General features: G+C 73.0%; 45 protein-coding genes. 23 read left to right on the top strand and 22 right to left on the bottom strand.

Going from position 1 to position 47989, the window contains the following annotated elements; all coding sequences use genetic code 11:
* Positions 1 to 1040 (bottom strand): hypothetical protein (locus DY240_RS31635; protein ID WP_158602725.1); only part of this gene is annotated, 1040 nt, incomplete at its 3' end.
* Between the two features lie 260 nt (positions 1041 to 1300).
* Here DY240_RS31635 and DY240_RS03955 point away from each other — a divergent pair.
* The 3 genes from DY240_RS03955 to disA all read left to right on the top strand — a co-directional run bounded on the left by DY240_RS03955 (position 1301) and on the right by disA (position 4638).
* Positions 1301 to 1948, top strand: a complete 648-nt coding sequence (locus DY240_RS03955; RefSeq protein WP_119658700.1) for a class I SAM-dependent methyltransferase — start codon at positions 1301 to 1303, stop codon at positions 1946 to 1948.
* 47 nt (positions 1949 to 1995) lie between these two features.
* Positions 1996 to 3387, top strand: a complete 1392-nt coding sequence (gene radA / locus DY240_RS03960) for a DNA repair protein RadA (protein ID WP_119658664.1) — start codon at positions 1996 to 1998, stop codon at positions 3385 to 3387.
* A 120-nt stretch (positions 3388 to 3507) separates the two neighbouring features.
* Entirely contained in the window at positions 3508 to 4638 is a 1131-nt protein-coding gene (gene disA / locus DY240_RS03965; RefSeq protein ID WP_407659277.1) for a DNA integrity scanning diadenylate cyclase DisA, read from the top strand.
* Positions 4639 to 5363: 725 nt separating this feature from the next.
* Here the strand turns inward: disA and DY240_RS03970 are convergent.
* A complete protein-coding gene (locus tag DY240_RS03970) occupies positions 5364 to 6542 on the bottom strand; it encodes a hypothetical protein (RefSeq protein ID WP_147375187.1) in 1179 nt (392 codons plus the stop codon).
* Between the two features lie 173 nt (positions 6543 to 6715).
* Here DY240_RS03970 and DY240_RS03975 point away from each other — a divergent pair, with 173 nt between their 5' ends.
* From DY240_RS03975 to DY240_RS03990, 4 genes are all read left to right on the top strand, one after another.
* Positions 6716 to 7675 (top strand): HhH-GPD family protein, encoded by a 960-nt coding sequence (locus DY240_RS03975; protein ID WP_407659275.1) that lies wholly within the window; start codon positions 6716 to 6718, stop codon positions 7673 to 7675.
* Between the two features lie 154 nt (positions 7676 to 7829).
* Positions 7830 to 9656 (top strand): glycoside hydrolase family 3 protein, encoded by a 1827-nt coding sequence (locus DY240_RS03980; protein WP_119658667.1) that lies wholly within the window; start codon positions 7830 to 7832, stop codon positions 9654 to 9656.
* Between the two features lie 29 nt (positions 9657 to 9685).
* The gene (locus DY240_RS03985) at positions 9686 to 10981 is read left to right on the top strand and encodes an exo-beta-N-acetylmuramidase NamZ family protein (RefSeq protein WP_119658668.1); all 1296 of its coding nucleotides are present in this window, start codon (positions 9686 to 9688) and stop codon (positions 10979 to 10981) included.
* A complete protein-coding gene (locus DY240_RS03990; RefSeq protein WP_119658669.1) occupies positions 10978 to 12714 on the top strand; it encodes a serine hydrolase domain-containing protein in 1737 nt (578 codons plus the stop codon). The genes DY240_RS03985 and DY240_RS03990 overlap by 4 nt, the downstream gene beginning before the upstream one ends.
* On the opposite strand, the gene DY240_RS03995 is transcribed toward DY240_RS03990, so the two are convergent.
* Entirely contained in the window at positions 12698 to 13438 is a 741-nt protein-coding gene (locus tag DY240_RS03995; RefSeq protein WP_119658701.1) for an HAD-IIA family hydrolase, read from the bottom strand. The two genes, DY240_RS03990 and DY240_RS03995, sit on opposite strands and share 17 nt — an antisense overlap.
* A 144-nt stretch (positions 13439 to 13582) precedes the next feature.
* On the opposite strand from DY240_RS03995, the gene DY240_RS04000 reads away from it, so the two are divergent.
* A complete protein-coding gene (locus DY240_RS04000) occupies positions 13583 to 13951 on the top strand; it encodes a hypothetical protein (protein ID WP_147375188.1) in 369 nt (122 codons plus the stop codon).
* 67 nt (positions 13952 to 14018) lie between these two features.
* Here DY240_RS04000 and DY240_RS04005 read toward each other — a convergent pair whose 3' ends face one another.
* Positions 14019 to 16562 carry an ATP-dependent Clp protease ATP-binding subunit gene (locus DY240_RS04005; protein WP_119658671.1) on the bottom strand — a complete coding sequence of 848 codons (2544 nt, stop codon included), beginning with the start codon at positions 16560 to 16562 and terminating at the stop codon, positions 14019 to 14021.
* Between the two features lie 236 nt (positions 16563 to 16798).
* Between DY240_RS04005 and DY240_RS04010 the strand changes: the two genes are divergently transcribed.
* Entirely contained in the window at positions 16799 to 17869 is a 1071-nt protein-coding gene (locus tag DY240_RS04010; protein ID WP_119658672.1) for a serine hydrolase, read from the top strand.
* Here the strand turns inward: DY240_RS04010 and DY240_RS04015 are convergent.
* From DY240_RS04015 to DY240_RS31640, 4 genes are all read right to left on the bottom strand, one after another.
* A complete protein-coding gene (locus DY240_RS04015) occupies positions 17854 to 18180 on the bottom strand; it encodes a DUF2516 family protein (protein ID WP_233552603.1) in 327 nt (108 codons plus the stop codon). The genes DY240_RS04010 and DY240_RS04015 overlap by 16 nt on opposite strands.
* A gap of 79 nt (positions 18181 to 18259) precedes the next feature.
* Positions 18260 to 18730 carry a hypothetical protein gene (locus DY240_RS04020; protein WP_147375189.1) on the bottom strand — a complete coding sequence of 157 codons (471 nt, stop codon included), beginning with the start codon at positions 18728 to 18730 and terminating at the stop codon, positions 18260 to 18262.
* Positions 18731 to 18735: 5 nt separating this feature from the next.
* The gene (locus DY240_RS04025; RefSeq protein WP_119658675.1) at positions 18736 to 19095 is read right to left on the bottom strand and encodes a helix-turn-helix domain-containing protein; all 360 of its coding nucleotides are present in this window, start codon (positions 19093 to 19095) and stop codon (positions 18736 to 18738) included.
* A 534-nt stretch (positions 19096 to 19629) separates the two neighbouring features.
* Positions 19630 to 20949 (bottom strand): glycoside hydrolase family 15 protein, encoded by a 1320-nt coding sequence (locus tag DY240_RS31640; RefSeq protein WP_158602726.1) that lies wholly within the window; start codon positions 20947 to 20949, stop codon positions 19630 to 19632.
* Between the two features lie 118 nt (positions 20950 to 21067).
* Between DY240_RS31640 and DY240_RS04035 the strand changes: the two genes are divergently transcribed.
* Entirely contained in the window at positions 21068 to 22327 is a 1260-nt protein-coding gene (locus DY240_RS04035; protein ID WP_119658676.1) for an APC family permease, read from the top strand.
* On the opposite strand, the gene DY240_RS04040 is transcribed toward DY240_RS04035, so the two are convergent.
* Together DY240_RS04040 and DY240_RS33655 are read right to left on the bottom strand one after the other, a co-directional pair.
* Entirely contained in the window at positions 22313 to 23266 is a 954-nt protein-coding gene (locus tag DY240_RS04040; protein ID WP_119658677.1) for an asparaginase, read from the bottom strand. The genes DY240_RS04035 and DY240_RS04040 overlap by 15 nt on opposite strands.
* A 159-nt stretch (positions 23267 to 23425) precedes the next feature.
* Positions 23426 to 23548 carry a hypothetical protein gene (locus tag DY240_RS33655; RefSeq protein WP_267901639.1) on the bottom strand — a complete coding sequence of 41 codons (123 nt, stop codon included), beginning with the start codon at positions 23546 to 23548 and terminating at the stop codon, positions 23426 to 23428.
* A gap of 75 nt (positions 23549 to 23623) precedes the next feature.
* Between DY240_RS33655 and dtd the strand changes: the two genes are divergently transcribed.
* Together dtd and DY240_RS04055 are read left to right on the top strand one after the other, a co-directional pair.
* Positions 23624 to 24055 carry a D-aminoacyl-tRNA deacylase gene (gene dtd, locus DY240_RS04050; protein ID WP_119658678.1) on the top strand — a complete coding sequence of 144 codons (432 nt, stop codon included), beginning with the start codon at positions 23624 to 23626 and terminating at the stop codon, positions 24053 to 24055.
* Between the two features lie 25 nt (positions 24056 to 24080).
* Positions 24081 to 24926 carry an NAD-dependent epimerase/dehydratase family protein gene (locus DY240_RS04055; RefSeq protein ID WP_119658679.1) on the top strand — a complete coding sequence of 282 codons (846 nt, stop codon included), beginning with the start codon at positions 24081 to 24083 and terminating at the stop codon, positions 24924 to 24926.
* 4 nt (positions 24927 to 24930) lie between these two features.
* Here the strand turns inward: DY240_RS04055 and ygfZ are convergent, their stop codons facing one another.
* Both ygfZ and DY240_RS04065 read right to left on the bottom strand, forming a co-directional pair.
* The gene (ygfZ, locus tag DY240_RS04060; RefSeq protein ID WP_119658680.1) at positions 24931 to 25902 is read right to left on the bottom strand and encodes a CAF17-like 4Fe-4S cluster assembly/insertion protein YgfZ; all 972 of its coding nucleotides are present in this window, start codon (positions 25900 to 25902) and stop codon (positions 24931 to 24933) included.
* 29 nt (positions 25903 to 25931) lie between these two features.
* Positions 25932 to 26450, bottom strand: coding sequence for an FABP family protein (locus DY240_RS04065; protein ID WP_119658681.1), 519 nt, complete (start codon positions 26448 to 26450; stop codon positions 25932 to 25934).
* Between the two features lie 154 nt (positions 26451 to 26604).
* Here DY240_RS04065 and DY240_RS04070 point away from each other — a divergent pair, with 154 nt between their 5' ends.
* Positions 26605 to 27783 (top strand): hypothetical protein, encoded by a 1179-nt coding sequence (locus tag DY240_RS04070; RefSeq protein ID WP_147375190.1) that lies wholly within the window; start codon positions 26605 to 26607, stop codon positions 27781 to 27783.
* Here the strand turns inward: DY240_RS04070 and DY240_RS04075 are convergent.
* Complete coding sequence (locus tag DY240_RS04075) at positions 27777 to 28199, bottom strand: YybH family protein (protein ID WP_199700796.1); 423 nt, start codon at positions 28197 to 28199, stop codon at positions 27777 to 27779. The two genes, DY240_RS04070 and DY240_RS04075, sit on opposite strands and share 7 nt — an antisense overlap.
* A gap of 64 nt (positions 28200 to 28263) precedes the next feature.
* On the opposite strand from DY240_RS04075, the gene DY240_RS04080 reads away from it, so the two are divergent.
* A complete protein-coding gene (locus tag DY240_RS04080) occupies positions 28264 to 28626 on the top strand; it encodes a DsrE family protein (protein ID WP_119658684.1) in 363 nt (120 codons plus the stop codon).
* A gap of 568 nt (positions 28627 to 29194) precedes the next feature.
* Here the strand turns inward: DY240_RS04080 and DY240_RS04085 are convergent.
* From DY240_RS04085 to DY240_RS04105, 5 genes are all read right to left on the bottom strand, one after another.
* Positions 29195 to 29491: a DUF1416 domain-containing protein gene (locus tag DY240_RS04085; protein WP_119658685.1), complete on the bottom strand. Its 297-nt coding sequence runs from the start codon at positions 29489 to 29491 to the stop codon at positions 29195 to 29197.
* Positions 29492 to 29495: 4 nt separating this feature from the next.
* On the bottom strand, positions 29496 to 30344 hold the full coding sequence (locus tag DY240_RS04090) for a sulfurtransferase (RefSeq protein WP_119658686.1): 849 nt from the start codon (positions 30342 to 30344) through the stop codon (positions 29496 to 29498).
* Complete coding sequence (locus DY240_RS04095) at positions 30341 to 30784, bottom strand: DUF4395 domain-containing protein (RefSeq protein ID WP_119658687.1); 444 nt, start codon at positions 30782 to 30784, stop codon at positions 30341 to 30343. Before DY240_RS04095 ends, DY240_RS04090 begins: the two co-directional genes overlap by 4 nt.
* A 314-nt stretch (positions 30785 to 31098) precedes the next feature.
* Positions 31099 to 31512, bottom strand: coding sequence for a thioredoxin family protein (locus DY240_RS04100; protein ID WP_119658688.1), 414 nt, complete (start codon positions 31510 to 31512; stop codon positions 31099 to 31101).
* A gap of 44 nt (positions 31513 to 31556) precedes the next feature.
* Entirely contained in the window at positions 31557 to 32399 is an 843-nt protein-coding gene (locus tag DY240_RS04105; protein WP_147375191.1) for a hypothetical protein, read from the bottom strand.
* 194 nt (positions 32400 to 32593) lie between these two features.
* Here DY240_RS04105 and DY240_RS04110 point away from each other — a divergent pair, with 194 nt between their 5' ends.
* Positions 32594 to 34009, top strand: a complete 1416-nt coding sequence (locus DY240_RS04110; RefSeq protein WP_119658690.1) for a PQQ-binding-like beta-propeller repeat protein — start codon at positions 32594 to 32596, stop codon at positions 34007 to 34009.
* A 149-nt stretch (positions 34010 to 34158) separates the two neighbouring features.
* Here DY240_RS04110 and DY240_RS04115 read toward each other — a convergent pair whose 3' ends face one another.
* Together DY240_RS04115 and DY240_RS04120 are read right to left on the bottom strand one after the other, a co-directional pair.
* The gene (locus DY240_RS04115) at positions 34159 to 34419 is read right to left on the bottom strand and encodes a MoaD/ThiS family protein (RefSeq protein WP_199700798.1); all 261 of its coding nucleotides are present in this window, start codon (positions 34417 to 34419) and stop codon (positions 34159 to 34161) included.
* Positions 34419 to 35258, bottom strand: coding sequence for an alpha/beta hydrolase (locus DY240_RS04120; protein WP_199700801.1), 840 nt, complete (start codon positions 35256 to 35258; stop codon positions 34419 to 34421). Before DY240_RS04120 ends, DY240_RS04115 begins: the two co-directional genes overlap by 1 nt.
* A 92-nt stretch (positions 35259 to 35350) precedes the next feature.
* Between DY240_RS04120 and DY240_RS04125 the strand changes: the two genes are divergently transcribed.
* The 3 genes from DY240_RS04125 to mshD are packed head-to-tail and all read left to right on the top strand — an operon-like array spanning position 35351 to position 37808.
* Positions 35351 to 36115 (top strand): response regulator transcription factor, encoded by a 765-nt coding sequence (locus tag DY240_RS04125; RefSeq protein WP_119658691.1) that lies wholly within the window; start codon positions 35351 to 35353, stop codon positions 36113 to 36115.
* A 16-nt stretch (positions 36116 to 36131) separates the two neighbouring features.
* Positions 36132 to 36902, top strand: coding sequence for an alpha/beta fold hydrolase (locus tag DY240_RS04130; RefSeq protein WP_119658692.1), 771 nt, complete (start codon positions 36132 to 36134; stop codon positions 36900 to 36902).
* A 3-nt stretch (positions 36903 to 36905) separates the two neighbouring features.
* Positions 36906 to 37808, top strand: a complete 903-nt coding sequence (gene mshD / locus DY240_RS04135) for a mycothiol synthase (protein WP_119658693.1) — start codon at positions 36906 to 36908, stop codon at positions 37806 to 37808.
* A gap of 5 nt (positions 37809 to 37813) precedes the next feature.
* On the opposite strand, the gene DY240_RS04140 is transcribed toward mshD, so the two are convergent.
* Together DY240_RS04140 and DY240_RS04145 are read right to left on the bottom strand one after the other, a co-directional pair.
* The gene (locus DY240_RS04140; protein ID WP_233552604.1) at positions 37814 to 40357 is read right to left on the bottom strand and encodes an ABC transporter permease; all 2544 of its coding nucleotides are present in this window, start codon (positions 40355 to 40357) and stop codon (positions 37814 to 37816) included.
* Positions 40358 to 40359: 2 nt separating this feature from the next.
* Positions 40360 to 41100 (bottom strand): ABC transporter ATP-binding protein, encoded by a 741-nt coding sequence (locus DY240_RS04145; RefSeq protein ID WP_119658695.1) that lies wholly within the window; start codon positions 41098 to 41100, stop codon positions 40360 to 40362.
* Between the two features lie 132 nt (positions 41101 to 41232).
* On the opposite strand from DY240_RS04145, the gene DY240_RS04150 reads away from it, so the two are divergent.
* From DY240_RS04150 to DY240_RS04175, 5 genes are all read left to right on the top strand, one after another.
* Positions 41233 to 42495, top strand: coding sequence for a sensor histidine kinase (locus tag DY240_RS04150; RefSeq protein WP_119658696.1), 1263 nt, complete (start codon positions 41233 to 41235; stop codon positions 42493 to 42495).
* Entirely contained in the window at positions 42483 to 43127 is a 645-nt protein-coding gene (locus DY240_RS04155) for a response regulator (protein WP_119658697.1), read from the top strand. The genes DY240_RS04150 and DY240_RS04155 overlap by 13 nt, the downstream gene beginning before the upstream one ends.
* 248 nt (positions 43128 to 43375) lie before the next feature.
* Complete coding sequence (locus tag DY240_RS04160; protein WP_199700803.1) at positions 43376 to 45451, top strand: RNA degradosome polyphosphate kinase; 2076 nt, start codon at positions 43376 to 43378, stop codon at positions 45449 to 45451.
* Positions 45448 to 46986 carry a CYTH and CHAD domain-containing protein gene (locus tag DY240_RS31645; protein WP_158602727.1) on the top strand — a complete coding sequence of 513 codons (1539 nt, stop codon included), beginning with the start codon at positions 45448 to 45450 and terminating at the stop codon, positions 46984 to 46986. The genes DY240_RS04160 and DY240_RS31645 overlap by 4 nt, the downstream gene beginning before the upstream one ends.
* The gene (locus DY240_RS04175; protein WP_158602728.1) at positions 46983 to 47894 is read left to right on the top strand and encodes an NUDIX hydrolase; all 912 of its coding nucleotides are present in this window, start codon (positions 46983 to 46985) and stop codon (positions 47892 to 47894) included. The genes DY240_RS31645 and DY240_RS04175 overlap by 4 nt, the downstream gene beginning before the upstream one ends.
* Positions 47895 to 47989 lie beyond the last annotated feature (95 nt).

The raw sequence follows: 47989 nt of genomic DNA on the forward strand, positions 1-47989 counted from the left end.
CCGTCGACCTCCGTGCCGTCGACCTCCGTGCCGTCGACCTCGGTCTCAGCCTCGGCGCGCTGGTCGCACGCCTGGTAGTAGGCCTCCTGGCTGTCGATGACCGCGTTGAGCGGGCCCTGCCACAGCCACGGCGCGCCGCACGCGTCGTTGAGGATGTCGATGCTGCCACCCTCGAGCGAGACGAGGCTGCTGAGCAGGTCCGTCGACGGCGCGTCCGCACCGCTGCAGGCGGTGTAGTGGGCCGACTGCTCGCCCAGCACCGTGTTGATCGGGCCCTGCCACAGCCACGGCGCGGCGCAGGCGTTGTTCAGCAGGTTGGCGCCGTCGCCGGTCAGCGTGCCGTCGTTGTTGCAGGCGGCGTAGTGAGCGGCCTGGCCGTCGTTGAACCCGTTGACCGGGCCCTGCCACAGCCAGGGCAGCGCGCACACGTTGTTGCCGACGTTGATGCCGTCGCCATAGGTCGTGCCGTCGCTGTTGCAGGCGACGTACGTGGCCTCCTGGCCCTCGTTGAACACGTTGGCCGGGCCCTGCCAGAGCCACGGGAGGGCGCAGGCACCGTTGAGCACGTTGATGCCGTCGCCGTAGGTGGTCTCTTCGGTGTTGCAGACCACGTAGTAGGCGGACTGGTCCTCGACGGCGCCGTTGGCCGGGCCCTGCCAGAGCCACGGAGCGGCGCAGGTGTTGTTGAGGACGTTGATCCCGTCGCCGTACGAGTCGGCGCCGTTGTTCAGGACGTTGATGCCGTCACCGATCGCGATGCCGGTGTTGCCGTTGCAGGCCTCGTAGTAGGCTTCCTGGCCGCCGACGAAGATGTTGAACGGGCCCTGCCACAGCCAGGGCAGTGCGCACAGGCTGTTGCCGACCTCGATGTCACCGAGACCGAGGGTGTCCAGCAGGCCGTCGGCCTCCTCGACGCTGGTGATCTCGTTGGGGAGCTCAACCCCCTTCCCCTCCTCGGCCGTGGCCGCCGGCACGCTCAGGGCGAAACAGGCGGCGAGCGCAGCGCCGGCCACAACGGCGCCACGCAGCACTGTCTTCAACACAATTCTCCTCAAATCATTCGAAAGGTGTTTCCCCAGGCAACCTGTTTTCTGGGTGCCCGCCAGGGAGTACATTCAACCCCCTGACCAGAGGTGTCAAGGTACTCTACAAAAGGTCATTCTTCTAGGTGACATACCGGTGACACCACTTCCGAAGGCCCTTTCTGTCCGAATTAGGGGAGAGGGTCTGCAATGATTGGTCTGTGCGCCGCGACGTGATCCCGAGCCCGAACATCTGGCACTATCCGGACGTCTACGAAATGGAGAACCGGGGCGTCGACCCCGACGGCGTCATCGAGGCGGCCATGCTGGGCATCCACGACTGGGCCGGCCTCGACGTGCTCGACGTCGGCTGCGGCGCCGGGTTCCATCTGCCCCGGTTCGCCGCGTCGGCCCGCCGCGTCGTCGGCGTCGAGCCGCACCCGCCGCTGGTCCGCCGGGCACAGCAGCGGGTCGCCGCGCTGCCGGCCGCGGTGCGTTCGCGCATCACCGTCCAGCGCGGCAGGGCGCAGCAGCTGCCGCTCCCGCCGGCGTCCGTCGACGTCGTGCACGCCCGCTGGGCCTACTTTTTCGGTCCCGGCTGCGAACCGGGGCTGGCCGAGGTCGCCCGGGTGCTGCGCCACGGCGGCACCGCGTTCGTCATCGACAACGACGCCACGCGGTCGACCTTCGGTCGCTGGTTCCGCACCGGCCTGCCGTCGTACGACGCCGAGGCGGTGGAACGGTTCTGGGCCCGGCAGGGCTGGCACCGCGAGCCGCTGACGATGCGCTGGGAGCAGCCCGACCGCGCGTCGTTCGAGGCCGTCGTGCGCATCGAGTTCGACCCGAAGACCGCCGACGCGATCCTGGCCGAGCACACCGTCAGTTCCGTCGACTACGCCGTCAACCTGTTCTGGCGCCGCTTCTGACCGTGAACTCGCCGGCGTTGTCGGTCCGGCCGTCTACGGTTCTGGGCATGGCGAAGGCGAAGACGACGGCCCCGGTGTTCCGGTGCTCCGAATGCGGCTGGTCCACGGCCAAGTGGGTCGGCCGGTGCGGCGAGTGCCAGGCGTGGGGCACGGTCGAACAGGCCGGCGCGGCGAAGGCCGGCGTCACGGTCGCCGGCCCGGTCACCGAGGCGGCCCGGCCCATCGGCTCCGTCGCCATCGAGGCGGCGCGCTCGCGACCCACCGGCGTCGGCGAGTTCGACCGCGCGCTGGGCGGCGGGCTGGTGCAGGGCGCCGTCATCCTGCTGGCCGGCGAGCCCGGCGTCGGCAAGTCGACCCTCCTGCTCGACGTCACCGCGCGGTGGGCGCACGAGGCCGGCCGGGCGCTCTACGTCACCGGCGAGGAGTCCGCCGCCCAGGTGCGGCTGCGGGCCGAGCGCACCGGCGCCGTCGCCGACCACCTCTACCTCGCCGCCGAGACCGACCTGTCCGCCGTCCTCGGGCACATCGACGAGGTGCGGCCGTCGCTGCTGGTGCTCGACTCCGTCCAGACGGTGTCCAGCCCGGCCGTCGACGGCGCGGCCGGCGGCGTCACGCAGGTCCGCGAGGTGGCCGCGTCGCTCATCCGGGTGGCCAAGGACCGCGGCATCGCCACCATCCTCGTCGGCCACGTCACGAAGGACGGCAGCATCGCCGGGCCGCGGGTCCTCGAGCACCTGGTCGACGTCGTGCTGCACTTCGAGGGCGACCGCCACTCGCGGCTGCGGCTGGTGCGCACGGTCAAGAACCGGTTCGGCCCGGCCGACGAGGTCGGCTGCTTCGACCTCACCGACACCGGCATCAGCTCGCTCGCAGACCCCACCGGGCTGTTCCTGTCCCGGCACGCCACGCCGGTGCCGGGCACCTGCATCACGGTGACGCTCGAGGGCCGGCGCCCGCTGCTCGGCGAGGTGCAGGCGCTGGTCGCGACGTCGGCGCTGGCCACGCCGCGGCGGGCGAACAGCGGGCTCGACTCCTCCCGGGTGGCCATGGTGCTGGCCGTGCTGGAACGCCGCGGCCAGGTCCGGCTCAGCAACAGCGACGTCTACACCTCCACCGTCGGCGGCGCGAAGCTGTCCGAGCCGTCCACCGACCTCGCGCTGCTCCTGGCCGTGGCCAGCGCGGCGTCCGGCTCGCCGCTGCCGGCCGGGCTCACCGCGCTCGGCGAGGTCGGGCTGGCCGGCGAGATCCGCCGGGTGTCCGGCCTGAGCCGGCGGCTGGCCGAGGCCGAGCGCATGGGGTTCACGACGGCGCTGGTACCGGCCGACCCCGGCCCGGTGCCCGGCGGCATCCGCGTCATCGAAGTGGCCGATGTCGGACAGGCGCTGGCCGCCGCGCGACGCGATGCCGGGTTGGCCACGGATTCGCCGCAGCACAGCTGAATCGTTGCGTGGTATTGACGCGAACGTCGCCGCACACCGGCACATCACGCCCTAGACTGTTCTATCCAGCGTCGTCTGCCGTCCCTCGCCGGGGCGGTGCCGTGCGACCGTACACTGTTCATCACGAGAAGCCGTCCGGGTCACGACAGGGGTCACGTGCAAGGCATCGATCGAGCCGGCGCCGACGCGAAGCTGCGCCTGGCTCTGGCAGCTGTGGCGCCCGGCACAGCGCTGCGCGAGGGCCTCGAGCGCATCCTGCGCGGCCGCACCGGCGCCCTGGTCGTGCTCGGCTACGACAAGACCATCGAGGCCATGTCCACCGGCGGCTTCAGCCTCGACGTCGAGTTCAGCGCCACCCGGCTGCGCGAGCTGGCGAAGATGGACGGCGCCATCGTCGTCGACCGCGACTGCACCAAGATCCTCAAGGCGGCCACCCAGCTGGTGCCCGACCCGTCCATCCCGACGACGGAGTCCGGCACCCGGCACCGCACCGCCGAGCGGGTGGCCAAGCAGACCGGTTTCCCGGTCATCTCGGTGAGCCAGTCCATGCGCATCGTCGCCATCTACGTCGACGACATCCGCTACGTGCTCGAGGACGCCGGGCAGATCCTGTCGCGGGCCAACCAGGCGCTGGCCACGCTCGAGCGCTACAAGCTGCGCCTCGACGAGGTGTCCGGCACGCTGTCGGCGCTGGAGATCGAGGACCTCGTCACCGTCCGCGACGTCGTCTCGGTGGCGCAGCGGCTGGAGATGGTGCGGCGCATCTCGGTCGAGATCGACGGCTACGTCGTCGAGCTCGGCACCGACGGCCGGCTGCTGAGCCTGCAGCTCGACGAGCTCGTCGCCGGCGTCGACTCCGACCGCGAGCTGGTGATACGCGACTACCTGCCGGCACCGTCCGGCCGCCGCAAGCGCAGCCTCGGCGAGGCCATCAGCGCGCTCGACACGCTGTCCGGCACCGACCTGCTCGACCTCGGCGCGGTGGCCCGGGCGCTGGGCTTCCCCGGCGGCGGCGAGCAGCTCGACGCCGCCGTGAGCCCGCGCGGGTTCCGGCTGCTGGCCCGGGTGCCGCGGCTGCCCGACAGCGTCATCGACCGCCTGGTCGAGCACTTCGGCGGCCTGCAGAAGCTGCTGGCCGCCAGCGTCGACGACCTCCAGGCCGTCGAGGGTGTCGGCGAGTCCCGCGCCCGCAGCGTCCGCGAGGGGCTCTCGCGGCTGGCCGAGTCCAGCATCCTCGAACGCTACGTCTGAACCGTCGGGCTTGGCCGTCGTTGGTGAGTTGGGCCGTCCCCCTGCTGCCCGATTGTCTTGGCCGCGTGTGCGCGCCTCAAGTCCGCGGCCTCTGACTGTGTACTGCTCGCTGTGGTTGGGGGCCTTGGACTTGGCCCGCGCGCCCGCGGCTAAGAACGGGCAGCTATCAGGGGGACGGGGGGAGTGTGGCGACGGCTGCCGGGGTCGTCGGCCCCGATACTGTGTGGCGTTGGTGTCGTTCGGCGTCCACTAGGCGAGATTTCACCGTGATTCGGGAGCCATCACGAGGATTGCCCCAGCGTCAACACCCCTACAGGCATGGTGATGCTCAGGTAATCCTCGTGATGTAGGCGATCGCCGATGATCATCGCGATCCACGACCGGACAAAACGGCGCGAAACGGGCACGCCAACGCCGAGGCGTGCCCACATCCTCCCCGTCCCCCTGATAGCTGCCCGTTCTTGGCCGCGAAGCCGCGGGTCAAGTCCGCCCCTCGTCGCGAAGCGACTCCATGGCGGACTTGAGGCGCGGGTTCGCGGCAAGAGAATGGGGCAGCAGGGGGACGGGGAGCCCACCCACGGATCCAGGGCAGAAGGCCCCGAACATGACTCGTGGGCCCGGCCGCCCTCTCGGGAGGGGGCCGGACCCACGAGCTCTCATTCACTTTTCACCACGGCGAGGGGTGGGCTCGCCGTGCTCGATCGCCGGGTCGGACCCGGCGGCTCTCAGAGCGAGCGCGCGGCGTCCGCCTCGGCGGAGTCGCCGGTGATGCCGCCCTGCGGAACCTCGACGCTCAGCTCGGGGAAGCTCAGCAGGCCGACCTCGGCGCTGGCCACCTCGACGTCGCCGACGACCGGGACGGGCACGCTCACCGTGACGCGCACCGACAGGCCGCCGCCCGAGGCGGACGCGACCGTGCCGTCCTCGGCGAGGACGGTGTCGGAGTCGCGGTAGTCGGCGAAGTTCAGGTTCACCGACAGGCCGTTCAGCTCGAAGGTCTGGTCGAAGCCCGGCTCGACGTCGATGACCTCGTCGTCACCGACGTGCAGCTCGAGGGCCGGCAGCTCGTAGTCGAACGTCGCGCCGCCCGGCTCGCCGGTCGCCTCGAGCCGGCCCCACGCGTTCGGGGTCTCGCCGTCGTCGGCCCCGGCGAAGCCGAGAGAGATGCCGCCGTTGGCCGCCCCGCCCAGGATGCTCAGGTCCGCGAACCGGCCGCTGACCTCAGCGTACGCACCCAGGGAACCGTCCTCCTTCGGGAAGGTGCCGGTCTCCTGCAGCAGCTGGCCGGCGCCGACGGTGACGACCGGGCTGCCGACCGGCAGCTCGATCGGCAGCAGCTCGGTGACCGCCCCGAGGTCCGCGACGTCGATCAGGTCGACCTCGCCGACACCGGAGTACAGCGACGTCAGCACGCCGCCCTCGCCGCCCTCGGTGACGAGGTCGTCGTTCCAGTTGGCCTTGGCCTCACCGGAGATCGCGTCGAGGTTGCCGAGGATCGGCACCTCGAGGCCGTGCAGGCCGTAGGTCGCCGCCTCCGGCTCCTCCGGCAGCGCGACCTGCTCGACCAGGTACGGGACGTCGAACTCGGCGCCCGCGCCGCCGATGCTGGCGATCGTGCCGAACGCGCGGGAGTGGACGCCCTCGTCCTCGCCCTCGATGCCGGCCGAGTTCGCCTCGGACTCGATCTGCCCGACGGTGACGTGCGCGTCGAGCTCGGGCACCTGCACCGGGATCGGCGCCTGGGCGCCGGTCCTCACCTGAGCAGTGGCGTAGTAGCCATCCGCTGCGATCCTGAACTCGCCGGAGCGCTGGTCCGGCCCGGCGGCCTGGCCGGACTCGGCGGCCTGTGCCTGCAGCCCGGCGGCCGAGCAGGCCAGCGCCGCGCCGGCCACACCCGCTGCCACCTTGACCGCACCACGACGCACACGCCGCCGGTCAGTCGCTTCCAGAGTCATACTTGCTCCTTCTCCACTACCTTTCCGGCCTTGATGACGTCAAAGTCCGGATTTTCCCTATGCGCAAGTATTGATCACGCGGCAAAGACGCTAACTACGCAACTGATCGCGAGTCAACGACCATGACGAAATGTCATCGGCGAATGTTTTCCATTGTCCTTTTCGACCCTTTGCGCCCGGCCGGCGGCGGCGCTTTAGACTCGGGTCCGATGCACGCCGCCGTCCTGTCCTGGTACTCCGCGCACGCGCGCGATCTGCCGTGGCGCGCGCCGGACCGCACCCCGTGGGGCGTTCTGGTGAGCGAGATCATGTTGCAGCAGACGCCGGTCGTCCGGGTCGAGCCCGTGTGGCACGAGTGGATGCGCCGGTGGCCGCGACCGGCCGACCTCGCCGCCGAGGAACCGGGCGAGGCGATCCGGGCCTGGGGCCGCCTGGGCTACCCGCGGCGGGCGCTGCGACTCCACGCGGCCGCCGCGGCGATCGTCGAGCGGCACGGCGGCATGGTGCCCGCCACGTACGACGAGCTGATCGCACTGCCCGGCATCGGCGACTACACGGCCGCCGCCGTCGCGTCGTTCGCGTTCGGTGCCCGGCACGCCGTCCTCGACACCAACGTCCGCCGGGTGCTCGCCCGCGCCGTCGCCGGGACCCAGTACCCACCCACGGCGCCGACGGCCGCGGAACGGCGGCTGGCGCAGGATCTGCTGCCCGACGCCGACACGGCGCCGCGCTGGGCGGTCGCCGTCATGGAGCTGGGCGCACTCATCTGCACCGCGCGGTCGCCGCGCTGTTCGTCCTGCCCCATCGCGAGCGAATGCGCCTGGCGGCTGGCCGGTTCCCCTCGCGACGACGGCCCGCCGCGGCGTGGCCAGGCGTGGCACGGCACCGACCGCCAGGTGCGCGGCCGCCTGATGGCGGTGCTGCGCGAGTCGGCCGGCCCGGTGCCGAAGCGGCTGCTGGACGCGACGTGGGCCGAGCCCGTGCAGCGCGAGCGAGCGCTGGACGCACTGGTCGCCGACGGCCTCGTCGAGCCCCTGGACGGCGACCTCTTCCGCCTGCCCACCTCCACCCCGCAAAGTTGATCTTCTGAGGGTGGGGGCGTTCGGCGAGGGCGGCGACCGCGGCTGGTCATCACCTCGGCGTGACCACTCTTGACCGTCGGTAATCATTTCGCTACGTTCCGCCACAAGCTGGCTCGCTGAAAACGGCAACCGCCCATCCTCTGGGGAGGCCCGCATGCCCCGGTTCCACCGTCGCAGCCTGTTCCGCGCCGCCGCCACGGCGGCCGCCCTGCTCATCGCCTCGCCCGCGCTGGCCGGCCCCGCGGCCGGCGGCACCACCGCCCTCACCGATGAGGGCACCGAATGGGTCGCCGCCCAGCTGGCCGGCATGACGCTGGAGGAGAAGGTCGGGCAGCTGTTCGTCGTCCAGGTGTACGGGGCCGACGCGCACACCGTCACCGCCGCGCAGCGGGCCAGCAACCAGGCCGCCTACGGCGTCGACACCCCGGCCCAGGTGGTCGAGAAGTACCACCTCGGCGGCGTGATCTACTTCGCGTGGGCCGGCAACGTCACCAACCCGGAGCAGATCGCCCGGCTCTCCAACGACCTCCAGCGGACGGCGACGGCGGACGGCGGGCCGCCGCTGATCGTCTCGACCGACCAGGAAACCGGCATCGTCGCCCGGATGCCGGCTCCCGCGACGCAGTTCCCCGGCGCCCAGGCGCTGGCGGCCGCCGGCAGCACCAACGCCGCCCGCGAGGCGGCCCGGATCACCGCCCGCGAGCTGCGCGCCGTCGGCATCAACCAGAACTTCGCCCCGGTGGCCGACGTCAACGTCAACGCCGAGAACCCGGTCATCGGCGTGCGCAGCTTCAGCTCCGACCCGGCCATGGCCGCCGAGTACGTCGCCGCCCAGGTGGCCGGCTACCAGCTCGGCGAGGGCGTCGCGGCCGCGGCGAAGCACTTCCCCGGCCACGGCGACACGACGACCGACAGCCACTACGGCGTGCCGGAGATCGACCACACCCGGCAGGAGTGGGAGACCATCGACGCGCCGCCGTTCCGGGCCGCCATCGACGCCGGCATCGACGTCATCATGACCGCGCACATCGTCGTCGACAGCCTCGACCCGACCGGGGTGCCGGCGACGCTGTCCGAGCCGATCATCACCGGGCTGCTCCGCGATGAGCTCGGCTACGACGGCGTCGTCATCACCGACGCGTTGAACATGGAGGGCGTCCGGCAGGGCTTCGGCCCGGCGCGGGTCCCGGTGCTCGCGCTGCGGGCCGGCGTCGACCAGCTGCTCGTGCCGAAGGACGGCGACATGGACGTCATGTACCAGGCGGTGCTGCAGGCCGTCCGCGACGGCGAGATCAGCGAGCAGCGGCTGGACGAGAGCGTCGAGCGGATCCTGCGGCTCAAGTGGGACCGCGGCATCACCGAGGACGAGCAGGTCGACGTCGAGCGCGTCGCCCGCACCGTCGGCAACCGCGCCCACCAGATCGCCGCCGAGCGCATCACCGACCCGACCGTCACGGCGCTGCGCAACACCGGCGCCGACGGCGCCGCCATCCTGCCGGTGGCACCCACCAGCAGCGTCAACGTCGTCACGACGAACACCGCCGCCGGCAACGACCTCGCCGCGGCCCTCCGCGAGCGCGGCGCGACGGCGGCCGTCCAGGCGGTCGGCACCCGGCCCAGCGACGCCGCCATCGCCGCCGCCGTCCAGGCCGCGCCGTCGCACGACCTCACCGTCGTCATCACGTCCAACGCCTGGGACATCGCGGCGACGGACCCGGAGGGCCGGCAGCGCCGGCTGGTCGCCGAGCTGGCGGCCACCGGGCACGCCGTCGTCGCGGTCGCCGCCCGCAACGCCTACGACGTCGCGTACCTGCCGGAGACCGCGGGCTTCCTGGCCGCCTACTCGTCGACGACGGTGTCGATGCGCAGCGTCGCGAAGGTGATCACCGGCGAGTTCTCCCCCGCCGGCCGGCTGCCGGTGGTCGTCCCGGCCGCCGACGGCAGCGTGCTCTACCCGATCGGCCACGGCCTCACCTGGTGACCCCCGCCCGACCACCCCGAGGAGCCCCCATGGATCGCCGTACGTTCATCGCTTCGGCCGGCGCCGCCGCTGCCGTCCCCGCCATCGGCTTGACCGGAGGCGGGGGTGACGACGGCGACGGCGACAAGGTCACGCCCGCGCGGGCGGTGCTCACGGGCGCGCAGCGGCTGGCCGACGACGGCTGGACGGCGCTGTCGGGTCACCGGGTCGGCGTGATCTCGAACCCGACCGGCATCCTGCCGGACGCGTCGCACATCGTCGACAGCATGGTCGCCTCCGGCAACGTGAACATCGCCGGCGTGTTCGGGCCGGAGCACGGGTTCCGCGGCTCCGCACAGGCCGGCGAGGCCGAGGAGACCACCATCGACCCCCGCGCCGGGGTCACGGTCTACGACGCGTACGGCGCGCAGGAGGCCGGCTTCATGCGGATGTTCGCCGAAGCCGGTGTCGAGGTCGTGGTCTTCGACATCCAGGACGTCGGCGCCCGCTTCTACACCTACATCTGGACCATGTGGTCGGCGATGCGCGCGGCCGCTCGCATGGGCCTGAAGTTCGTCGTGCTGGACCGGCCGAACCCGGTCGGCGGCACGGCGTACGGCCCCATGCTGTTCCCCGGGTTCGAGTCCGGCGTCGGCCAGCGCTACATCGTGCAGCAGCACGGCATGACCGTCGGCGAGCTGGCCCGTTTCTTCAACGCCGAGTTCCTGCCCGACGACGCGGGCGCGAGCGTCGAGGACCTCGAGGTCGTGACGATGCGGCGCTGGCGGCCGGAGATGCGCTACGCCGACACCGGGCTGCCGTGGGTGCTGCCCAGCCCGAACATGCCGACCCCCGACACCGCTCAGGTCTACGTCGGCACCTGCGTGTTCGAGGGGACGGCGGCGTCGGAGGGCCGCGGCACGACCCGGCCGTTCGAGCTGATCGGCGCGCCGTACGGCACCTACCACTGGGCCGACGACCTCAACGCCGCCGGGCTGCCGGGCGTCGACTTCCGCGAGGCGTACTTCGTGCCGACGTTCAGCAAGCACGTCGGCACGGTCTGCGGCGGCGTCCAGCTGCACGTCACCGACCCGGCCGCGTTCGACCCCGTCCGCACCGGCGTCGAGATGCTGGTCGCGGCGAAGCACCGGTACCCCGACGCGTTCTCGTGGCGGGGCGGCGGCACCAGCGACGGCTTCATCCACAAGCTGCACGGGTCGGAGCGGCTGCGGGTGATGGTCGACGCCGGAGCGTCGGCGGCGGAGATCGTGGCGTCGTGGCAGGACGAACTGGCCGAGTTCGACCAGCGCCGGCAGCCCTACCTTCTCTACCGGGGCCGGCGATGACGGCGCGCAGAATCGTCCTCGTGACCGCACTCACCGCCGCTCTGCTCGCCGGCGGCGCCCCGGCCGGCGCCCAGGGCGACGACGGCCGGTTCGACCGCCCGCACGACGGCTTCATGTCGCCGCGCACGACGTTGCACGAGGCCGACCCCGCCGACGTCGGCCTCGACCCCGACCGCATCGAGGCGCTGGTCGACCGCGCCGCGGCGTACACCGAGACGCCGCCCGGGGCGACGCACCCGCTCTACTCCGGGATGACGGTGCTGGCCGCCCACGGCGGCCGGGTCGTCGCCGAGGATGCCGCCGGCTGGGCGCTGCGGTTCGCCGACGGCACCGGCGCCGAGCTGCCGCGGGACGAGTGGATCGCGGCGGATACCGACACCATCTACGACCTCGCCTCGGTGTCGAAGCTGTTCACCACCATCGTCGTACTGCAGCAGGTCGAGGCCGGGCGGGTCGACCTGGACGCGCCGGTCGCCCAGTACCTGCCGGCGTTCGCCGCCAACGGCAAGGAGGCGATCACCGTCCGGCAGCTGCTGACGCACACCAGCGGGCTGGTCGCCTGGCTGCCGCTGTGGCGCGACTGGCCGACGCCGGAGGCGCGGATCGCCGCCGTCCTGAACACCACGCCGGCCAGCCCGCCCGGTACCACCTACGTCTACTCCGACCTCAACATGATCACCGCGGGGCTGATCGCCGAGGCCGTCACCGGTGAGCCGCTGGACGAGCTGGTGGCCGACGGCATCACCGGGCCGCTCGGCATGGCCGACACCGGCTACAACCCGCCGGCCTCGGAGCTGGAGCGCATCGCCGCGACGGAGTTCCAGGCGACGCCGCCGCGTGGCCTCGTCCGCGGCGAGGTGCACGACGAGAACGCCTGGTCGCTGAACGGCGTCGCGGGGCACGCCGGCGTGTTCGGCACGGCGCAGGACCTCGCCCGGCTGGCGCAGGCGATCCTCAACGGGGGCGCCTACGGCGGCGAGCGGATCCTGCGGCCGGACACCGTCGAGACCATGCTCACCGACGAGAACGCCGCCTTCCCCGGCAACGCGCACGGCCTCGGCTTCGAGCTGAACCAGCGCTGGTACATGGACGCGCTGTCGTCGCCGTCGACGGCCGGGCACACCGGCTTCACCGGAACGAGCATGGTCATCGATCCGCAGTCGCGCTCGTTCGTCATCCTGCTGACCAACCGGGTGCACCCGTCGCGCAACTGGGGCACCATCAACCCGGCCCGGCGTGCGGTCGCCCACGAGCTCGCCTACGCGCTCGCCGTCGACCCGCGCTCCGGCGACGACGCCTGGCGGGCGCACGAGGGCGACGCGACGACGTCGACGCTGAGCCTGCCGGTCGAGCTGTCCGGCAGCTCGACGCTGCTGTTCGACCTGTTCGTCGACACCGAGTCGACCGACCGGCTCATGCTGGAGCGGTCGGCCGACGGCGGCGCCACCTGGACGCCGGTGCCGTTCACGGCTCGCGCCGGCGCCGACCGGGTCGACGCCGCCGACGGCGTGATCAGCGGCTACCAGGGCCGGCAGTGGTGGACGGTGCGCGCCGGGCTGCCCGGCGACGGCGACACGATCCTGCGCTGGCGCTACGTCACCGACGCGCTCTACCAGGGCCGCGGCGTCTACGTCGACGGCGTCAAGGTGCGCACCCGCGGCAAGCCCGTGTTCGACGGCGAGCGGGAGCCCGAGCGGTTCGTCGCCGACGGCTGGGTCAGATCAGCTCGATGAGGTCGGCCACGGAGTTGACCACGTGGTTCGGCTGGAACGGGAACCGGCCGATGTCGGCGCGGGACGTGGAGCCGGTGAGCACGAGGTAGGTGCGAAGGCCCGCCTCCATGCCCGCGACGACGTCGGTGTCCATGCGGTCGCCGACCATGGCCGTCATCTCCGAGTGCGCCTCGATGGCGTTCATCGCGCTGCGGAACATCATCGGGTTCGGCTTGCCCACGTAGTAGGGCTCGCGGCCGGTGGCGCGGGTGATCATGGCGGCGACGGCGCCGGTGGCCGGCAGCGGCCCCTCCTGCGACGGTCCGGTGGCGTCGGGGTTGGTCGCGATGAACCGGGCGCCTTCGCCGATCAGCCGGATCGCCTTGGTGATCGCCTCGAACGAGTAGGTGCGGGTCTCGCCGAGCACCACGTAGTCGGGCTTGGTGTCGGTCAGCACGTAGCCGATCTCGTGCAGCGCCGTGGTCAGCCCGGCTTCGCCGATGACGTACGCCGTGCCGCCCGGGCGCTGGTCGTCGAGGAACTGCGCGGTCGCCAGCGCCGACGTCCAGATGGCCTCCTCGGGCAGCTCCAGCCCGGTGCGCGCCAGCCGGGCGGCGAGGTCGCGCCGGGTGTAGATGGAGTTGTTGGTGAGCACCAGGAAGCGGCGCTCACGGTCGACGAGGCGGCGTAGGAAATCCGCGGCTCCGGGAATGGCGCGGTCCTCGTGTACGAGGACGCCGTCCATGTCGGTCAGCCAGCACTCGATCTCACGGTCGCTCACGAGTCCACTCTAGGGTGTCGCCGGTTCGCGCCCGGACGGCCGGACAGATCGGGTAATGTCGCCGGGGTTTGACCGATCACGACACCCCCTTCATTGGAGTACCTGGAGATGACTCGTTCCACCCGGTCCGCCTCGCTGCTCGGCGCGGCGGCCGCCCTCGTCCTCGGCCTGACCGCCTGTAGCAGCGGCGGCGACTCGGAGTACTGCGACCTGCTCCGCAGCGCCGAGGAGGACACCTCGCTGGCCGATGCCGACCCCACCGACGCGGAGGCCATGGAGGAGTTCTCCAGCCGCATCCAGGAGATCGTCGACGCCGCCCCCGATGACGTCAAGGGCGACTGGGAGACCTTCCAGTCGGCCATGGACGCCGTGAGCGACCCCGAGGCGGCGGCCGAGCAGGACCCCGAGGCCGCACTGACCGCCACGGAGAACATCAGCCAGCACGCTCAGGACGAGTGCGACATCGAGATGGGCTGAGCACAGCCCAGCACGCGGAACGGCCCCGGAGCACGGATGCTCCGGGGCCGTTTCGTGTGGGACGTCGTTACGACGTCTTCTCGCGCTTGCTCGCCGCGGCCGTCCCGCTGGCGGCGCCCGCGCCGACCGGCGTGGCCACCTCGGCCAGCTCGGACTTCGGGCTGCCGGCGAACGTGAACGCCGCGTCGGCGCCCTCGCCCTCGACGTCGACCAGGACGAGCTCGCCCGCCTTCAGGTCGCCGAAGAGGATCTTCTCGGACAGGGTGTCCTCGATCTCGCGCTGGATGGTCCGGCGCAGCGGCCGGGCGCCCAGCACGGGATCGAAGCCCTTCTTCGACAGCAGTTCCTTCGCGGCCTGGGTGAGCTCCAGCCCCATGTCCTTGTCGCGCAGCCGCTCGTCCAGCTCGGCGATCCGCAGGTCGACGATGCGCAGCACCTCGTCCTGGGTCAGCTGGTGGAACACGACGATGTCGTCGACACGGTTGAGGAACTCGGGCCGGAAGTGCTGCTTGAGCTCCTCGGTGACCTTCGCCTTCATGCGGTCGTAGCTGCCGGTGGTGTCGTCGGCGGCGGAGAAGCCGAGGTTGACGCCCTTGGCGATGTCGCGGGTCCCCAGGTTCGTGGTCATGATGATCACGGTGTTCTTGAAGTCCACGACCCGGCCCTGTGCGTCGGTGAGCCGGCCGTCCTCGAGCACCTGCAACAGTGAGTTGAAGATGTCGGGGTGGGCCTTCTCGACCTCGTCGAAGAGCACGACGGAGAACGGACGCCGGCGCACCTTCTCAGTCAGCTGGCCGCCCTCTTCGTACCCGACGTAGCCGGGCGGGGAGCCGAACAGCCGCGAGACGGTGTGCTTCTCGGAGAACTCGCTCATGTCCAGCTGGATGAGCGCGGACTCGTCGCCGAAGAGGAACTCGGCCAGCGTCTTGGACAGCTCGGTCTTACCGACGCCGGACGGACCGGCGAAGATGAACGAGCCACCGGGACGCTTCGGGTCCTTCAGGCCGGCGCGAGTACGGCGGATCGACTTGGACAGCGCCGAGATGGCGTCCTCCTGGCCGATGATCCGCTTGTGCAGCTCTTCCTCCATGTGGAGCAGGCGCGAGGTCTCTTCCTCGGTGAGCTTGAACACCGGGATGCCGGTGGAGAACGCCAGCACCTCCGCGATCAGCTCGTCGTCGACCTCGGCGACGACGTCGAGGTCGCCGGCCTTCCACTGCTTCTCGCGCTCGATCTTCTGCGCGATGAGCTGCTTCTCCTTGTCGCGCAGCGACGCCGCCTTCTCGAAGTCCTGCGAGTCGATCGCGGACTCCTTCTCGCGGCGGACCTCGGCGATGCGCTCGTCGAACTCGCGCAGGTCCGGCGGCGCCGTCATGCGACGGATGCGCAGCCGGGCACCGGCCTCGTCGATGAGGTCGATCGCCTTGTCGGGCAGGTACCGGTCGGAGATGTAGCGGTCGGCCAGCTGTGCCGCCGCCACCAGCGCGCCGTCGGTGATGGACACCCGGTGGTGCGCCTCGTAGCGGTCGCGCAGACCCTTGAGGATCTCGATGGTGTGGGCCAGCGTGGGCTCCTGCACCTGGATGGGCTGGAACCGGCGCTCGAGAGCGGCGTCCTTCTCGACGTACTTGCGGTACTCGTCGAGCGTGGTGGCGCCGATGGTCTGCAGCTCACCCCGGGCCAGCATGGGCTTGAGGATGGACGCGGCGTCGATGGCCCCCTCGGCGGCACCCGCACCGACGAGCGTGTGGATCTCGTCGATGAACAGGATGATGTCGCCGCGGGTGCGGATCTCCTTCAGGACCTTCTTCAGCCGCTCCTCGAAGTCACCGCGGTAGCGGGAGCCCGCCACCAGGGCGCCGAGGTCGAGCGTGTAGACGTGCCGGTCCTTCAGCGTCTCGGGCACCTCGCCCTTGACGATGGCCTGCGACAGCCCCTCGACGACGGCGGTCTTGCCGACGCCGGGCTCGCCGATGAGCACGGGGTTGTTCTTGGTGCGGCGGGACAGCACCTGCATGACCCGCTCGATCTCCTTCTCGCGGCCGATGACCGGGTCGAGCTTGCCCTCGCGGGCGGCCTGGGTCAGGTTGCGGCCGAACTGGTCGAGAACGAGCGAGCTGGACGGCGCCTCGCCCTGCGGGCCGGCACCGGCGGTGGCCGCCTCCTTGCCGCCCTGGTAACCGGACAGCAGCTGGATGACCTGCTGGCGGACGCGGTTGAGGTCGGCGCCGAGCTTCACCAGCACCTGGGCGGCGACGCCCTCGCCCTCGCGGATGAGGCCGAGCAGGATGTGCTCGGTGCCGATGTAGTTGTGGCCGAGCTGCAGCGCCTCGCGCAGGCTCAGCTCCAGCACCTTCTTGGCCCGCGGCGTGAACGGGATGTGCCCGCTGGGCGCCTGCTGGCCCTGGCCGATGATCTCTTCGACCTGTTGACGCACGGCCTCGAGCGAGATGCCGAGACTCTCGAGCGCCTTCGCCGCCACACCCTCGCCCTCGTGGATGAGGCCCAGCAGGATGTGCTCGGTGCCGATGTAGTTGTGGTTGAGCATCCTGGCCTCTTCCTGGGCCAGGACGACAACGCGCCTCGCGCGGTCGGTGAACCTCTCGAACATCAGTGGCGCTCCTTGCCGAGCGGTCGGCTGTGGAGACGGGGACTCCACATCTGACCATTCGATGCTATATCCGCCGGCCGCCTCTCTCTCCGCGGTGCTCTTGGAACGAGACGATGGCGGCGGATCCTTCGTACTTACTGTGCCTGCAAGAACACCACGCCGGGTACCCGATGTTCCACTCGATGAGCCTGTTGGCCCCGGAGTTCGCTGCGGGCGAAGTTCCGTAGAGTGGCCGGATGCGCCGCGCGGTGGTCTCCCTCGCCGTGGTGGCGGCCTTGGCGGGCGGCTGCGGAGGCGCTCCCGCGCCGGGGGCGAGCCGGACCCCGTCGGCGCCGGAACCGTCCACCACCGTCGCCCAGGCGGGCCCGGCCGAGCCGGAACCGGCCGGGTCGTGGGACGAGCTGCGCGGCCGCCTGACGGCGCTGGACGCCGACGTCGGCATGGTGGCGGCACGGGTCACCGACGACGGCGGCTGCGAGCCGGTGGCGGAGCTCGACCCCGCCACTGCGCGGCCCATGGCGTCGATCTTCAAGCTGTACGTCCTCGGTGCCGTCGCTGCCGCCGTCGACGCCGGTGAGCTGGCCTGGACCGACCAGCTGACCGTCAGCGGCGCGGTGCGCAGCCTGCCCTCCGGCGAGCTGCAGGACGCACCCGACGGCACGCGGGTGACAGTGCGCGAGGCGGCCGCCGCGATGATCGCGATCAGTGACAACACCGCGGCGGAGCTGCTGATCGACCGCGTCGGGCGGAGCGCCGTCGAGGACGCGATGAGGACGCTGGGGCACACGCGGCCGGACCTCAACCGCCCGTTCCTCACCACGCGCGAGTTCTTCACCGTCGGCTGGGGCCGGCCGTCGCTGCGCGCCGACTGGGCGCGGGCGGGCGCGGCGGCGCGGGCCCGGATCCTGGCGGCGCTGCCGCCCGGTCCGCTGCGGGTGACCGGCCGCGACATCGTCGACCCCGCGTGGGACTCGGGGGTCGACTGGTTCGGTTCCGCCCTGGACGTGTGCGCGGCGCAGGCGGCGCTGCACGTAGGCCGGTCGGACCCCGCGCTGCGGTCGGTGCTCGGCCGGAACCGGGGCGTGACGATCGACGGCGACGAGTGGCCGTACGTCAGCTTCAAGGGCGGCAGCGCGCCCGGCGTGGTGACGGCGTCGTGGTACGGCGAGCGCGCCGACGGTGAGCGGTATGTCTTCGTCATGCAGGCCGCGGCGGCCGATGCCGCCGCGGTGGCCGATCACGACGCGTTCTTCGCGCTCGGCGCTGAGGCGTTCGAGCTGCTAGCGGCCGATCACCAGGGGCCGTAGGGCCCGTCGTGGGTGTTGCCGTTCCGGCGGCCGCCGCCGTACTGCCGCACCGCCGGCCGCACGTCGACGAGGTAGACCGCGGCGCCTACCACACCCAGCAGGTTCACGAAGAACAGCGGCGTGGGGAACAGCGCGATCTCGACCAGCAGCGCGACACCGAGGATCGCGAGCCAGATCGGCTTGGTCCACTTGCCCGCGGCCGGGAACGCCTGCGTGGGGACCCGGAGCGCGTCGAAGAAGGCGTACCCCTTCAGCCCCAGAGCGCCGATGCCCAGGAGGATCAGGATCCAGGACTGGAAATCCCCGAACATGTTCACCCGCCCCACTGTACGTGATCGGCAGCGGGCTCAGCACTGCCGAACCGCCGCCGATCACGGCCGGACTCCCAGGTCAGCGCTTGGTCTTCCGGTCGTCGGCGGCCTTGCCGGTGAGCTGGGCGACGTCGTCGGCGGCGTCGGCCACCCGGCCGCGCACGTTCGCGACGGCGTTCTCGACGACCGGGCCGTACTCCTCGCGGAGCTTGGTGACGACGCCCTCGCCGCGGGTGGCGAAGCTCTCGTACGCCTTGCCGGCCTCGCGACCGGCGTCGGCCAGCAGCTCGCGCACCTTCTGCGGCAGGTCGGCGGCCTTCGCCTGAGCCGACAGCAGCAGGTCCGGCAGGCCGGCACGGAACGCCCGGACGTCGGCGGGCAGCTCGGCGAAGCGGGTGCGGAACTCGGCGCGCAGCTTCTCGTCGTTGACGGCCTCGGTGACCTTGGCCGGCAGCTCGCGCAGCGCGGCCACGGCGGCGTCGGCCGCGCCGGCGGCGGCGTAGAGCGGCCTGCGGTCGTGAGTGGGGCTGGTGGTGGTCTCGGTGGTCATGGGGTTCACCCTTCTTTCTCGGTACCGCGCCGCGCGGCGTTGGCCGCCCGGAACGACGCGTACACGTCGAGCAGCGCGCGCTTCTGCTGCTCGTCGAGGCCCGGGTCGGCCAGGACGGCGTCCTCGACGCTGTGGTCGCCGCTGGGTTCGTCCAGCAGCCCGGCCCGGACGTAGAGCGCCTCGGAGGAGATCCGCAGCGCCTTCGCGATCTGCTGGAGCACCTCGGCCGACGGCTTGCGCAGGCCGCGCTCGATCTGGCTCAGGTAGGGGTTGCTGACGCCGGCGAGGTCGGCGAGCTGCCGCAGCGAGAGCTGCGCGGTGCGCCGCTGCTCGCGGAGGAACTCACCGATCCCGGCCTTCGTCATACCGACGACGATAGCTAACTATTGCAAGCATTTGCAAACGTCGGTTAGCGTCACCGGCACTTCGCGTCGCCGAGGACCGCTTGACCCGCTGCGACCAAGCACGGTCAGCTATCAGGGGACGGGGGCAGAGCGGGAACGCCTTGACGTTCTGTACCCGCTTCGCTCTGTTTTGTCGGGCTGTGGAGAGCGATGATCATCAACGATCACCTACATCACGAGGATTACCTGAGCATCACCATGACTGTAGGGGTGTTGACGCTGGGGTAATCCTCGTGATGGCTCCGGAATCACGGTGAAATCTCACCACGTGGACACCCAGCGACACCAAACTCACACCGAAACGGGCCCAGAGGCCTGGCGCCGTCGCCACATTGCCCCCGTCCCCCTGATAGCTGCCCGTTCTGAGCCGCGGGCGCGCGGGTCAAGCGGTCATCGCCGGCGCGAAGCGCCCAACAGTCCGCTTGAGGCGCGCGCCCGCGGCCAAGACAATCGGGCAGCAGGGGACGGCCAACGCCCAGCGAACCAAGCGAACCCTCAGTGCGACGACGGAACGACCGGCAGACCGTCCTCCAGCTCGGCGAGCGTGAGCAGCACGAGCGACGACGTCCAGGCGAGGGGGGCGACGGAGGCCGGGGTGGCTTCGGCGTCGACCTTCTCGGGGAGCGAGCCGAGTGGCGTGCGGTAGCTGTCGAGGAACGTGAGCAGGCGGTCGGCGTCCTCGCGGTCGCCGTTGCCGGCCAGCGCGAGCGCCAGCAGGGCGGTCTCCGGCGTCCACGCGACGTCGACGTCCTTGCGCCACGCCTCGCCCGGGCGGTGGCCGCCGTTGGGCACCCGCAGCGCCAGCTCCGTCGCCCGCACGGCCTCGCTGACCTCGGGCGTCGACGGCGCGAACGGCGGGGCGAGGAACGTGACGGCGGCGTCGGCGCCACCGTCGGGCAGGGTGCGCGGGTAGCCGTGCGCGCCGAACTCGCGCTCGATGGCGTCGTCGAGGCGGCGGGCGGCGTTGCTCCAGACGAACGGGTCCTCGACCCCGATGAGCGGGGCCAGCGCGAGCGCCGACCGCAGGCCGAGCGACAGCGGCGCCGCCACCCCGAGCGTCAGCTCCGTCTCCTCCTTCTCCCAGTAGTCCGACGACGGTTCCGGCAGGCCGTCGTCGCCCAGGGAGCGGACGATCGCATTGGCGGACGCGATGACGGCCGGGCGCAGCTCCTCCAGCACCGAGGACGCGGCCTCGCGCTCGGCTGTCTGCGAGACCAGCCAGACCGCCCACAGCACCCAGCCCGTGCTGTCGAGCTGCTTGGGACGATCGTCGGGCGGGCCGGACCCGTCGGCCAGGTAGCGCGCCTCCCACTCGCCGTCGGCGGGGGCCACCCGGGCGAGGAAGCCGAGCACGTCGGCGGCCTCGTCGTCGTGCCCGGTGACGGCGTACGCGGCGGCCGCGAACGAGGCGTCGCGGGGCCAGACGTGCCGCCAGGCGGTGACCGGGGCGGCCATCAGGGCGCCGGTCGGCGACGTCAGCGCGCGCAGGTCGAGCAGCGCCCGCTCGGCCATCGCGTGGTACCGGGTGCCGTGGCCGGGAATGACGCCGCCGGCCAGCCAGCGGCAATCGTCGTCGATGCGGGCCGTGACGGCGGGGTCGGCACGGTCCTCGGAGCTGAGCACGCTGGTGCCGGGCACGAACGCGGCCTCGGAGCCGGCCGGCACGGTGGCCACGGCGCCGCCGGGCTCGACCATGACGCCGTCGGCCCGGAGAGGGAGGACGGTCCCGCGCGACGGGGCCATGCTGAGTGCGGCGATGACGAGGATCACCGCCGGGAGCCCGATGCGCCACCCGAGGCGGCGGGACGATCGCACGAGACCAGCGTACGTGGTCCATACCATTCCAGCGTTCCCCGCCAGGTCACGGTTCGGTCGCCGTTCGTTCGCCCGCCGTTGCCGTCCCGTCGCGTCGTCCGGGAGGGAGGATGGGCGGGTGACCGCACCGGACTCGCGCCTCTCTCGCCGCCTGGGCACCGGCGACGCCGTCGCCGTCGGCCTCGGCGCGATGATCGGCACCGGCGTCTTCGTCGCCTGGCAGCCGGCGGCGTCGGCGGCGGGCGCCTGGCTGCTCGCCGGGCTGGCGATCGCCGCGTTCGTCGCCTTCTGCAACGCGACGTCGACCGCCCAGCTGGCCGCCGTCCACCCGCAGGCCGGCGGCGCTTACCACTTCGGCCGGCTGCGGCTGGGCGAGGCGTGGGGCGCGCTCGCGGGGCACGCGTTCGTGCTGGGCAAGTCGGCGTCGTGCGCGACGGCGGCGCTCGCGGTGGGCGCGTACCTGTGGCCGGAACGGGCCGTGCCGGTGGCGCTGGCGGCGGTCATGGTGGTGACGGCGGTCAACCTCGCCGGGGTGACGAAGACGGCGCGGGTCGGGGCGGTGCTGGTGGCCGTCGTCGCCGCGGTGCTAATGGTGGTCGTGGTGACGGGGCTGAGCGGCGCGGGCGTCGCCGCGGACTGGTCGTCCGGGCCGTCGTCGGCCGGGCCGCTGGGTGTGCTCGGCTCGGCCGCCGTCCTGTTCTACGCGTTCGCCGGGTACGCGCGGATCACGACGCTGGGCGAGGAGGTCCGCGACCCGGCGGCGATCCCGCGGGCGGTCGTGGTATCGCTGACGGCGACGCTGCTGCTCTACGCCGTGGTCGGGCTGGCGGTACTGCTGGTGCTCGGCGCGCCCGGCACCGCGGCGTCGTCGCAGCCGCTGCGCGACGTGGCCGCGGCGGCGGGCGCCGGGTGGCTGGAACCGGTCGTGGCCGCGGGAGCTGCGGTGGCGGCGCTGGGTGCGCTGCTCTCCCTGCAGGCGGGGGTGGGACGGACGGCGTTCGCGATGGCCTCGTCCGGCGACCTGCCTCGCGCACTGGCGGCCGTGCATCCGCGGCGCCGCGTCCCGCACCGTGCCGAGCTGGCCTCCGCGGTGGTGACGGTGCTGTTCGTGCTGATCGGCGACCTCGCGACGACGCTCGCGGCGAGCGCGTTCGCGGTGCTCGTATACTACGCCGTCGCGAACGCCTCGGCGTGGCGGCTGGGACCGGAGGAACGGCGCTGGCCGCGCTGGCTGTCGGCGGCCGGGCTGGTCGCGTGCGTGCTGCTCGCGGTGTCGCTGCCGTGGGAGACCGTCCTCCTCGGCGCCGCCGTTCTCGCCGCGGTGATGCTGCTACGAGCGGCCGCGCTGAAGCGTGGGGCGCGATCAGCGCAGGGCTGACCGGATCTCGCCGACGCGGACGCCGCCGCCGAGGACGGGTGCCGCGGCGAGCTCGTCGAGCACCGGCGCGTCCACGCCCAGCCGCTTCAGCGCGGCGACCAGGACGACCATCCGCGCGCGCTGACCTCCGTCGTCGATCTTGACGGCGACGGCGCGGCCGTCGTCGAGCGCGGCGGCGATGACGGCTTCGGCGCCGGCCTTGGCGAACAGGCCGGGGACGCCGCGGATCAGCTGCGCCTCGTCGCGGGTGGTGCCGCTGGTGTACTCGGGGTGCTTCTGGATCGCCTCGGCCACCCGCCGCTCCGGCGTCCCCGACGGCGCCAGCGCGAGCGAGCGGAACAGTCGCGCCAGCCCGACGAGGGGCATCGCGAACAGCGGCGCGCCGCAGCCGTCGACGCCGGTGTGGGCCACGGGCGCGCCGGCCAGCTCACCGACGGTGTCGCGGATCGCCGTCTGCAGCGGGTGCGCGGGGTCCAGGTAGCCCTCCGTCGGCCAGGAGTTCACGACGCAGGTGAGCAGCATGGCGGCGTGCTTGCCGGAGCAGTCGGCGGTGAGCGACGACGGCTCGCCGCCCTTGCGCACGTAGTCGGCCATCGTGTCGGCGTCGATCGGGTAGCCCGGCGTGTTCCGCAGCGCCGACTCGTCCAGGCCCGCCAGCTCGAGAATGCGCCGGACGCCCTCGAGGTGGATCGGCTCGCCGGAGTGGCTGGCGGCCGCGAGCGCGAGCAGCTCGCCGTCCAGCGGCAGACCGAGCCGGAGCATCGCGGCCGCCTGGGCCGGCTTGTTCGACGAGCGCGGGTACATGGGAGCCTCGGCGGCCCCGGCGGCGAAGGCCACCGACCCGTCGGCGGCCAGCGCGGCCACCGAGCCTCGGTGCCGGGACTCCACCAGCCCCGATCGGACCACCTCAGCCACCAGGACGGCGTCGCCCGCGTGCATGTCGCTCCTCGTGTTCTCGCCGCGTTTCGGTGCGACGATCCTGTCACGAGCAGCCAGCCGCCCCGCCCTCAGCTGGTGAAGCCCCCGTCCACCAGCACCGACGTCCCGGTGATGTAGCGGCCGTCGTCACCGGCGAGGTGCGCGACGGCGCGGTCTTGCTCATCGCGTACAGCCGGTGCGGTCGAACTCGTCGGCGCCGAGCTCGTCGATCGGCCCGGCGGAGTACAGGGCGGCGTTGTTGACCAGGGCCACCCGGCCGGTCGGGGGAAGCGATGTGTTCATGCCGTCGATCCTCCGGTTCGGCGCGGAGGGCTGCTGGCGGCGAACGGCCGCCGCGTTCGTGCGACGATGCGGGGCATGCGAGCGGTCGTGCAGCGGGTGACGTCGGCGTCGGTCTCCGTCGATGGGAAGGCCGTCGGCCGGATCGAGCCGGACGGGCAGGGCCTGCTGGTCCTGGTCGGGGTGACGCACGACGACGGCGCCGACGGCGCGGCCAAGCTGGCCCGCAAGGTGTGGGGGCTGCGGATCCTGGACGACGAACGGTCGGCGTCCGACGTGGGCGCGCCGATCCTCGTCGTGAGCCAGTTCACGCTCTACGCCGACACCGCGAAGGGCCGCCGCCCGTCATGGGGCGCCGCCGCGCCGGGGCCGGTGTCCGAGCCGCTCGTCGCCGCGTTCGTCGCGGCGCTGCGCGGGCTCGGCGCGCACGTCGAGACCGGCGTCTTCGGCGCCGACATGAAGGTCAGCCTGGTCAACGACGGCCCGGTGACCCTGATCCTCGACGCCTGAGCGCGTCGCCGACGGAGGGAGCTCCATGATCATCGTGACCGGTGGCAGCGGCCAGGCCGGCCGGGCCTGCGTCGCCGACCTGACGGCGCACGGCTACGACGTCGTCTCGGTGGACCTCGCGCCGCCCGCCGACCCGTCGGTCCGGCACAGCCGCGTCGACCTCACCGACTACGGGCAGACGGTGGCGGCGTTCGCCGGCATCGACGACCGCGTCGACGGTGTCACCGGCATCGTGCACCTGGCCGCGATCCGGGCGCCGGGGCTCGCGCCGAACCCCGTCACGTTCTCCGTCAACACGCTGAGCACCTACAACGTGTTCGAGGCGGCCCGGCAGCTGAACATCAAGAACCTCGTGTGGGCGTCCAGCGAGACGGTGCTCGGCCTGCCGTTCGACACCCCGCCGCCCTACGTGCCCGTCGACGAGGAGTACCCGGGCCGGCCCGAGACGGCGTACTCGCTGTCCAAGCTCGTGGGCGAGACGATGGCGGAGCAGTTCTGCCGGTGGGACCCCGAGCGGAAGATCATCGGGCTGCGGCTGTCGAACGTCATGGACCCCGAGGACTACGCGCGGTTCGCCGCGTTCCAGGACGACCCGCTGGCACGCAAGTGGAACCTGTGGGGCTACATCGACGCCCGCGACGCCGCCCAGGCGATCCGGCTGGCGCTGGAGGCGCCGCTGACCGGCGCCGACGTGTTCGTCATCGCCAACGCCGACACCGTCATGGAGCGGCCGAACGGCGAGCTGCTGGACGAGGTCTTCCCCGGCGTGGAGCGGCGCCGCGACGTCGGCGTGCACGACACACTGCTGGCCATCGACAAGGCCCGCCGCGTGCTGGGCTACGAACCCCGCTACAGCTGGCGCACCGCCTGAGCGGCTAGCGCAGCTGGGCCCGCACGTGCAGGCCGGCCTCGGGGTCGACGACGACCTCCTGCGCGGCGGCCACCCCGCCGGCCAGGAGCTGTGCGTCGACCGGGGTGTTCCGCTTGACCACGGCGAGGGCGATGGGGCCCAGCTCGTGGTGGCGGGCGGCCGATCCGACGGTGCCGACGGCACGGCCGTCGAGCTCGACGGGGGCGCCGTGCTCGGGCAGCGTGTCGACGGAGCCGTCGAGGTGCAGCAGCACGAGCCGGCGCGGCGGCCGGCCCAGCGTGTGCACCCGGGCGACGGTCTCCTGGCCGCGGTAGCAGCCCTTGTCGAGGTGGACGGCGGTGCCGATCCAGCCGACCTCGTGCGGGATGGTGCGGTCGTCGGTGTCGAGGCCCTGGCGCGGCTCGCGCGCCTCGATGCGCAACGCCTCGTACGCCCACACGCCGGCCGGGGCGGTGACGTACGCGGCGAGCTCGGCGCGCGGGACGAACACGTCGCGGCCGCGCTCGGTGACCCGGCTCAGGTGCCGCGCCGGCTGCGTCACCGGCTCCCACACGACGGCGTACTCGTCGGTGACGTCGGTGATCTCGACCTGGGACCAGAACGTCATCTTCTCGAGGTAGTCGCGCAGCGGCTCGGCGGAGGACCGCTCGACGTGGAACCAGAACGCCTCGCCGTCGTCGACGCCGTACAGCGCGTGCTCGACCCGGCCGTTCGCGTCGAGGACCAGCGCGGACGTGGCCCGGTGCGGCTCGAGCCGCTCGACGTGCTGGGTGATCAGCTGGTGCAGCCAGGTGAGGCGGTCGGGGCCGCCGACCCGCAGGACGCCCCGGTGGGAGAGGTCGACCGCGCCCTCGCCGGCGACGAGACGGCGCTGCTCGCGGAACGGGTCGCCGTAGTGCGCGGCGACGCCCTCGTCGGGCTCGGTGGCCGCGACGGCTCCGGGGGTGTCCAGCAGCGGGCTGCGGTAAACGTCCATGTCTCTATCGAACACCCGGCGAAGCCGGATCAATCCCTGGCTTCCGTTGCTCCGGTCACCCGCTTCAGCTCCGCCGACAGGTGCGGCTGCAGCTCGTGCCCCATGGCCGACATCTCGTAGACGTACATGAGCGCGCCGTTGACCAGCCCGTAGAGCCGGTGGCCGGTGCGGTAGTCCTTCGCCGTCTCGGTCTTCAGCACGCCGCGGGTGGCCAGCTCGACCCGGGCCGGCTCGGTCTGCCCGAGGTAGATCTCGACGAACCCGGTCGGGTGCGTGAGCAGCACCTCGATCTCGCCGTTGTCCTGCGGCCGCCAGTAGCCGGTCTCGCGCGCCGCCGGCCGCACCAGGTTGCCGTCGTCGTCGAGGATCCAGCTGCGGCTGCGGTAGGAGAGGAACGGTTTGTCCGGCACGTAGGTGAACTCGACCTCCTGGCCGAACCGGAACGCCTCGATGGTGGGGTAGTCGCCGAGGCCGGCGCCCTCCCAGCGGCCGAGCAGCCAGGCGATCGGCAGGCAGGCCGGGTGGAGGTCGTCGGGGATCTCGATCAAGCCTGACCCTTGAACAGCTTGTAGACCACCAGCAGGCCCATCAGGCCGGCGGCGACCGTGACCAGGACGAGGATGCTGGTGAAGACGAGTTCGAGCACGGTGCGGAGTCTATCCGGTCGCCGCGGCCGGCCCACAGCCACGTCATACTTGAGTCATGTCGACTCAACTCTTGGACGGGTGGTGGCGCGACTACGCGGTGCTGGCCCTGCGGCTGGGCCGGCGCCTCGAGGAGTCCGGCGCGGGCCCCGGGCTGATCTACACCGGGCCGGAGGAGTGGCGGACCGCGGTCGCGGCGGAGGATCCGGTCGCAGCCGGCCGGCTGGCCGACGATGCCGGCGCACTGCGCGAGACCGTGCCGGTGGACGGCGTCCGGGCCGAGCGGCTGCGCGCCACGCTGACGGCGATCGAGGCGGTCGCCCGCGGGCTGGACGGGGTCACGATGCCGTTCGCGGAGTACGCCGGCCGCTGCCTGGGCGTGCCCGTGGCGCCCGAGCCTGACGACACGTTCGCGGCCGCCCACGACCGCTTGGCCGGCGCGCTGCCGCCGGGGCCGGGATCGCTGGCGGAGCGATGGCACGCCTGGCAGCGGGCGCACCAGCTGCCGGACGAGCGGGTGGCGGAGTGCGCCGAGGCCGCCGTCGCCGAGTGCGTCGCCCGCACCCGGACGCTCGCCGCGCTGCCGGAGGTCGTCGAGATCGACGTCCGGCAGGAGCCGGGCCCGAACCGCGGCCACCACGCCGGCGGCGGCCGGGGCACGCTGTATCTCGCCGCCGGTCAGCCGTTCAACGGCGCCGACCTGCTGTACGTCGTCGCCCACGAGACCTTCCCGGGCCACATCGCCGAGTCGATGCTCACCTACGGCGACACCGCGGCCGAGCCCGAGCGGGCGGTCCGGCCGCTGCTGTCGCCGGCGTTCGTGGTCAGCGAGGGCATCGGCCTGCACGCCCAGGAGATCGCCTTCCCGGGCGACGAGGCGCAGCGCTGGCTCGCCCATCACGTCCTGGACGGCGCCGTCGCCGGCGAGCTCGCCGCGATCCACGAGGCCCGGACGGCCTTGTGGGGCGCGTGGGGCAACGCCGCGCTCCTGGCGGCCGAGGGCCGGCCGGACGACGAGGTGGCCGGCTACCTCACCCGCTGGGCGCTGCTCACCGAGGCCGAGACCGCCTGGGCCGTCGCGTACCTGCGTTCGCCCGGCGCGGGCGTCTACGTGCAGGGCTACTTCCAGGGCTGGAAGCTGGTGCGCGGGTGGCTCGATGCGGACGCGGACGGCCGGCGGGCGCGGTTCGCCCGGCTGCTGACCGAGCCGCTCTTCCCGGCCGAGCTGCGCTACTGAGGCGGCAGCAGGTCCATCGCCGCCGTCCCGCTGGGGAACTCGACCGGGAGCGACACGTGCTCGTGGGTGATCGACCACGCGCCGCCGGTCCGGCGGAGGGCATCGCTCGCCCGCACCCAGTAGCCGACCTCGCGCCCGGTGGCCAGCGTGCCGCTGGTGCGGATCAGCATGTGCACGGCGGCGACGTCACCGCCGGCCTCGACGTGCAGGTCGCTGACCTCCTGGCCGATCGGGCCGTCCCAGCGGCCGAACCAGTCCGCGAACCGGGCCCGCAACGCGTCGGCGCCGGCGTACAGCAGCGGCGGCACGAGGTCGAAGTAGACGATGTCGTCGGCGTAGAACGACATGAGCCGCTCCAGGTCCTTGGAGCGGATGGCGTCCGAGCGGTGCTCCAGCAGCGCGCTGATCTCCGTCATGGTGTCGGTCATACCCATCCGACGAGTCGGCGCCGCCGGATGTGAGGCCCGTAGGCTGGCGACCATGGAGCGACGTCTCGTGGTCAAGGTCACCGCCGGCTCCGACGCGCCGGAGCGGTGCTCGCAGGCGTTCACCGTCGCGACGACGGCGCTCGCGGCTGGTGCGACGGTCTCGCTATGGCTCACCGGCGAGTCGTCGTGGTTCGCCCTGCCCGGCAAGGCCGCCGAGTTCCAGCTGCCGCACGCGGCGCCGCTGCCGGATCTGCTGGACGCGCTCTTGGCCGGCGGGACGGTGACGCTGTGCACCCAGTGCGCCGCCCGCCGCGACATCGGCCCGGACGACGTCATCGACGGAGTCCGCATCGCCGGCGCCCCGACGTTCGTCGAGGAGATCATGGCCGACGGCGTCCAGGCCCTCGTCTACTGAGGGTGGAGCCCCACTGGCCGTCCCCCTGCTGCCCGTTCTTGGCAGCTATCAGGGGGACGGGGGCAGAGCGGGCACGACTCGCCGTTGGCGTGCCCGTTTCGCCCCGTTTATCGGAATGTAGACAGCGATGATCATCCAGGATCGCCTACATCACGAGGATTACCTGAGCATCAACACCCCTGCAGCCCTGGTGATGCTCAGGCAATCCTCGTGATGGCCCCGGAATCACGGTGAAATCTCACCAGGTGGACATCCAACGACACCAAACTCACACAGAAGCGCGGCCCGAACGCCGAACGCCGCGGCGTCGTCGCCACACTGCCCCCGTCCCCTTGATAGCTGCCCGTTCTTAGCCGCGGGCGCGCGGGTCAAGTCCAAGGCCCCCAACCACAGCCGAAGAGCACACAGTCGGAGGCCGCGGACTTGAGGCGCGCGCCCGCGGCCAAGACAATCGGGCAGCAGGGGGACGGGCCCAACGCAGCAGGGGGACGGGCCCAACGCAGCAGGGGACGGGGCCCAACGCCGCAAACGGGGCCGGCGAGTGCCGGCCCCGTTCGTGCGAGATCGATCAGCTGACGTAGACGTCGACGTCGGTGACGCCGACGTCGGCGACGACCGAGCGGTCGACCGTCGCGGCCCCCGGCGCCAGGGTGCGCAGCGTCCACGTGCCGGGCGCGGCGAAGAACCGGAACTGGCCGGTGGCGCTGGTCGGGACCTCGGCGGTGAACTCGCCGGTCGCGTCCAGCAGCCGCACGTACGCGCCCGCCAGGGGCGCGTCATCGCGGTGGACGACGCCCTGGATGACGGTCTCCTTGGTGGTGTCGACGCCGTCGAGCGAGACGCCGCCGGTGGTGGCTCCGCACATGAGATCACGCCGTCCCGGGCTCGTCGCCGGTCGCGACCGGCACGCCGACCAGCGAGCCGTACTCGGTCCACGAGCCGTCGTAGTTCTTGACGTTCTGGATGCCGAGGATCTCGCGCAGCACGAACCAGGTGTGCGACGAGCGCTCGCCGATGCGGCAGTAGGCGATGGTGTCCTTGCCGAAGTCGACGCCGGCCTCGCCGTAGAGCGCCCGCAGCTCGTCGTCGGAGCGGAAGGTGCCGTCGTCGTTGGCCGCCTTGCTCCACGGGACGTTGGCCGCGGTCGGGATGTGGCCCGGAACCTGCGACACCTCCTGCGGCAGGTGGGCCGGGGCGAGCAGCCGGCCGGCGTACTCGTCGGGCGAGCGGACGTCGACCAGGTTCTGGCTGCCGATGGCGGCGACGACCTCGTCGCGGAAGGCGCGGATGGAGTTGTCGGGGTCCTTCGCGGTGTAGGTGGTGGCCTCGCGGGTCGGTACGGCGTCGACCAGCTCGCGGCTCTCCAGCTCCCAGATCTTCCGGCCGCCGTCGAGCAGGCGGACGTCCTCGTGGCCGTAGACCTTGAAGTACCAGTAGGCGTACGCGGCGAACCAGTTGTTGTTGCCGCCGTAGAGCACGACGGTGTCGTCGTTGGAGATGCCGAGACCGCCGAGCAGCGCCTCGAACTGCTCCTTGTTCACGAAGTCGCGGCGGACCGGGTCACGCAGGTCGGTCGACCAGTTGACCTTCACCGCGCCGCGGATGTGGTTCTTGTCGTAGGCGGCGGTGTCCTCGTCGACCTCGACGAGCACCACCTTCGGGTTGTCGAGGTTCTGCTCGACCCAGTCGGCCGAGACGAGGCTGGACTCGCGGCTCATGACGCGACCTCCGTGGTGTTGGGTTGGGATGGGAACAAACGCCGGTAGGCGAGGTAGATCTCACAGCCCAGGCAGAAGCCGAAGGCGGCGTTCAGGAAGGCCGCGGCCAGGGCGGCCGCGACGGCGACGTACGCGACGGCGGTCAGCCCGGCCGCGAAGGCGATGACGCCGGCGACGGCGAACACCAGCCCGACGGTCTGGGCGAACCGCGGCGGCGCGGCGTCCTCGAGCTCGCCGGGCGGACCGAGACGGGGCCGGACGAGCCGCGCGTACAGCACCCCGTACGGCGCCCGCGGCAGCCCGAGCAGCGCTCCGGCCGCGAACACCACGCCCTGGACGGCCAGCAGCCAGGCGCTGCCGGTGACCAGGACGAGCGCGAGGACGACGGTGGTGAGCGCGGCGGCGAACCGGGGACCTCGGGGGTCGATGCGAGTCGGCATGGTCCTCCTGACGTGGACGGAACGGGAGACGATCGTCAGGAACGGCGGCACGCCGGAAGGCGCGGATGCGAGAGACCGCGCGGCGGGGCCGTTCCCCGTCAGGGAAGACAGAGCATGGACGCGGCGCGACCGAAGTCGATGGCGCGGCGCTTCCAGAGCTCTGTGCGGAACATGTGACCGAGCGTACGGCGACAGCCCGCCGCCGTCACCGTCCGTATCAAATACCGAGATATGCCGTCTCGCGATCCGGCCAATTGTCCTTTTCCTTGTGGAACTCGCCGCTGCCTGAGACCTCGCGGTCGGCTTGGAGGCGGTCAGGCGGGAAGGGCGGGCAGCGCGGCCCGAACGTCGGCCAGGCGCGGTGCCCCCGTGGCCCGCCGGACGATGCGGCCGCTGCCGTCGAGCACCAGCGTGGTGGGCGTCCGCAGGATGTTCAGGCGGCGGACGAGGTCGAGGTGGTGCTCGGCGTCGATCTCGACGTGCACCACGCCGTCGGTGTCGGCCGCGACGTGCGCCAGCGTGGCACGCGCCGCCCGGCACGGCTGGCAGAACGCCGTCGAGAACTGCACCAGCGTGGCCCGTTCGCCCAGCGGCGCCCCGAGCTCCTCCGGTCCCAGCAGCTGCTCGTCCACCCGCGCCTCCACCACCCGGCCGTCGCGCGCCCGCCGCCACAGCCCGAACGCCGTGGCGGCCGCGAGCACGGCGACCACGACCACCAGTCCTGTCACATCGAGGACAACGCGCCCGCCGCGCCGGCGGATTCCCGCGGGTCTCAGCTGACGAAGATGCGGCCCAGCACGTAGGCGACGGGGGCGGCGGCGACGAACGGCAGGCTCACCCGGAGCGGCAGGAACGCGGCGGCGCCCCGCGGAACCGCCGCGACCTCGGCGCCGTCACCCGTGCCGGCCTCGGCCGCGGGGGCGCCGCCCACCCGCACCGCCACCGGCTCCGGCTGCGGCGTGAACTCGTCGGCCAGCCGGTCGACGGCGGCGAACGCGACGGCGGCCAGCAGCCCGGCGAAGGTGGCGACGACGACGGCACTGACGGCGGGCACGGCGTCGCCGACCCAGTCGGTGGTGAGCACCAGCGCGCCGGCGCCCAGCGCGGCGAGCAGCACGCCGATGAGCCGGCGCACCGCCCGCGACATCGGCAACGCCTCGGCGAGCCCGACCGCGCCGACGCCGAGCAGCGCCAGCCCCACCGGGTACTCGCCGTCGCCGGACTCGCGCAGCGCCAGCCAGGCCACCGGCAGCACCGCCAGCACGCACGCGGTGACCGCCACCGCCAGCGACGTGGTCAGCCCGGACCGCCCGTCGCGTCGCAACAACTGCACGACGATCGACGCCACCAGCGTGGGACCCAGCACCGCCGCCATGGGCGTGAGGTCGGAGCCGCCCTCGGCCCACGTCCACGCCAGCGCGCCGAGCCCGGCCACCAGCGCGATGCCGGCGGACCAGCGAGCCGCGCCGGCCCGGGCTGCGGCGACGCCGCCCAGCGTGAAGATCAGGATGACCAGGGCGAGGCCACCGGCCAGGAGCGTGCTCCCCGACGCCGATGCGAGCGCCAGCACGCCAGCGAGGGCGGCGACGGCCAGCGAGGCATGAACGGAGGGCACCTTTGAATGCTCGCAGACGCGGACCGCCCACCCACGCCGAAATGACAACAACTCCACAACAGTCCGGCTGCCCCTGAGGCACGGCGTGATCTCGATCTCGCCTCCTGGACGCCACCTCGTCTCCTACGGTATATGGCACATCGTTCTACGTTGACGGGCACACCGCACAGGACGTTCGAGAGGATCCACTGGACATGACGAACATTCGCGGCCGTATGGCGGCGCTTCTGGCCGTCGCCGCGGTCGCCCTGACGGCGTGCGGCGACGACTCCGAGCCGTCGGCGGACGAGACCAGCACCGAGGCACCGAGCGAAGTCCCGTCGGACGAGCCGTCCACCCCGGAGGAGACGGCCCCGCAGTTCAGCTGCCCGCCGGAGCTCAGCGGCTCGCTGCCCGAGGGCCTCGACCCGGACGACTGCTGGTCGTACCCCGACCTGGAACGCCCGGCGCTGGTCGACGGCACGGTCTTCGCCCTCGAGCCGGATGCCTCCGACCCCACGTCGGCACGGCGCATCGTCGCGCTGGACGCCGAGACCGGCGAGCGGCTGTGGAAGTCCGAGGTGCTGCCCGGTCCGGTGTCGGCGCTGCGGGCCGCCGAGGTCGACGGCGAGCCCGGCGTCGCCGTGGTGGTCACCGAGAACGACGCCGGCGACGCGCTCACCGAGGCGTCGACGGCGTGGGGCTACCTGGCCTGGCCGGCCGACGCCGGTGGCGACGAAGGGGGCGACGCCGGCAGCGCGGACCCGTCCTTCCCGGCCGCGGTGCACATCACCGTGCCGCAGGGCGAGAACCCGCACACCGAGGTGTTCTGGACCGATCAGGGCGTGCTGGCCGGCGACTTCCTCCTGAAGCCGGGGGCCACCGAGTTCGTCCCGGTCAACCGTGACCCGGAGCCGATGGTCGTCGGCCAGTACGACCTCGACGAGTACTTCGCGGGCGTCTCCGGTGACCTGCTGATCTCCTACGTCCGCGGCATCGCCTACGAGATCTCGGAGAACGGCGACACCTATGTCGGCTGGCTGGCCCGCACGTTCGACGGCGCCGAGGCCTGGAACACCGTCACGTCGACGCCGAACGAGGAGGACCTCCTGTTCGCCGAGGGCCCGAACCAGATGACGATGCTGGTCGGCCCGTACCTGCTGACCATCGCCGCGACGGACGAGAACGCCACCGCGTTCGAGGTCACCTGGCTGGACGCCGCCACGCACGAGCCGGCCACGCCGTCGGCCGCCGACCTCGTCGGCGTGGAACCGGTCATCGCCGACCCCGGCGGCCTGGGTGGCGCCGGCGCGCTGCTCTCCCCCGACGGACGGCGCCTGTTCGCGGGCTCGTCGAACGGGGCGCTGATCCTCGACGTCGAGGCCGGCACGGTCACCCCGGTCGCGACGGACTTCGCGATCCAGGGGTCCGCCATCGACGACTCGACGGTCTACGGCTCGACCGAGAACGGCACGCTGACCCTCGACCTCGCCAGCGCGCAGGCGACGGCGATCGACCCGCCGCGGCAGCCCTTCGACCTCGTCGACGGCGAGTACGGCGTCGCGATCATCGAAGGCGCGGTCGGCGAGCCGAACTACGTGGTCGGCGGCCGCCGCACCGACGCCGGCTGACGCTCGCGCGGGGACGGGCCCACCGCCACCCCCTCGTTGATCTTGGAGTTGTTCGGCATTCGCGGGGCGAAATGTCCGGTAGATGGCCGAACAACTCCAAGATCGACTTCGGCGCGGCCAGGGAGTCGGGACGGGGGCGTTCGCGGTCGTCAGCCGCCGGCGAAGGGCGGGAGCAACTCGATCGCCGACCCCTCGTGCAGGACGACGGCAGCGGGGTCGCGGGACCCGGCCGGGGTGCCGTCGACGACGACGGCGCAGATGTCGAGGACCGCGGCGAAGCGCGGGTTGTCGCGGTGCGCCGTGCGGGCAGCCGCCAGCGCCTCGGCGAGCGTGCCGGCGTCGACGACCTCCTCGGGGATGCCGGCCGCCGCGCGGATGGCCGCCCAGTACCGCAGCGTCACCTTCGCCATCAGGACATCATGCCCCGCACCGGCTCGGCGGCGACGGTGTGCTCGTCGAGCCAGGCGCCGATGCGGGTCACCAGCGACTCGGTGGCTCCGGCCTCGGCGTGCCCGAAGCCGCGCTCCAGCCAGAGGGTGGCGACGGGCGCCGCCGCGTGCACCTGCCAGGCGTGGTGCACCGGGAAGTAGTCGTCCTTGTCGCCGTGCACCACCAGCAGCGGCACGTCGAGCTCGGCGGCCGCCGCCCGCGCGTCGATGGGGTCGGGCGTGGACCAGCCGGCCGGCGAGACCCGGGTGCGGCGCAGCAGCCGCAGCAGCATGCGGCCGGGCTTGGTGAGGATGAGCCGCAGCAGTGTCCGCATGGCGGCGGTGCCGCGGTAGAACCACTCGCCCGGGACGCTGACGGCGGCCACCGCGCCGACGCCGCGGTGCAGCGCACCGTGGCGGATGGCGACCGCCGAGCCCAGCGAGAAGCCGAGCGTCGCGACCCGGCGGTAACCCAGGGCGTGGGCCCAGTTCACCGCCGCGTCCATGTCGAGCACCTCGCGCCAGCCCAGCGTCGAGTGCCCGCGCGACCGGCCGTGCCCGCGCAGGTCGAGCAGGACCACCGACGCGTGCTCGCTCAGCCAGCTCGCGATGCGCTTCATCTGCGGGCTGCGCGAGCTCTGCGTGAAGCCGTGCGCGACCACGACGGCGAGGTCGCCCGTGCGCCCGTCGCGCCGTGGGAAGTACCGGGCGTGCAGCAGCGTCCCGTCGGCCGCCTGCAGGCGGCGCGAGTGTCCGGAACGTTGCGGGCGTGCGTCCGGTCGGGGTGCGGTGACCGCCCCGGAAATGTGGAGGTCCGGCATATCAGCTATTCTCTCTCACCAAGGGACCTGGGCGACGACGCCTGCAGGTCCCTTCTGCGTTCACCGGCCCCCGGCCGAATGGAGGTCGCGACATGGCAACCATCGTCCTGCTGACCAACTCCCTGCAGCCCTCGGCCGAGGTGCTGCCGGCTCTCGGATTCCTGCTGCACGACGTCCGGGTGCTCCCGGCGGAGGCCTCCGCGCTGGTCGACGCGCCCACCGGTGACGTCGTCGCCGTCGACGCCCGCCGCGACCTCTCCCAGGCGCGCGGCCTCACCCGGCTCATCCGCACCACCGGCGTCGACGTCCCGCTGATGGCCATCGTCACCGAGGGCGGGCTGGCCGCCGTCACCGCCGAGTGGGGCATCGACGACGTCCTGCTCGACTCCGCCGGACCGGCCGAGGTCGAGGCGCGGCTGCGGCTCGCGCAGGGCCGGCTGGCCGCGGCCGGCGACGACGCCCCCGACGAGATCCGCTCCGGCGACCTCGTCATCGACGAGGCCACCTACACCGCGAAGGTGGCCCGGCGCACGCTCGACCTCACGTACAAGGAGTTCGAGCTGCTCAAGTTCCTCGCTCAGCATCCCGGCCGCGTGTTCACCCGCGCTCAGCTCCTCCAAGAGGTGTGGGGCTACGACTACTTCGGTGGTACCCGCACGGTCGACGTCCATGTGCGGCGGCTGCGCGCCAAGCTCGGCGCCGACCACGAGTCGCTCATCGGCACGGTGCGCAACGTCGGCTACCGGTTCGTCCCTCCTCAGCAGGGCCGCTCGGGTCGCCCGACGGCCGGCGTCCCGCTCCCTGACGAGGCTCCGCTCGCCGAGCGGAGCGACGTCAGCATCACGCTCGCCGACTGACCGGTAGGGTCGGCCCATGGCCGACTACGTCACCGCCGGTCCGGCGCGCACCTGGTACGAGCGCTACGGCGCCGGCGACCCGCTGGTGCTGCTGCACGGCGGCATGGTCGACGCGCGCTGGTTCGAGCCCAACGTCGGCCCGCTGGCCGAGCGGTTCACCGTCTACACGCCCGACCTTCGCGCGCACGGCCACACCGCCGACGTCGAGGGCCCGCTGACGTTCGAGGCCTTCACCGACGACATGATCACGTTCCTCGAGCAGGTCGTCGACGGCCCGGCCGACGTGCTGGGGCACAGCGTCGGCGCGTTCGTGTGGCTGCAGGTCGCGCTGCGACGACCCGAGCTGGTGAACCGGCTGGTGCTGATCAGCGGCGGGTTCAGCAAGGAGGGCGAGGCGGTGCCCGACGCGCCGTGGGACGTCGACCTGCTCGAGCAGTTCCTCGGCCCGTCCTACGCCGAGGTGTCGCCCGACGGCGCCGAGCACTTCCGCGTGGTGGCCACCAAGATGGGCGAGCTGGCGAAGCGCGAGCCCCTCGCGCCGGCCGACGTGGCGAACGTCGCTCACCGCACGCTGCTCATGGTCGCCGACGACGACATCGTCACGCTGCCGCACATGGTCCAGATGTACGACGCCATGCCGAACGCCGAGCTGGCGGTCGTTCCGGGAACGTCACACTTTCTCACGCAGGAGAAGCCCGACCTGGTGAACGCGCTGGTGCTCGACTTCCTGACGAAGAACCCAGTACCGACCGTCGCGCCGGTCCGGCGGGCGCCCGCGGCCGGCTGAGCCATGGCGACGACGTTCACGGCGGCGGAGGTCACCGAGATCACGGCGCTGGCCGAGCGGGCCCGGGCGGCCGACGGCGTCGCCCCGTTCTCCGACGACCTGTTCCCCGCCGTCGGGTCCGGGACGACGGCGGCCGCGCTGGGCGCTCGCGCCGGCGACCGCCTCGTCGGCGCGGCGTACGCGGCCCCGCAGGGCGACCGGCTGGCCGCCGAGCTCGTCGTCGACCCCGAGTACCGCCGGCAGGGGCTGGGCGGCACGCTGCTCGCCGACCTGCTCGACTTCCTCACCGGCGAGCTGTGGCTGTGGTCGCACGGCGACCACCCGGGCGCCGTCGCGCTGGCCCGCCGGTACGGCCTCGAGCGGGCCCGCGAACTGCTCCAGCTGCGTCGCCGGGTGGCGCCCGGGTCGCTGCCGGAGCCGCGGCTGCCCGACGGCGTCCGGCTGCGGGCGTTCCAACCCGGCCGCGACGAGGCCACCTGGCTCGAGGTCAACAACGCGGCGTTCGCCTGGCACCCCGAGCAGGGCGGCCAGACGCTCGACGACATCCGGTCCGCCGAGACCTCGCCCGGCTTCGACCCGGCCGGCTTCCTGCTCGCCGTCGACGCCGACGACCGCCTGCTCGGCTTCCACTGGACCAAGGTGCACCCGCACGACCCGAACCCGGGCCTCGGCGGGGTGGACGAGCCGATCGGCGAGGTCTACGTGCTGGGCGTCGCGCCCGAGGCGCACGGCCGCGGGCTGGGCGGCGCGCTGACCGTCGCCGGGCTGCGGTACCTGGCCGACGTCGCCGGCGTGCGCACCGTCACCCTCTACGTCGAGGGCGACAACACCGCCGCCGTCCGCCTCTACGAGCGCGAGGGCTTCACCCGCCACGCGGTCGACGTCGCCTACCGCCGCGCCGGCTGACCGGCTCACTCGCGCAGGCCGATCGCGTCGACGGGGCGCAGCCGCAGGGCCGCACGAGCGGGAACGCCGATGGCCAGGAACCCCAGCAGCGCGGTCACCAGCACGATCCCGGCGAACCCGGCCGGCGAGACCGACGGCAGCGGCGACTCGGTCAGCCCGACGCTGACGCCGACCAGCGGCGGCAACGCGACCAGCAGCCCGACCACGACCGACACCGCGACGATCACCGCCGCCTCGACCCGCATCATCGCCAGCACGTGCCGCCGGCCGGCCCCGGCCAGCCGCAGCAGCGCGAACTCGCGGGTCCGCTCGGCCGTCGCCATGACCAGCGTGTTCACCACCGACACCGCGAGGTAGGCGAGCAGCGCGAGGATCGCGACCAGGCTGGTGGACGACTCCGCGGCCCGCTCGGCCGAGCCGGCCGCGGTCAGGTCGGCGCCGGTCGCGGCGACCAGCCCCGGGTGGTCGCCGGTCACCCGAGCGACGGCGTCGCCGGCGGCATCGGCGTCGCCACCGCCGACCAGCACCCAGCTGTCCAGCCCGGTGGTCGTGTGCGCCGCCAGCTGGTCGTGCGGCAGCGTGACGTCGCCGAAGCCCAGGCCGCGGCCGTAGACGGCGACCACGGTCGGCTCGATCTCGGTGCCGTCGCCCAGCACGAGGTCGACGGTCTCGCCGACCGACGCGCCGAACGTGGCCGCGGCGGTGCGGCTCAACGCCACCGTGCCGTCGCGCAGGTCGCCGAGGTCGCCTTCGCGCACCTCCAGGTCCAGGGTGTGCTCCAGCCCGTCCGGGTCCAGGCCCTGGGCGGGGAACGTCTCCATGGTCGGCTCGCCGAGTTCGGAGTAGCGGGCGACGATCCGGCTGTGCACGACCGGCGTCACCGTCGTGTCGTCGTCCAGCTCCCGCCGCAGCTCGTCGGTCACGGCCGGGGCGACGCCGCCGTCCTGCCCCGTCACCACGTGGTCCGCCACGACGCCGTCGACGGTCTGCCGGCCGGCCGCGGCGGCCAGCGTGCTCTGGCTGAACAGCTGGAAGGAGACGAACGCGACGGCGAGCACGATCGGGGTGACGGCCGCGGCCAGCCGGCGCGAGTTGGCCCGCATGTTCGCCGTCGCCAGGTAGCCGTGCACCGGCGACAGCCGTCGCACCGGCCCGCCCAGCAGGCCGGCCGCCGCGCCCAGCAGCCGCGGCCCGAGCAGCGCCACGCCGATGGCCAGCAGGAGCACGCCGCCGGCCGCACCCGCCACGCCCACCATGCCGGGCACCAGCAGCGGGATGCCGGACGCCGCCACCCCGAGCAGGAGCAGCACCAGGCCGGTGACGACCCGTCCGGCGCCCAGCCGCGACTTCTCGACGGCGCTCTCCCCCAGGGCCTCGACGGGGTTCAGCCGCGACGGCCGCCGGGCCGCCACCCACCCCGCCAGCCGGGCCGTGACCAGGCACAACACGACCGCCGCGAGCCCCGGCACCGGGCTCATGGCCAGCTGGAAGTCCTCCGGCAGCAGCCCGGAACCGGCGAAGGCCCGGCCCAGGACGAGCGCCAGCAGGTAGCCGGGCACCGCGCCGATGACGGCGGCGGACGTCGCGAGCAGCATGACCTCGGCGCCGACCAGCCGCCGGACCTGCCTGCGCGTCGCGCCGACGGCGCGCAGCAGGGCGAACTCGCGCCGCCGCTGCTGGATCGACAGCGCCATCGTGCCGGCCACGACGAACATCGCGATCAGCACCGTCGTGCCGCCCAGTGACGCCGCCATGACCGTCAGCTCGACGCGGGCCCGGCCGATGTCGAAGAACTCGACGTGGCCGCGGGCGTCGCCGGTGGACGTGCGCACCTCCGGCACGGCGTCGGCGATCCGCTCGGCCAGGCCATCCGCGGACTCGCCGTCGGCCGCGACCACGCCGATCGCGTCCCAGCGGGCGGACTCGTCCACGCCGGCCAGCGCGGCCACGGCGTCGTCGGTCAGGAACACCGCGGACTCCCGGGCGTCGCCGTCCGGCCGCGACACCACGCCGGTCACCGTGTACTCCGACGCGACGCCGCCGACGGCCAGTTCGATGCGGTCGCCGGCGACGACGTCCAGGGCGGACGCGAGGTCGTCCTCCACCGCCACCTCGTCGTCGCGCGCCGGCGCCGCGCCGCCGTCGGCGACCGCGAACGGCGTCAGCGCCGCCGCCGACCAGCCGTGCCCGGCCACCGGCCGCTCGGTCTCCGCGACGGCGCCGCCGGCCACCACGCTCAGCGGGACCCTGACGTCCCCGGCCGCCTCGGCCACGCCCGGCACGTCCGCGACCGCGTCGACCACGTCGGCCGGCAGCCGGACCCGTTCGGACAGCCCCAGGTCGGTGTCCTCGACGACGGGCAACGCCTGGACGCCGCTGACGACGACGTCGGCGCCGGCGTAGCGCTGCGGCGGCAGGCCGCCGCGGACGCCCGACTCCACCAGCACGGCAAGCGCCGTCACCAGCGTCGAGGCGAGCAGCACGGCGAGGAACGCGCCGGCCGATCCGGCCTTGCGGCCGTGCATCGTCTTGCGGGCCAGATCGCGCATGGTCACCACGCCCCGAGCTTCGTCATGCGCTCGGCGACCCGCTCGGCCGTCGGCGTCTCCATGACGCTGGTGAGCCGGCCGTCGGCCAGGAACAGCACGCGGTCGGCGAACGACGCCGCGACCGGGTCGTGCGTCACCATGATCACCGTCTGGCCGCTGTCGTCGACGACGCGGCGCAGCAGTTCGAGCACCTGCCGGCCGGTCCTGGTGTCGAGGGCGCCGGTGGGCTCGTCGGCGAACACCGCGTCGGGCCGCGTGACCAGCGCCCGGGCGATCGCCACGCGCTGCTGCTGGCCGCCGGAGAGCTGCGCCGGACGGCGCTGCAGGTGCTCGCCCAGGCCGACCGACCCGGCCACCCGGGCGATCCGGTCGCGGTCGATGTCGCGACCGGCCAGCCGCAGTGGCAGCCACACGTTGTCCTCGACGGTCAGCGAGGACAGCAGGTTGTAGGCCTGGAAGACGAAGCCGATGCGGTCGCGCCGGACCACGGTCAGCTCGTCGTCGGAGAGCGCGGACAGTTCGGTGTCGCCGAGCCGGACCGAGCCCGACGTCGGCCGGTCCAGCCCGGCGGCGCACTGCAGGAACGTGCTCTTGCCGGAGCCGGACGGGCCCATGATCGCCGTGAAGGTGCCGGTGGCGAGGTCGACGCCGACCTCGCGCAGCGCCGTCACCCGGTTCTCGCCGCTGCCGTAGACCTTGGTCACGGCGTCGAGCCGGACCGCCGGTGCCGTCCTGGTGTGCACGTCGTTCCTCCCTGTAGGACCTGGTCACGACGCTATTGAGCGGGCACGGGGGTGACGATCCGGCTGGCGCCCCGATCGATGGTGGTGCTGGGTATACCGACTCAGCGGGGGTCGCTCGGGCATGCTGGGGACATGGGCAGGGTGCGGGTGGCGGCCGGGGCGACCCGGCGGGCGCTGCCGTTCCTGCTGCGCGGCCTCGTGAGTTCGGCGGTGGCGCTGGTCCTGCTGATCCGGGTGCTGCTGGTGGCCGCGTTCACCCTGATCGGGGTCGGCTGGCCGGCCATCCCGTCGACCGTGCGCGCCGTGCGCCGCTGGGCCGGGGACGAGCGCCGCAGGGTCGCGGCCTGGACCGGCCGCCCGGTCCCCGCGCCGTACCCCCCGCCGATCCCGGACGACCCGGCGATCCCCACCCGCGCCCTGCTGGCCGAGCCGGCCACCCGCCGCGACCTCGCGTGGCTGCTGGTCCACGGCCTCACCGGCCTGGTCGCCGGCTTCCTGGCGATCCTGCTGCCGCTCAGCGTCGTCAATGCCGCCGTGGTGCCGGTGTACTGGTGGGCCGTGCCCTCGGACGAGCCGGTCCAGTCGCCGTACCCGGTGACGTCCTGGCTCGGGGCGCTCGGCATGCTGCCGCTCGGCCTGGGCTGGCTGGTGCTGACGCTGGTCCTCGTGCCGCTGCTGGCCCGGTGGCAGGCCGGGGCCGCGGCCCGGCTGCTGGCGCCGACGAAGGACGCCCGGCTCAGCGAGCGGGTCACCGAGCTGACCGCGACCCGCGCGGCCGCGCTGGAGGCGCACGGCGCGGAGCTGCGGCGCATCGAGCGCGACCTGCACGACGGCACCCAGAACCGGCTGGTCGGCGTCATCATGCACCTGGGCATCGCCGAGCGGGCCCTACGCCGCGACCCGGCGTCCGCGCTGCCGCTGCTGCTCAAGGCGCAGGACCAGGCCGCCGACGCGCTGAGCGAGCTGCGCGACGTCGTCCGCAGCATCTACCCGCCGGTGCTGGCCGAGCGCGGTCTCGACGGCGCCCTGGCCGCGCTGGCCGCCCGCTGCGCGGTACCGTGCACGCTCCGTGTCGATGGGCTGCGGCGGCTGCCCGCCGCGCTCGAGGCCGCCGCGTACTTCGTCGTCGCCGAGGCGCTGACCAACACCGCCAAGCACAGCGGCGCCGACCACGCCGGGGTGACGGTGACGCTGCGGCCGCCGGCCGAGCCGGGTGACGAGGAGGCGCTGGTGATCGAGGTCCGCGACGACGGCCACGGCGGCGCCGACGAGTCCGGGGGCAGCGGGCTGGCCGGCATCCGTCGCCGGGTCGCCGCGTTCGACGGCCACACCGACGTGACCAGCCCGCCCGGCGGGCCGACGGTCGTGCGGGCGGTGATCCCGTGCGCGTCGTGATCGCCGAGGACGACACCCTGCTGCGCGAGGGTCTGGTGCTGCTGCTGGCCAGCGAGGGCATCGAGGTGGCCGCCGCCGTCGACAACGCCGACGACTTCCTCGCCGCGGTGGCCGCCGAGCGGCCCGACGCCGCCGTCGTCGACGTCCGGCTGCCGCCCGGCTTCACCGACGAGGGCATCGCCGCGGCCGCCGCCGCCCGGCGCGAGCGGCCCGGCCTGCCCGTGCTGGTGCTGTCCGCCTACGTCGAGGACAGCTACGCCACCGAACTGCTGGCCGGCGGCGCCGACGGCGTCGGCTACCTGCTCAAGGAGCGGGTCGGCAAGGTCGAGCAGTTCCTCGACGCCCTGCACCGCGTCGTCGCCGGCGGCACCGTCATGGACCCCGAGGTCGTCTCGCAGCTCATGGTCCGGCGCCGCGCGGACGACCCGGTCCGCACGCTGACGCCGCGCGAGCGCGAGGTGCTGGCGCTGATGGCCGAGGGCCTGGCCAACCCCGACATCGCCGAGCGGCTCGTGGTCACCGAGACCGCCGTCAGCAAGCACATCCGCAACATCTTCGCCAAGCTCGGCCTCGCCCAGGGCGACGCCGGCCACCGCCGCGTCCTCGCCGTGCTGGCCTACCTGCGGTCCTGACGAGCGGCCAGCCCGGCCGCAGATGATCACGTTCACCACGAAATTTCGTGTCGCACTACGCCTGCGATCGTGTCGAGGCTCGGGTGATCCTGGTGATGGCCCCGCCCGGCGACGGCGCCCGCCATCCGGCACCGCGCACCGTCGGCCGGGCGGTCACGACGCGCGACGCGCACTCCGGCCGCGGAGACCGGAACCGCAGGCCCGTCCCGTGCTACCCAGTGTTCACCCGCGCGTGTCAGCATGGGCACATGGCGGAGCCGACGAAGCCGGAAGAGCGCTACCTCGACCGCGAGTTGTCCTGGCTCGCCTTCAACACCCGGGTCCTCGAGCTGGCCGAGGATCCCGACCTGCCGCTGCTGGAACGGGCCCGGTTCCTGGCCATCTTCTCCAGCAACCTCGACGAGTTCTACATGATCCGCGTGGCCGGCCTGAAGCGGCGCATCGCGGCCGGCGTCGCGGTCCCGTCGGTCAGCGGCATGATGCCGCGCGAGGTGCTCGAGCGCACGCTCGACCGCACCAGGGAGCTGGCGGCCAGGCAGACCAAGTGCTTCCGCAGCGACGTGCTGCCGGCGCTGGTCAAGGAGGGCATCGACATCGCTCGGTGGGACGATCTCGACGACGCCGAACACGTGCGGCTGCGGCGGCTGTTCAGCGAGCGGATCTTCCCGGTGCTGACGCCGCTGGCGGTCGACCCCGCGCACCCGTTCCCCTACATCTCCGGGCTGTCGCTGAACCTCGCCGTCGTCGTGCGCAACCCGCGCAACGCCACCGAGCACTTCGCCCGGGTCAAGGTGCCGCCGAACTTCCCGCGCTTCCTGCCGGTCGCCGAGCAGCGGTTCGTGCCGCTCGAGGACGTCATCGCCGCGCACCTGTCGCAGCTGTTCCCCGGCATGGAGGTGCTGCAGCACCACACGTTCCGGGTCACCCGCAACGAGGACGTCGAGGTCGAGGAGGACGACGCCGAGAACCTGCTGACCGCCATGGAGCGCGAGCTCATGCGGCGGCGGTTCGGTCCGGCGGTCCGGCTCGAGGTCGAGGAGACCGTCGACCCGCACGTGCTCGACCTGCTCCAGCGCGAGCTGGGCGTCAGCGACGGCGAGACGTTCATGCTGCCCGGCCCGCTCGACCTCACCGGCCTCAACGCCATCGCCGACCTCGACCGCGCCGAGTTGCGGTACCGGCCGTTCCTGCCGGCCACCCACCGCGACCTGCGCGACGTCGAGTCCGCCTCGCCGGCGGACATGTTCGCCGCCATCTCCAAGGCCGACGTGCTGGTGCACCACCCGTACGACTCGTTCTCGACCAGCGTGCAGCGCTTCGTCGAGCAGGCCGCGGCCGACCCCCGGGTGCTGGCCATCAAGCAGACGCTCTACCGCACCAGCGGCGACTCCCCCATCGTCGACGCGCTCATCGACGCCGCCGAGGCGGGCAAGCAGGTGCTCGCCGTCGTCGAGATCAAGGCGCGGTTCGACGAGCAGGCCAACATCACCTGGGCGCGCAAGCTGGAGCAGGCCGGCGTTCACGTCGTCTACGGCCTGGTCGGGCTGAAGACGCACTGCAAGCTCTGCCTCGTCGTCCGCGACGAAGCCGGCGGCATCCAGCGCTACAGCCACATCGGCACCGGCAACTACCACCCGCGCACGGCCCGCATCTACGAGGACATGGGCCTGCTCACCGCCGACCCGGACGTCGCCGAGGACCTCAACCACCTGTTCAACACGCTGTCCGGCTACTCGCTGGAGTCCGACTACAAGCGGCTGCTGGTGGCGCCGCACTCGCTGCGCAGCGGCATCATCGAGCGCATCGAACGCGAGATCGAGCATCACCGAGCCGGCCGCCCGGCGCGCATCCGGTTCAAGATGAACAGCATCGTCGACGAGGCCGTCATCGACGCGCTGTACGAGGCGTCGGCCGCCGGTGTGCCCGTCGACATCTGGGTGCGCGGCATCTGCAGCATCCGCGCCGGCGTCCCGGGCCTGTCCGAGAACGTGCGGGTACGCAGCATCCTGGGCCGGTTCCTCGAGCACTCGCGCATCTACTCCTTCGAGAACGGCGGCGACGCCGAGCACTGGATCGGCTCCGGCGACCTCATGCACCGCAACCTCGACCGCCGGGTCGAGGCGCTGGTCCGGCTGAGCCGGCCGGAGCACAGGCAGGAGGCGGAGGGCCTGTTCGACCTCGCCTTCGACCCCGGCACCGCGTCCTGGCACCTGCGCCCCGACGGCACCTGGGACCGGGTGAACACCGGGCCCGACGGCGAGCCGCTGGCGGACATGCAACGGGTCCTCATCGAACGCAAGCAGCGTCGGAGGTCCACCACGTGAGCCGTGCGGAGCAGGCCGCCCGACCACACACCGCCCGTGAGGTCGAGCAGAAGTTCCGCGTGCACGGACTGTTCCGCATTCCCGATCTCTCCACCCTGCCCGGGGTGTCCGCCGTCGACGACCTCGGCACGGCCGAACTGGAGTCGGCGTACTACGACACCGCCGACCTGCGACTCGCCCGCGAAGGCATCACGCTGCGCCGGCGCAGCGGCGACGACGAGGGCTGGCACCTGAAGCTGCCGGCCGCCGGCGCCGGCGCCCGCGACGAGCTGCGGCTGCCGTTGGAGGCCGGCGACGCGCCGCCGCCCGAGCTGGCCGCGTTGGTGCGGGTGATCACGCGGACGGCGCCCCTGCGGCTGGTCTCGACGCTGCGCACCACCCGGGCCCGCCAGGTGATCCGGTCCGGCGGCGACGACGCCGGCGAGCTGGTCGACGACACCGTCCACGTGGTCGGCGCCGACGGCGCGGTCGCGGCCCGGTTCCGCGAGCTGGAACTGGAGGAGCGGCACGGCGGCCCGCTGATCGCGACGGTGGCGGCGGCACTGACCGACGCCGGCGCCGTCGGCGGCGAGTTCGTCGCGAAGGTGGTCCGCGCGCTCGGCCCCAATGCCGCGGCGCCGCCGGAGGTGCCCGAGCTGCCGGTGCCCCGGCCGAAGGACCCGGCCCACGACACGCTGGTCGCGTACCTGGCTCGACACGTGCGGGCGTTGCGTGCCGCCGACGTCGCCTTCCGCCGCGAGCCGGCCGACCCCGAGGCCGTCCACCAGCTGCGGGTGGCCGCCCGCCGGCTGCGCAGCGGCCTGCGCACGTTCCGGCCGCTGCTGGACCGGCCCTGGGCCGAGGAGCTGCGCGCCGAACTGGCCTGGTTCGCCCGCTCCCTCGGCGAGCTGCGCGAGGGCGACGTACTGCGCGAGCGGCTGGAGCGCCACTGCGCCGACCTGCCGCCGGACCTCCCGGCCACCGAGGTGAAGCAGCTGCTCGCCGAGGTGCTGGGCGGCACGGTGACCGACGCGCGGGCCCGCGTCGGCGCGCTGCTCGACGACGAGCGGTACCTCACCCTGCACGACCGCCTGGTGCGGGCCGTGGCCAAGCCGCTGACCCGGCCCGATGCCGAGCGGCCGGCCCGCGACGTACTGCCGGGGCTGGTCGAGAAGGCCTGGACGAAGCTCGCCGCCGCGGCGGACGACCTCACCGACGCCTCGCCCGACGAGGAGTGGCATGCCGCCCGGCTGGCCGCCAAACGCACCCGCTACGCCGCCGAGGCCGTCGCGCCCGTGCTCGGCGGCGACGCCAAGTCGTTCGCCAAGCAGATCGAGAAGATCACCGACATCCTGGGCGAGCACCAGGACGCCGCCCTGGCCGCCGCGAAGGCCCGCGACCTGGCCAACACCGACCACGCCTCCGCCGACGTCGCGTTCGCGCTCGGCGTGCTGGCCTCGAACGAGCGCGCGCACGTGCACGCCGCCCGCGCCGCGTTCGCCGGCACCTGGCGGCACGTGCGACGGGCGAAGTGGCGTCGATGGATGCCGACGTGAGGGCCGGGCGCGACCCCGTACTCGCCGCCGGGGCCGTGGTGTGGCGCGAGCAGCCCGGCGCACCGGACGGCGGGGTCGAGATCGGCCTGGTGCACCGCCCGCGGTACGACGACTGGTCGCTGCCCAAGGGCAAGCTGGAACCGGGCGAGTCGCTCCTGGTCTGCGCGGTCCGCGAGGTGTTCGAGGAGACCGGGCACCGGGTGACGCTCGGCCGGCCGCTTCCGCCGCAGTACTACACCACCGGGGGCCGGCTCAAGACGGTGCGCTACTGGCTGGCCGAGGCCGACCCGCACGCCGCCGAGCGGCTGCCCGACCGCGAGATCGACGAGGTCGTGTTCCTGCCGGCCGGCGAGGCGGTCCGCCGGCTGTCCTACGAGCGCGACGCCCAGCTCGTCCGTGCCGCGGTGCGCGGCCCGCTGCGCACCACACCCCTGGTGCTGCTGCGGCACGCCAAGGCGGTGCCGCGGACGGCGTGGTCCGGCCCGGACATCGAGCGGCCGCTGGCCGACGAGGGGACCGCCGTCCTCGAGCCGCTCGGCGAGGCGCTCGGGACGCTCGGACTGCGGCGGGTGCTGTCCAGCGACTCCGTCCGGTGCGCCGAGAGCGTGCGCGCGTTCGCCCTCAAGCAGGGTCTGGTGGTCGAGCTCGAGCCGCACCTGTCGGAGGAGAGCCTGCGGGTGCGCCACGACCACCATCCGGCCGAGGCGATCATCCGGTCGCTGCTGCACGGCGGCCCGGCCGTCGTCTGCTCGCACCGCCCGGTGCTGCCGCTGCTGTTCGGGGCGGCCGGCGTCGAGCCGGGCGACGGCCTGGAGCCGGGGGCGTTCGCCGTGCTGCACCACGAACAGGGACGCGTCGTGGCGGTGGAGCGTCACGCCCCGCCCCGTCCGGGTGGGTCCCCACCCTAGGGGTGGGCACCGACTAGGGCGCGTCTCCTTATTGGCGTAGCCAGATGGTGACGGCGGCGAGCACGATGCCTCCGCGGTAGGTGAGGGCGAGCTTG

The sequence above is a fragment of the Jiangella rhizosphaerae genome (assembly GCF_003579925.1).
GTDB lineage: Bacteria > Actinomycetota > Actinomycetes > Jiangellales > Jiangellaceae > Jiangella > Jiangella rhizosphaerae.

Coding starts and splice junctions, on each gene's coding strand:
- DY240_RS04095 (WP_119658687.1), bottom strand. CDS start 30,784: ATGCCGACTCGCATCGACCCCCGAGGTCCCCGGTTCGCCGCCGCGCTC.
- DY240_RS03975 (WP_407659275.1), top strand. CDS start 6,716: ATGACGAAATGTCATCGGCGAATGTTTTCCATTGTCCTTTTCGACCCT.
- mshD (WP_119658693.1), top strand. CDS start 36,906: ATGGCGACGACGTTCACGGCGGCGGAGGTCACCGAGATCACGGCGCTG.
- DY240_RS04150 (WP_119658696.1), top strand. CDS start 41,233: ATGGGCAGGGTGCGGGTGGCGGCCGGGGCGACCCGGCGGGCGCTGCCG.
- DY240_RS03995 (WP_119658701.1), bottom strand. CDS start 13,438: ATGGACGGCGTCCTCGTACACGAGGACCGCGCCATTCCCGGAGCCGCG.
- DY240_RS04085 (WP_119658685.1), bottom strand. CDS start 29,491: ATGTGCGGAGCCACCACCGGCGGCGTCTCGCTCGACGGCGTCGACACC.
- DY240_RS04125 (WP_119658691.1), top strand. CDS start 35,351: ATGGCAACCATCGTCCTGCTGACCAACTCCCTGCAGCCCTCGGCCGAG.
- DY240_RS04005 (WP_119658671.1), bottom strand. CDS start 16,562: ATGTTCGAGAGGTTCACCGACCGCGCGAGGCGCGTTGTCGTCCTGGCC.
- DY240_RS04140 (WP_233552604.1), bottom strand. CDS start 40,357: ATGCGCGATCTGGCCCGCAAGACGATGCACGGCCGCAAGGCCGGATCG.
- radA (WP_119658664.1), top strand. CDS start 1,996: ATGGCGAAGGCGAAGACGACGGCCCCGGTGTTCCGGTGCTCCGAATGC.
- DY240_RS04020 (WP_147375189.1), bottom strand. CDS start 18,730: ATGACCACCGAGACCACCACCAGCCCCACTCACGACCGCAGGCCGCTC.
- dtd (WP_119658678.1), top strand. CDS start 23,624: ATGCGAGCGGTCGTGCAGCGGGTGACGTCGGCGTCGGTCTCCGTCGAT.
- DY240_RS04130 (WP_119658692.1), top strand. CDS start 36,132: ATGGCCGACTACGTCACCGCCGGTCCGGCGCGCACCTGGTACGAGCGC.
- DY240_RS04025 (WP_119658675.1), bottom strand. CDS start 19,095: ATGACGAAGGCCGGGATCGGTGAGTTCCTCCGCGAGCAGCGGCGCACC.
- DY240_RS04160 (WP_199700803.1), top strand. CDS start 43,376: ATGGCGGAGCCGACGAAGCCGGAAGAGCGCTACCTCGACCGCGAGTTG.
- ygfZ (WP_119658680.1), bottom strand. CDS start 25,902: ATGGACGTTTACCGCAGCCCGCTGCTGGACACCCCCGGAGCCGTCGCG.
- DY240_RS03955 (WP_119658700.1), top strand. CDS start 1,301: ATGGAGAACCGGGGCGTCGACCCCGACGGCGTCATCGAGGCGGCCATG.
- DY240_RS04000 (WP_147375188.1), top strand. CDS start 13,583: ATGACTCGTTCCACCCGGTCCGCCTCGCTGCTCGGCGCGGCGGCCGCC.
- DY240_RS04075 (WP_199700796.1), bottom strand. CDS start 28,199: ATGACGGAGATCAGCGCGCTGCTGGAGCACCGCTCGGACGCCATCCGC.
- DY240_RS04055 (WP_119658679.1), top strand. CDS start 24,081: ATGATCATCGTGACCGGTGGCAGCGGCCAGGCCGGCCGGGCCTGCGTC.
- DY240_RS04115 (WP_199700798.1), bottom strand. CDS start 34,419: ATGGCGAAGGTGACGCTGCGGTACTGGGCGGCCATCCGCGCGGCGGCC.
- DY240_RS03980 (WP_119658667.1), top strand. CDS start 7,830: ATGCCCCGGTTCCACCGTCGCAGCCTGTTCCGCGCCGCCGCCACGGCG.
- DY240_RS04080 (WP_119658684.1), top strand. CDS start 28,264: ATGGAGCGACGTCTCGTGGTCAAGGTCACCGCCGGCTCCGACGCGCCG.
- DY240_RS04015 (WP_233552603.1), bottom strand. CDS start 18,180: ATGTTCGGGGATTTCCAGTCCTGGATCCTGATCCTCCTGGGCATCGGC.
- DY240_RS04070 (WP_147375190.1), top strand. CDS start 26,605: ATGTCGACTCAACTCTTGGACGGGTGGTGGCGCGACTACGCGGTGCTG.
- DY240_RS04040 (WP_119658677.1), bottom strand. CDS start 23,266: ATGCACGCGGGCGACGCCGTCCTGGTGGCTGAGGTGGTCCGATCGGGG.
- DY240_RS03990 (WP_119658669.1), top strand. CDS start 10,978: ATGACGGCGCGCAGAATCGTCCTCGTGACCGCACTCACCGCCGCTCTG.
- DY240_RS03985 (WP_119658668.1), top strand. CDS start 9,686: ATGGATCGCCGTACGTTCATCGCTTCGGCCGGCGCCGCCGCTGCCGTC.
- DY240_RS33655 (WP_267901639.1), bottom strand. CDS start 23,548: ATGAACACATCGCTTCCCCCGACCGGCCGGGTGGCCCTGGTCAACAAC.
- DY240_RS04120 (WP_199700801.1), bottom strand. CDS start 35,258: ATGCCGGACCTCCACATTTCCGGGGCGGTCACCGCACCCCGACCGGAC.
- DY240_RS04090 (WP_119658686.1), bottom strand. CDS start 30,344: ATGAGCCGCGAGTCCAGCCTCGTCTCGGCCGACTGGGTCGAGCAGAAC.
- DY240_RS04110 (WP_119658690.1), top strand. CDS start 32,594: ATGACGAACATTCGCGGCCGTATGGCGGCGCTTCTGGCCGTCGCCGCG.
- DY240_RS04010 (WP_119658672.1), top strand. CDS start 16,799: ATGCGCCGCGCGGTGGTCTCCCTCGCCGTGGTGGCGGCCTTGGCGGGC.